Source organism: Polaribacter marinivivus (genome assembly GCF_042651285.1).
GTDB classification, from domain to species: Bacteria; Bacteroidota; Bacteroidia; order Flavobacteriales; family Flavobacteriaceae; genus Polaribacter; species Polaribacter marinivivus.
Map to the genome: position 1 here is coordinate 1,609,930 of NZ_JBHSCY010000001.1, position 57,671 is coordinate 1,667,600.

Below are 57,671 nucleotides of genomic sequence, written 5' to 3' on the forward strand. Positions count from 1 at the left end.
TAATTTCAGAAGTTGGGGCAAGGTCAATTATATGTCCGTATTTTATATCAAGTTCATTTAATTTTTCCTGTAAACGATTACTGTTTACAAACGCATATTTTGCTCCTCTAACACCTCTACGCTGCCGTATATCGCAGAAAGTGTCAATATGGTTATCTGTTAATTTGTTAAAGTATTCCTGTTCTGTTGAGTTGTAAACTCCGATTGTGAAAAATTCCATTTAATATGATTTTCTTGAGGTGAAGTCCATTTCATTTCCAAATAAGTCAACTGTTCCTTTACCTTTTGTTAGTTCATTCATTACAGTTTGTTGGGACTTTGTCCTTTCTTTAGAGACAATGTGTTTTAGTGATATGTCTTTATTAAGCAGCTCTTGTCCAATTAACTTACTTCTATGGCATTCCTCTGGTTTGGATTCGCTACACATAATTGCAAGGTGGATTCTTTTTTGATTGGCGGTTGTCAATCTTTCAAGTCCTTGTTTGAAAAAGTCCTTTTCTTTAATTAGGTCATAAACAACCTTTCCATTATAATCATAACAACTTCTGTCTTCTGGTAGTCCACCAAGAGTGTCACCAACAAAAACATACGTTATCCCATTATTTTTTAATTCCAATTCAAGTGCTGCTTGATTGAATTGAGGATTCCATTTTGAATAAGGTTTCGAGCGAATATCAAGAAGGTATTCAATGTCAAAAGACTTTAACTCGGCAATGAAATCTTCAATCTTCTTATTTCCGTGTCCTATTGAATATATTGTTGTTTCTTTCATATCTCTAATTTACGAAATCTATCTCGTTTGTTTTTAAATGCACCCCAACGTGTTTGTATAACATAAGTTGCGATTTTGAGTGCGAGGATTTTCCAGAGGAAAATCAGAAGCTACAAAAGAGCAACTAACTTTGATTAAACTAAAAATAAGCAATTAATTTTATACGGTGTTGGCATTTCGTTTAATTCCATTTTGTTCTTAATTCTTCTCCAATTTTCAGATCCATTTTATTTTGAAACATATGGTCATATATTTTTATAAAACTTTTGTTTTCTAAAACTGAATCAATTGTAAAGACATAATATTCATTTTTTCTTTTAAAATCTAAAAATTTTCTAATATTTTGATTTTTACCTTTATCAATTTCAACTAACCAATATATGTAATCTTCGTTGTCAATAATTTCATTTTTTCTATTAAACCCTACTATTTTAGTTTTTATAGGTTCTCTCAGAAACAAGTTTCTCCATTTTGCAGGAATCTGATTTAAATCTAGTTTTTCATTCGTTTTGAGACTGTCTATTTGCATTCTCAAATACATTCCGCTATTTTCTGGCTCATAGCCTGAATTATAATTATCGGAAAATCTATTAAAATCATTTAGTTCTCTTAAACTCCAACCTTCAGTAATATTTTCTGATAATAGATATTCAAAATTATTCCAATTAATGATTTTAAATTTATTATTAAGTTTTAAGGAATCTGGGACATAATTAAGATTTAAAATTTTACTCTTTTCATTAAAACCTATTGGTAGTTCTTCAAGTTCGATTCTCTTTTCATTAAGAATTAAATCTGAATTTTCTCTCTTATAATCTCCAAAAATTTGTTTGATTTCTCCTCCTCCAGTACAACCATAAACAAATTTAGTGTGAATAAATTTTCCGTTATTTAACAAATAAAGACTTCCTCCATTATTGAAGCCCTTATAAGAGTATTTTAATGTATCAATTATTTCATTTGAGTCAGAAATATAATTTCGGTTTTTACAACCAAATATTAGTGATATTAATAAAATTCTAAATAATATTCTCATTTCTTGTTAATGAATGCCAACGTTTTTGGCTATGGTTTCGTTACGGAAAAATGGGCGACCGTTTTTCCGATGTTGACCGAAAGATAGCAAAAAGGCATGGAATTTCCGCGAGGAAATTCCGCCGTAATGAATTATAGCCGTTGTTGGGTTTTAGTGCTTTTATAATTCATTCCGTTTTTTGTTTTTTTTGGTCAGCTTTTTATTCAGATTTCTTTAATTTCCGCTTTTAATTCATTCCGCAAACTTGCTCAAATTCCGACCATTTTTTAATTCAGGTTTGAGTGAGCAATTCCAGCGTTGTTCTTCCAGTTCCGATTGCGCAAACAGGCTAAAAAGTCAAGCGTAATTCAATTCAGAGTTTGAGTTAGTAATTCCGTTGTTATATTTCATTCCACGTTTGAGTGATAATTCCGAAAATTTTTGAAATTCAGCACACAGTTTTTCTGATTTATCTACCTTAAAATTCTAAAAAAAAATCGAAAAACAAACCAAGCTTTTTTTCAAACCGGAAACTTGCTCCAGCATTAAACCCAACGGTCTCGTATAACCGTCAGTTACGGGATTAAAGATAATGTTTTCGGTTAGGAACTGACGTTAGCAATTCCGAGTGGATTCGGACGTAGTCGAATCCGCCGTAATTGCGGTTATACATTGTTGGCAGCTGGTTTTATTTCGTTTAGTAATTTATAAAATTCAGTTCCGCTAAATTCAGTCCATTTTTTTGAGTACAATCGTTTCTCATTTCGAATCAGCCTAATTTCTGGTTCAGAGCTTTTAAAGTATAATTCAACATCATATAATTTTATCACCCAACTTTTGAAATGGTCATTCGGCTTTTCAAGTTTCAAGGTATTATTAAAAATGATTCCGTTCGATTTAAAAATTTCCGCAAACACGTTATTCCAATATGAGTAAGTTCGGTTTTGAGTCAGTTCAAAGTCTACGATGTCAGATATAATTCTTTCAAGTCCACTATATTCATCAGTTCCATCTATTCCGATTATATTTCCAGTAATTCGAGTTGCATTTAGATTATACCAACCCATTCGGGTTTCTTCATAATCAAAAGTCCAATCAGGAAAAGTAGTTACTCTCATTCTTTAAAGTTAGGGTTTTGTCAACTTGCTGCCAACGTGTTTGTGTATGGTTAGTTGCGTGTTTCAGCAACTAATTTAGTAAACAAAAACGAACGCGAGAAAATTCCGAAGGAATTTTCCAAATAGGCACTTGCCAAAGCAATTAATTATACACGTTGTTGTAAAACGTTTTTTATACTAATATTACTATTATCACAATTATAAAAATCAAACCTACAAGTCCGTTGTTCATCATATGATGTTTGTCCCAATGACTTTTTGATTTTTTTGGTCCATATAAATATTCTTTAAATGAAAATTTAGGCTTGTTAAATATTGTTCGCCATATTGAACCATAAATCCATCTGATAGAACCACCAATTGTATTTAAAATCAAATGGAAAATTGTATATCCAACAATCTCGTCAATCATTCAAATCGTTTTTATTTTCTTTTCAGTTTATGAATTCCGCTTTCTAAATATTCTTTCCACAATTTTAGGTTTTCAGTTGAGATTGGGAAAAAGATTTCAGAATTGTCTAATTCCTGAATAATTGTCGCAATTCGATTTCCAATTTCATAGTCAGAATCCCAAGTAAAATATTCCGAAAACATCAATCCAGATGCAATAGTTTTTAAATTGTCAAAAGTCAGATTTCCGTTCAGCGTATCATTCAGGATTTTCATTAGATGACTTTTCTCAATTTCAAATTCAGAGTCAGATTCCATTTTTACAACACTTATTTGAGAAGTGTCGTAAGTCAGCTTTTTTATGCTACCATTCAAATCAGCCGAAAGAAATTCAGAACTTATTTTATTCTCAAAATATTCTTTTAAAATGCTTTCGGTCATTGTTAGTTCAAATGTTTTACAACGTGTTTGTGTATGATTAGTGGCGTGTTTAAGCACCTAATTTAGCAAATAAAAAACCGAATAGAAAATCCGCGAGGATTTTCGTAAGTAGGCGAGAACCAGCCATTAATTATACACGGTGTTACCTGCAGGCTTTTTTTTTCAGACGCTGTGTTGTAATTCAATTACAGGCATTTCATCATAAGTTCTGCCGTTTAGAGTTCTACCGTTTTTCTTTTTATTTTTTCCGCCCCATTGTTTAAAAAAGAAAGCAACATCTGCTTTTTCACATTGTTCTTGAATGTCAAGAACCCAGTCAGCATCCATTGGTCTCGGATTATGACCACTTTCTCCACCAACAATTACCCAATCGATATTATCTAAATTCAAATTCGGTAAAGCTCCAATCAAAGGTTCAAGGGAAAGAAATTTTACTCTGGCATTTGTTTTTCTTAAAAAGTCAATTCTACTTTTTACTATTTCTTCCTCTACAGAAACTCCCATCCAAATATTGTGAGTCCATTTTAATTCATTGTGTAATTCTAATAATCTTTCAGCTCTTTTTGTTAAAACTTGAAAAACGTGTTGTGGGTTTTCATTCATAACCTTGAAAACTTTTTGTATAAATTCAAGAGGAATTTGTTCGTGAAATAAATCACTCATTGAATTAACGAAAACAACTTTTGATTTTTTCCAACTATAAGGTGTTTTTAAAGCGTCCTCGTGTGTTCTGACTTTAAAATTATCCTTGTATTTTTCTACACCCATTGATTGTAGTCTTTTGGACATTACTTCTGCATAACAAAATTTACAACCTTGAGAAACTTTGGTACAACCAGTTGTTGGGTTCCAAGTCATTTCTGTCCATTCTATACTTGATTGTGCCATTATTTTAGTTTTAAAGTTATTTTATTAAAATACTCTTTATATTCTTTATAGTTGATATAAAAAGCACCTTTTCTTATTTTCGAACCATCTTCTTTTTTCAATTCTAATCTGTTATCAGATTGAATTTTTTTCAGTATTTGTGTGGAATGTTTTGGTAAAAATCCTTTTCGTAATGTGAATTCATAAATTTCTCCGTTAGTTCTATTAACTTTCAAAAATTCTAATAAAAACTCTTCAAGTCTGTTAGTTTCTAAATCTGAAAATAATGTAGATTGATGGCTGTCATATTTCCAACCTCGACCTTGTTCGTTATCAATATCCCATTTAGTTTCCAACATTTTTTCATAACCTCGAATGTGAGAACTAAAGAAAAATAGGCAGAAAACAGTATTCTCTTCTTTTTTTAACGTAAAACTATCAACAAAATATTCTTTACCAATAAAGTTTTCAAAGCCTTCTTTCAAGGCATTTATATATTCCCATTCGTTTTTTAACTTTTCATCGTTGATGCCTAATTGTGAATTGAAATTTTCTAAAACATTAGGTGTTCCATTTTTAGAAAAACGATACATAAACTGAATTGGTAACCATAAAAGTACTTCTGAATTATTATTGCAGTCAAGTAGGTTTAAAATATGTTGTGCCTTTACATCTTTATAACCAAAAGGGTCAATAAAAACAAATGCTTTTGTGTCTTTAAATGCACGAAATTTATTTGGTAATTCATTAACAATTTCGGTATAGTCTTTATTAATTAAGTTAAGGTTTCCAAAATTGGGATAATGTAATTTTTTATCTTTTATGTTATTTTCAAGTGTTTTAATTCTGTTTTGGTCAATATCATTGAAATGACAATGAATTTTTGGCGATTTTTCTGGATGTTTATTTATGAATTGGTAATATGTTTGTTTGATTTTCTTTAAAGCTATTACAGGACTTCCTTCTCCACCATTTTCATAAATTCCTGGTCCACTAAATAAATCAATTATATGAATGTGTTTAGTATATCTATCGTTGCATATGATATTGAGATATTTTTGAATATAATCTCCAAACAGTTTAACTTTCGCTTCTGAATGGTTTAACAAATTTATCTGTGATTTTCTTTTGCTCATTGGTTTGTTCAGCTTGCAGGTAACTGGTTATATCTTTATAATTTACGTCGTTTTTAGGGTTTATTTTCCGGATATCGACGTATTTTTATCGTTGTTATCAGAAATAAATGTAGCACTTTTTTGTGAATTTTTATATTGAGCTACAATTAAATCTAATGGGTTATTTATCTTTTTTATAGCATCACTCTGTACATGAGTATATACCATAGTTGTTTCTGGTTTACTATGCCCCAATAAGGCTTGTATGTATCTTATATCTGTACCACTCTCTAATAAATGTGTGGCATAACTATGTCGTAATGTATGTGGTGTAATCACCTTTTGTACCCCAGCTCTTGCTACACTTCTTTTTAAAAAACTTCGAACAGATGTGGCAGCATAAGGTATATGTTTGCTATCGTTTTCTATTAAATACTGCTGAGGTGTATAGGTGGTTAAATAATTATGCAACATAGGTACTATACTCTTTGCTATGGGTACATACCTGTCTTTTCTTCCTTTTCCCATACTTACCCTTACCATTTGCCTTTCAAAATCTAAATCTTTAAGTTCTAATTTTAAAAGTTCTCCTATACGTAAGCCAGATGAATACAATAAAGCAATACAAACGCGGTGCTTTAAATTTTTTGTAACCTGTATTAAACGAATCACTTCTTCTTTAGATAATACACTTGGTAATTTTTTATCTTTTCTTGGTGCAATACTTTTAAAGTCTAATTCAAAATTAGCTTTAGTATATATTAAAAAATGTTTTAAAGCACTTATCAATTGCCTATGTGTGCTAATAGATGGATTCTTTTTTATAAAATCAGCTTCAATATATTGCTCAATTTCTCTAACATTTTCTATCGTTTCTTTTTGATGATAGAGTATAAAATCTGCTACTAAATAGGTATAAGTTTTTAAAGTGCTAGCACTGTAACGTTTTCCTTTTAAGTAAGTGTAAAATCCATTTAATAGGCTTCTTTCTTTTTCTGTTAATTTAATTTTTAAAGTGGTAGTAGGGGTAAACTGATCAAATTTAACATCGGTAATCTTAACTAACTCTTCTTTAACCAAGAGGTAGTTTTCTTTTGTAAAGGGTAAATGCCAACAATATAGCTGTTTACTCCACCTTGCATTGGGTAATTTTTTTACAATGGTTATTAAAGAATCATGATATTCAAAATATAAACAAAGACGTTGTATACCTCTATGTTTCTTAGAGAGTACTGTAATAGGAGGGTATGTACTAATCTTTTTCAAAGCTAAATAAACTTACAAAAAATAATTGTATTGTAAAATAGAATTCTATTAAAAAGTATTTTATAGCTAAGTAAGTGTTGTTTAAAAGTTACTTAGATTTTATGGTAAAGTTGCTTTACTTTTTTAGTATTCGTAAAGAGAAAGTAAAAATTTAATGTAGTAAATTAGATAAAAAATACTAGAATATATATTTAAAAATACTAGAATAAAAATAAATAAATAGTAGTAAAAATATATATTTGTATATATTGAAGGCTAAATAAGCTACTTACAATATACAAAAAAATACCTAAATATGTCATTACGTTATAGAATTACTAAAAGAAATAACTCCATAAAAAACAATACAGAACAATATATTTTGCAAGCTGTAAATACGGGTACCATAGATTTAGATAATATTAGTAGACTAATTAGTAATGAGTGTAGTTTACATGAAGTTGATGTAAAAGCAGTTTTAATTGCTTTGGGCTTAAAACTAGAATTTTTTCTTACAGATGGTAAAATAGTAGAATTAGGTGATATTGGTCGTTTTAAAATGGGTTTTAGTGGTACTGCTAGTAACGACCCTACTACATTAACCCCTAAACGTAACATTAAAAAATACCATATAAACTATCAACCTTCTAAGAAATTAAAGCAACGTCTAAAAGCAGGTTTAGATACTTATAAAGAGGGTAGAAGGGTTTAACCTAAACATAAAAAAATAAAAAAAGGCGCTATTTTATAGCGCCTTTTTAATAGTATGTTTTAAAACCTATGCTAACATAGTAACAGGGTTTTCTATATACGTTTTTAAAGTTTGTAAAAATTGCGCACCTACAGCACCATCTACAGTTCTATGATCGCACGTTAAGGTTAACTTCATCGTATTACCTACAACAATTTGTCCGTTTTTAACTACTGGTTTTTCTACAATAGCACCAACCGATAAAATGGCTGAGTTAGGTTGGTTAATAATAGATGTAAAGTTATCTATACCAAACATACCTAAGTTAGATACTGTAAATGTACTGCCTTGCATTTCTGCAGGAGTAATTTTTTTGTTTCTTGCTTTACCAGCTAAATCACGCACAGCAGATCTAATTTGTGTTAAGCTTAAACTATTTGTGTGCTTAATTACAGGTACTAATAAACCTTCGTCTACAGCTACAGCCACACCAACATGTATGTGTTTGTGGTAAAGTGTAGCATTATCGTTCCAAGACGTGTTTACTTGTGGGTGTTTTTGTAACGCCATAGCACAAGCCTTAACCACCATATCATTAAAAGATACTTTTGTATCTGGTATGCTATTTATGGTTTTTCTAGAGGCAATTGCGTTATCCATATCTACTTCAATAGTTAAACTAAAGTCTGGTGCAGAAAATTTAGAATTCCCTAAAGATTTTGCAATGGCTTTACGCATTTGAGAGTTTTTAACTTCTTCAGATTTTTCTTCGCCAGCAGCAACAAAACTCATAGCAGGAGCAGGTGTAGCACTAGCTGCTGCTTTTGGAGCAGTAGCAGTAGTAGAAGGTGTAAAGTTTTCTACATCTTTCTTTATAATTCTACCATTTTCTCCAGAACCAGAAATATCAGCTAAATTATAACCTTTATCTTCTGCAATCTTTTTAGCTAAAGGAGATGCAAAAATGCGACCTCCAGAAGTGTTTTGTGTATTTTGTGCTGGTTTAGCAGTAGTTTCTTCTTTTTGCTCAGCTTTAGTTGCTTTCTTATCTTCTTTTTTACTATCTGCCTTTTCAGAAGTATTTGCAGTAGCACCACCATTAGCCACAATTGCACTAACGTCTGTACCTTCTGGACCAATAATAGCTAATAAACTATCTACAGGTGCAGTTTCACCTTCATTAACACCAATATGTAAAAGAGTACCTTCGTAAAAAGACTCAAACTCCATAGTAGCTTTATCAGTTTCAATTTCTGCTAAAATATCTCCTTCTTCAACAGCATCTCCTGTACTTTTTAACCAAGAAGCCACAGTACCATCTGTCATAGTATCACTTAAACGTGGCATAGTAATTACTTGCACACCATCTGGTATAGCAACAGTTTCTGAAGGGTCTGTATTACTATCGTTAGCAGTAGTTTCTTCTTTTGGTGTTTCTTTAGTTTCTTCTTCTTTAGTTTCAGAAGCGCCACTTAATAAGCCAGAAATATCTTCGCCTTCTTCACCAATAATAGCTAGTAGTTGATCTACAGGAGAAGTTTCACCTTCTTGAACACCTATATGCAACAACGTACCTTCATGAAAAGATTCGAATTCCATGGTTGCTTTATCAGTTTCAATTTCTGCTAAAATATCACCTTCTTCAATTTTATCTCCAACTTTTACTAACCATTTTGCCACAACACCTTCTTCCATGGTGTCACTTAAACGCGGCATATTTACAACTGTAGCCATATCTTAACTTATAAAAGGATAATCTTCTTGTTCGTAAACAACATCATATAATTGTTGAGGATCTGGGAATGGAGAGTCTTCTGCAAATTGCTCACATTCTTTCACCATTTTCTTCACCTCTTTATCCATTGCTTTAATGTCTTCTTCAGTGCCATACCCTTTTTCTAAGATAATATCTTTTACTTGGGTAATTGGGTCTATTTTTTTGTACTCTTCAACTTCGTCTTTAGTTCTATAGTGTTGTGCATCAGACATTGAGTGTCCTCTATATCTATAGGTTTTCATTTCTAAGAACGTTGGGCCATCTCCACGTCTTGCTCTTGCTAAAGCTTCGTCTACAGCTTCTGCAACCTTAACAGGATTCATGGCATCTACAGGTCCACAAGGCATTTCGTACCCTAAACCTAATTTCCAAATATCTGTATGGTTTGCAGTACGCTCTACAGAAGTACCCATAGCATAACCGTTATTTTCACAAATAAAAATCACTGGTAATTTCCATAACATGGCTAAGTTAAAAGCTTCGTGTAAAGAACCTTGTCTTGCAGCACCATCACCAAAACACGTTAACGTAACACCATCACTCCCTTTATATTTGTCTGCAAAAGCAATACCAGCTCCTAAAGGAATTTGACCACCTACAATACCATGACCACCATAGAAACCAAATTCTTTAGAGAAAATGTGCATAGAACCACCCATACCTTTAGAGGTACCAGTAGCTTTACCATATAATTCTGCCATTACTTTTTTAGGATCTTCGCCCATACCAATTGGCTGTACGTGATTTCTATATGCAGTAATCATTTTATCTTTAGATAAATCCATGGCATGTAATGCACCTGCCAAAATAGCTTCTTGACCATTGTACAAGTGTAAAAATCCTCTAACTTTTTGCTGAATGTAAACAGAGGCTAACTTATCTTCGAACTTGCGCCAAAATAGCATGTCTTTGTACCAATCTAAATAGGTTTCTTTGGTAATTTTTTTCATTATAAATAATCGTTGTTTGTTTAGTTTATAATCAAATTGAAAATAACTGAGAATACAAAAATAACGGTTTTATAGACAATAAAAAAACGCGTTATTTTAAAATTTAGCGCAATCGTTTTCGCCAGGTTTTTATTTGTCTTTGGCTACTAGTAATGTGGCTTTTGCGCCAGTGGCTAAATTCCACTCATTAGAAGAAAGCAACATTCCAGCATCATTATACACCTTAAAAGCAGCTGTATTAGGCCCAGAACTTCCTTGATTTAATGCTACAAAAGAGATTTTATTAAGACCTACATCTAAAGGAATATTAAATTTTTGATAGCTAGTAGTTAATGTAATATTATACACAACTGGTATATCATTTACATAAATGGTTACTCTATCTCCATCTGGATATTGAAAATCTCTACAAATAATATTAACACTTGCAGAATTGGTTCTAACACTTCCTAAATCTTGGTCTATCTTAGGAATGATGTATTGCCCATTTATTTTTTTAAAAGATTTTAAAAAGCGCTGTTCGTTAATTTTGGCTAATGAAAGTATGCCTTTGTTATTTGCACTATCTTCTTGTTGTTTCTTTTTTAGTTTTTCTTTTTCTTTTTCATATGCTTTTTCAAAACCACTAGCACCACTTAACTCAATTGAGTTTGGCTTTTTAGCTTCTTTGGCATTATTAAGAAGTATGGTTTTCTTTTTGCCTTTTTCTTTACCTCCTTTATTAGAATCTAATTGAGCAGATAGGGTTATACTACTTAGTAATAGTATTAGTAAAGAAAAGGTGGTTTTTTTAATTGTCATGTTACGTAATTAATTCTAAAAGAATGTAGTGCAAATATAATGCCGATTTTAAATGAAGTACTTTAGATTTTGTTAAAAAACTTATTCTACAGAAAAGTTAAAATAAGTTTTTGGGTAAGGTTCATTATTTAATGTAAAATGCCACCACTCATTATCATAAGGTACAAACCCATTTAAAAGCATAATTTCTCTTAGGTACATTCTATTATCTTTCTGTTTTTTGGTAATGTCTTTATAAAAAGGATGTGAGGCTTCACCAAAAAAATCATAAGGGCTTCCCATATCTAACTCTTTGTTAGTAGTTAAATCTACAATGGTTAAATCTACTGTACTACCTCTGGTATGACCAGATTTAGAGGCAATGTAACCTCTTTTAAATAGTTCGCTTTTAGGAACTTTTGGGTAGTATTGTTTTTTCATAAGTGTATCATTCACCTCTTTTGCCCATCTTACAAAATGATCTACGGCTTGTTGAGGTCTGTAACCATCATAAATTTTTAAACTTAAACCTTTAATAGATAGTATTTTTTGCACCTCTTTTAAAGCTAAGGCAGTTTTTTTAGTAATAATTAAACAGTTGTTTTTATAGCCGTCTATTTTTTGCCCAATAAAATTGTTAGTACCAAAGTAGCGCAACTCAACTTGTATGGTGTTATCTATATCATCTAAATACACAAAATCTTTAGGCATAGTGTTATTTTGCCCTTGATAAGTTATGGTAAAAAGAAAAAAAGAAATGACAACTAAATATTTCATAACTCAAAAATAAGAAAAGAATAATAGTTCTATTATTAGTAATTTTGTTTTATGGAAGAATTAACACTTACAACGCCTGCTTTATTGTTTTCGGCAATTTCTTTAATAATGCTAGCGTATACCAATCGTTTTTTAGCCTATGCAGCTGTAATTAGAAATTTACACGATAAGTATTTAAAAGAAAAAGACGATTCGCTTTTAAGACAGATTATAAATTTAAAAGCAAGATTGTATTTAACCAAATGGATGCAAATATTTGGTATTACTAGTTTGTTATTGTGTGTGTTAACCATGTTCTTAATATATGTAGAATACAAAGTGATAGCTATTTGGATTTTTGGAATAGCTTTGGTTTTACTGTTAATTTCTTTAGGCTTACTTATTCGAGAAATACAAATTTCTACCCAGGCTTTACAACATCATATAGAAGATATAGAAGAACACTTAAAAGCTAAGAAGTAGAAGGTTTTATAAAAAAGTAATCGTCGTTTTTTGCAAAACGACGAGTTACCAAGTAAACTAATAAAACCAAGTATTAGTACTATTATTAGAGTTAGCTATTCTAATAAAAATTTTAATAAATTAAATAAAGACATGGCTACAGCTACTACAGTTGTAATAAGTATAGAGTCTCTAAAAGCTTGAATAAATGAATTCATGGTTGGTTAATTTTTTGGTTGATTGATTTTTTTTGGTTGATTGATTGTTGTTTTGAATTCTTATTTCGCAGAAACACTGCCCCCAGAAGAAGATTTTTTATTGATTTCTCTTGGGTTGCCTTTAAAATCAATATCTCCACCACTAGAAGCTTTAGCATTAATACTTTCTGATGCATAAATATTGATGTCTGCACCACTAGAAACATTTACAGTTGCATTTTTACTAATTAGCTTATAAGCCTCTATAGAAGCACCACTGTTAGCTCTAGATGTATGGTTATTAGCAGTTCCAGAAATTCTAATATCAGAACCACTAGTAGCACTTGTTTCTACAGTATCTGCATCTAAAGCAATTCTAATATCTGCACCACTAGTAGCACTTACTTTTATAGTTTCTACTTTTAATACATCTTCTGTATACACATCAGATCCGCTTGTGGCAGTTAAGCCTTCTAAGTTTTTTACGGTTACATACACTTTTCTAGCTTTTGCTTGCCAAATATTCTTTTCTGAATAAATTTTTAATACACCATCATTAACTTCTGTAATAATAATGTCGTGTAAATTTTCATCTGCTTCTAAGGTTACTTTGTTTTTAGTTCCTTGAGATAAATACAAGTCTAAACCAGTGCTCACCTTAATTTTTGTGAATTTTTGAGACGTACTTCTATCTGCAGTAACAACATTTCTGTTTCCATTTACTCTGTTAAACATATTAACGTTACAAGAGCTTATTAAAACTGAAACAAAAAGTAAAGCAAGAAGTTTTTTAGTTGTTGATTTCATTCGGATTTTATTTTTTATAGTTCAAATGTCTTTAATAAGACGCCAATTTTAAAAGTTTGGTTACTGAATTGTCGATTTTTTATACTGAGTTGTTACTAAATATCAATTTCTGTTTTATCTTCTAAAATTGTAGTTGACTCTTTTATAATAACCTCACTCACTTCTTTTTTTTCTTCAATCTTATCTTCTTTACAATCAGTACATTCTAAAGTATCATCTGTCATAATAAAATGATGGTTAGCCATGTCTTTATCATAAATGTCTTCTGAATTATCTACATTGTATAAGAAATTACGAATACTGTTATCAAAATAAACATAGACACCCTCTGTTACATAAAAAATGATATTTACTTCTTCATCTTTCCAGATGTTTTTAAATTCAGATAAATAATAGGCATCTAAAACAATAGTGTTATCTTCTATTTTAAAATTGTATTTAATGTTTTCGGCATTTTTATTTGCATTCGATTTGTTTTTACCTCTAGACTCTTTTTGAATAATAAAGTAGTTTTCATTCGCATTACTTTTTCTAACATCTACTTTAATGTAGCTTCCATAAGTCATTTTTTTACCTTCAACTTCAACTTCTTCTTTAGAAGTAGTTCTTCTTAAATTATGACGATAATATAAATTGTCATCATTTATCATTTTAAGTTGTAAAGTATCATTAGCAACAACATTTATGTTATTTTTTTGAGAAGATTGGCCATACACAGTATGCGATGTGCCAAACTCTAATCCTGTAAAAATCAACCCTAACAAAGAAACTAACCAAATACCTAATAATGTTAAAGATGTAGGTTTGTTTATTTTTTGAACATTGCTAGATAATATTCTTAACCCTAGTATAAATAAGACTAAGAAAGGAATACCAACTAATAAAAATACAAATAGCGTTAATAACCATTTTGGTAAAACCGACTCATAAAAGAATGGTGGATACTGTAAAAACTCGCCATCTACATTTAACCATTCTAAACTACCTACAGAAAACCCTCCAATAATTAGAGATAAAATAACAGCAGCAGAAACAAATATGATAATGATTCCGATAAACTTACCAATGATCTTAAATATCGCTAAGATTATTTTTCCAATAGTGTCAAAAAAGTCACTTGCCCCGTTATTTTTTTTTGTCTTTCCCGAAAAAGTTTGTGTCATTTTTTCAGAAAACTCATTAGCACCTTCTTTAATTTTTTCTGATGCTTTATTAGCAACATCTCTTACGTTTTCAGAAACGTTAGAAAACTCTTCTCTAATTTTACGTTCTATATTATCTATATTAACAGGCTCTCCCTGCATTTGTAATTTTTCTGCAGTAGTTTTAGCTTCTGGTAAAAGAATCCAAAGAATAATGTAAAGTAACACTCCAAAGCCTCCAAAAATAAACAATGCTAATAGCCCTAAACGAATCCAAATGGTATCTATATCTAAATAGTGTGCAATACCTGATGCTACACCACCAAGAAATTTATCATCTCCATCTCTAAATAATTTTTTTCCTGAAGAGCTGTTTCTTTGATACGAATATGAAGATTGGTCATAAGATTCTTCTGCTTCTGCATAGTCTTCTGGCTGTCCCATAATTCTAATAATATCTTCTATATCACCTTCGTTAACCACTTGTCTGGCATCTGTGATTTTTTCAGATAAAAGTTCGCTAATTCTAGCTTCTATATCAGCAATAATCTCATTTTTTCCTTGAGGATCATCACTCAAAGATCTAGAAATAGATTCTAAATATCTTTTTAGTTTTTGATAAGCAGTTTCGTCTATATGGAAGAAAAATCCGCCTAAATTTATGTTTATAGTCTTATTCATTTGTAGTTGATTTTTTACTAGTTACTTGGTCTACTGCATTTACTAAATTGCTCCATGTTTTACTTAATTCTTTTAAAAACATACCTCCGTTTTCTGTTAAAACGTAATATTTTCTTGGTGGTCCAGAAGTCGATTCTTCCCATCTATAGGTTAATAAACCTGCGTTTTTTAAACGAGTTAGTAATGGGTAAATGGTGCCTTCTACCACAATCATTTCAGCACCTTTTAATGTCGATAATATTTCAGAAGTGTATGCATCTCCATGTTTTAAGATAGATAAAATGCAGAATTCTAAAACACCTTTTCGCATTTGTGCTTTTGTGTTTTCAATCTTCATATATTGTCATTTATTTTATAAATTTTATTGTAAGTGGGTATTTGTAATTTTCTCCTTCTTTAGCTTTTAAGCTTGCAATTATTACTAGTGCAATACCAATAACATAAATAATACCTGCAACAGAACCCAAACCTATAAAGCCAAAAAGATTCGGAAAATCTAAATCGAAACTTAAATTAAAATTTCTACTATTTAAAATATTATTGTGTCTGCTAAATATAGAACCCAAAGCAAAAGGCACAAATATGATAGATATTAAAAATACATACAGTGTATAACTAATATTAAAATTTACAGCTTCTTTACCTTGTTCATCTAAAAACAAACTTCTGTCTTTTAAGGTTTGCCATGCAATTAAAGGCGTAATGATGTTACCAAAAGGAAACATAAAGCCTGCAAATGCAGAAATATGAATTAAAAAAGCGTTAGTGTTTTCTCTATTTTGTTTCATAATTTTTGGTTGATATAATACTTTCTTATGCAAATATATATCTTTAAGAAGGTATTATGCAATACATAGTACCTTTATTTAACATTTTATTAACATATATCTTCTTGTAAAAGTTTGTTTAAAAAGTCTTAAATTGCCAATAAAATAAAGGACTAATGAAGATTACACCTAAGAAAATTAATGCTTTCATGTTTTTTAAATTACCATTAGCTTGGTTGTCTGGTATGCGTGTAAAAAAACTAAATGAGACTTCTTGCGAAGTTTTTATTAAGCATAAATGGATAAATCAAAATCCTTTTAAGAGTATGTTTTGGGCTGCACAAGGTATGGCTGCAGAAATGAGTACAGGTGTTTTAGTAATGCAAGAAATAGAAAAATCGAAACGCAATGTATCTATGTTAGTTACTCACCAAGAAGGAGATTTTTTTAAAAAAGCTACTGGTAAGATTTTATTTACATGCAAAGGGGGTAGTCAAATTAGAGAAGCTATACAACGTTCTATAGAAACAGGAGAAGGGCAAGTCATTACACTACTTTCAGAAGGTATAAACGCAGACAATATTAAAGTGTCTAGTTTTAAATTTCAATGGAGTTTAAAAGTAAAGTAAGTGTAAATATCACTCTTTCTTTTTTTTATTAAACTAGCTACCTTTTAAAAAACTAAACTCCATATTTGAGTTACTTAATGGTATTCGTATAAGTTTTTTTTTGCTTTATAATAGAATTGAGGTTGTTGTAATTTTACAATTAAAAAAAACATTCTTATATTTGAAAGATAAATTGAAAAATTTATGTAATAAAAGTTGGGGGATGATTATTACGTAATACAATTTGACTTGAGTCGTGATTTTTTTATCACGACTTTTTTTATTTTTATTTTGTAACATTTTCAAATTTAGTTTAACTAATTAGGTAAAATAAAAAATATGAATGCACACGAAATAGATTACAAGATTTTTGGAGAAGAAATGCAATTTGTAGAAATTGAATTAGATCCGCAAGAAGGAGTAGTGGCAGAAGCTGGTACTTTTATGATGATGGACGACCAAATTAAAATGAATACTATTTTTGGAGATGGTTCAAATCAAGAAAAAGGTATTTTGGGTAAAATATTTTCTGCAGGTAAAAGAATTCTTACAGGAGAAAGTTTATTTATGACTGTTTTTACAAACGATGGTTTAGGAAAAAAACAAATTTCGTTTGCATCTCCTTACCCAGGTAAAATAATACCTATAGACTTAACTGAGTTTGGTGGTAAGTTTATTTGCCAAAAAGATGCCTTTCTTTGTGCAGCAAAAGGGGTTTCTATTGGAATTGAATTTTCTAAAAAATTAGGAAGAGGTTTATTTGGAGGTGAAGGGTTTATTATGCAGAAAATGGAAGGTGATGGTTTAGGATTTATTCATGCAGGAGGAACCATGGCAAAAAAAGTATTACAACCTGGCGAAGTTTTAAAAGTAGATACAGGTTGCATAGTTGGTTTTACGCAAGATGTAGATTACGATATAGAATTTGTAGGTGGTATAAGAAATACCATTTTTGGAGGAGAAGGTTTATTCTTTGCTACCTTAAAAGGACCTGGAACCGTTTATGTACAATCTTTACCATTTAGTAGGCTAGCAGGAAGAGTGTTAGCTATGGCTCCAAAAACTGGTAATGGTAGTAGAGGAGAAGGCTCAGTATTGGGAGGTTTAGGAGATATGTTAGATGGTGATAACCGTTTTTAAAATTTAGTTAATGATTTTTTTCATTTTCATAAATTAACAAACTTCTAGCTTTAATTATATCAACAAGCTTTTTTTCAGCTTTTGCAAGATTTGAAGCAAACCCATTATAATTTTCTCTAATATTTTTATAGTATTTTTTTCTAGTATTATAATTTTTTGTGTTCTTAAATCTATTCGTAAAGATGGTCAGTTGATCTAAAATGTCAAAACTTCTATACAGTAAATATTGCAAATCAGCTAGAGGTTGTCTTAATTTTTCGTAATATGGTTTGTTATTTTCTTTTAAGTTTCTTTGGTAGGTTATAGCTGTTTTCTGAGCTTTTTTTAAAACAATAATAAATTTTTTTGTTTTTGACTCAACTTTACTAGCATATAAATTTCTGTTTTTATAAGTCTCAGAAGAAGCTGTTTTTTCTATATATTTTCTTAGGTCTTTACTTTCTTTTTTTACCTGTTTTATAGTAGCATAAATCTTACCTGTAGCTTGTGAATATAAAATTGAAGAAAAAGAGGTGAAAATTAATAGAATTAAAAATTTTATTTTCATAATTGAAATACGTATCGTTATTAAAAACTAAAAAAGATGAATAATTTTTTATTCCTCCATAGAATGATAAACATTTTGTACATCATCATCTTCTTCTAAACGTTCTAGAAGCTTATTTACATCTTCTTGTTGTTCTTCTGTTAATTTAGTGGTAGTTGTTGGTATTCTTTCGAAACCTGAAGATAAAATCTCGATATTATGTTCTTCAAAATAGCTTTGTAAAGCGCCAAATTGTTCAAAAGGAGCATAAATAATAACACCTTCTTCATCATCAAACACTTCTTCTACTTCAAAATCTATTAACTCTAGTTCTAGCATTTCTAAATCTTCGATATCATCTTTCTTTAAAGTAAAATTACAGGTATGATCAAACATAAAAACTACAGAACCAGATGTACCTAAATTACCATCACATTTATTAAATGCAGCTCTTACATTAGCCACTGTTCTGTTATTGTTGTCTGTAGCTGTTTCTACAATAATAGCTATACCATGTGGTGCATAACCTTCAAACAAGGTTTCTTTGTAGTTAGCAGTATCTTTATCTGATGCTTTTTTAATCGCTCTCTCTACATTGTCTTTTGGCATGTTTGCAGCCTTCGCATTCTGTATAACTGCTCTTAAACGTGAGTTTGTATCAGGATTTGGACCACCTTCTTTTACAGCCATTACAATATCTTTACCAATTCTAGTAAAGGTTTTTGCCATTGCTGACCAACGTTTCATTTTTCTTGCTTTCCTAAACTCAAATGCTCTACCCATTTCTGTTGATTTATTTTAAATGCTCACAAATGTAAAAATTAGTAATAAGTTTTACAATTTTAAAATTTCTGATTTATAAATTTAATTCATTTAGCAATTGATACGATTGTTTGGCAATCTCAATTTCTTCGTTTGTTGGGATAACCAAAACTTTTACCTTAGCGTTTTTAGATTGTATTTCTCTTATTTCTGAAGCACGTATTTCGTTTTTCTCATCATCTAAATCTATACCTAAAAAATCTAAATCTGTACAAGCAAGTTTTCTCATTAATGCTGAATTCTCTCCAATTCCTGCTGTAAAAACAATAGCATCTAAACCATTTAAAATACTGGTATATGCACCAATGTATTTTTTAATTCTATAGGCAGATAATGCTAATGCATGTTTGCAGTTTATGTCTCCATGTGCTGCTTTTTCAGAAATTTCTCTTAAATCAGAATAACCAGTTAAGCCTAACATGCCAGATTCTTTATTTAATAAATTGGCAACTTCTTCTGCAGTTTTATTTAATTTTTTCATGAAAAAGAAAATAACAGATTGGTCTATATCTCCAGATCTAGTTCCCATAACCAAACCATTCATAGGCCCAAATCCAAGAGAGTTTTCAATGCTTTTTCCTTCTTTAATGGCAGACATGCTGCAACCATTTCCTAAATGAATGGTAATTATTTTTTTTGCCTTTTCTTTCCCTAAAAACTCAATTGCTTTTTCAGAAACATATTTATGACTTGTGCCATGAAAACCATAAGCTCTGATATGCTGTTCTTCTAAATACTCATTTTTTATTGCATATTGATAAGCTACTTTTGGTATAGTTTGATGAAATGCAGTATCAAAAATGGCAATTTGTTTTGCTGATGTAAATATAGTTTCTGCTATTTCTATACCTGTTAAGTTTGCAGGATTATGCAAAGGAGCTAAATCAAATAAATTACGAATACTGTCTTTAACTTCTTGAGTAACAATGGTTGGTTTTGCAAATTTACTTCCTCCATGAACCACTCTATGTCCTACTGCCTTTATCTCATCAACTGTTTGTAAAACGCCTAATTTATGGTCAAGTAAAGTCTTACTTATTTTTTTTAATCCATCTTTATGTGTTACTATGGGTAAGACTTCAGTAGATTTATCACCATTTTTTTCATGAGTAAAAATAGCATCAGTAAAACCAATTCTCTCTATTAATCCTACACATTTTACTTGTTGAGAAGGCATTTCTATCACCTGATATTTTAATGATGAAGAACCTGCATTTAATACTAAAATTTTCATATTAATTTTGATTTGCTTGAATTGCTGTGATTAATACAGTATTAAAAATATCATCTACAGTACACCCTCTACTTAAATCGTTAACAGGTTTGTTTAAACCTTGTAACATAGGTCCAATAGCTAAGGCTCCAGTTTCTCTTTGTATGGCTTTATATGTATTGTTACCTGTATTTAAATCAGGAAAAATTAATACAGATGCTTGACCTGCAACTTCAGAATCTGGCATTTTAGTTTTAGCAACTGACATATCTACTGCTGCATCATATTGTATAGGTCCTTCTATCTTTAAATCAGGATTTTTTGTTTTTACAATTTCTGTAGCTCTTCTTACTTTTTCTACCTCTTCTCCTTTTCCAGAAGTTCCAGAAGAATAAGATAACATGGCCACTTTTGGGTCTACACCAAAAGCAGCAGCAGAAGCAGCAGAAGATAAAGCAATTTCGGCTAATTGTTCTGCATTTGGGTTTGGGTTTACTGCACAATCTCCCATAACAGAAACGCGATCTGATAAACACATAAAAAACACAGATGATACAACAGATACCCCAGGTTTTGTTTTTATAATTTGTAAGGCTGGTTTAATAGTGTGCATAGTAGTATGAACAGCACCAGAAACCATACCATCTGCTAAACCATTGTAAATCATTAACGTTCCATAGTAAGACACATCTCTGGTTAAATCATAAGCTGTGGTTTCTGTCATTCCTTTGTGTTTTCTAGCTTCAAATAAGCTTTTTCCAAAGGATGAATTATATTGAGAATCTTCTGGATTTAAAACCTTAATTTTATTAAAATCAATCTGAACACCTAGTTGATTTGCTTTTGTTTGAATGTCTTTTTTATGACCTAAAAGTGTTAAGTCTACAATATCTAACAATTGTAAACGAGCTGCTGCTTTAATAATTCTTTCGTCATTTCCTTCTGGTAATACAATATGTTTTCTATGAAGCCTTGCTTTTTGCAATAAGTTGTATTGAAACATACTTGGGGTTATTTTATCAGAATTAAAATTGGTAAATATGTTAGTTAAGCCTTCTTGGTTTACATACTTGTCAAAAGTATCTAAGGCTAAAACTATTTTTTGATTGTTATTTGCGTAAATTTTTGGTTTAACTGCTCCAATTCTGTTAGAAACTCCAAATGTGCCCCCATCAACTGAAATAATTGGTATGGTAGATTGTACACCTTCTATTAATTTTAATATAGAATCTTCAGGAATTAAATTACCTGTTAAAATGATTCCTGAAATTTTTGGATAATTGCTAGAAGCGTTAGCTTGTAATGCGCCTAAGATAATATCTGCTCTATCTCCTGGAGTTATTACCAATGCATTTTCTTTAATTCGAGTTAAGTAATTTCTTAACTGCATTGCACCAGTACTATAACTACCTATTGAATTGTTTAAAAATTGTTCTCCAAATAAAACCTTACCACCTAAAGTATCTACAACTTCTTTTACTGTTGGATAAGCTAATAAGTTTATTTTAGGAATTACATCTATCTGTATTGATGTTGGAATAGATTTAATCAATTCTTCTCTAACATAATCTATTTCGTCATTTTCAATTTTATTGGCAATAAGCCCAATAACATCTACTTCTTTGCTAATAAATGAGTTATACGTAATTTGCATGGTATTGATAAAATCTTTTTTCTTTTTACCATTACCAGCACCAACAATTAACACAGGTATACCTAAATTTTTAGCAACCATTAAGTTCACATCTACTTCTGTAAACCCTCCTTCACCAGAAAAATCTGTTCCTTCTACTAAAACATAATCGTATTTTTCTTCTAACTCTTTATATTTTTTTATGATGTTGTGTATGACGTTATCCTCTTTTCCTTCACTTAGTAAATCAGCTATTTCATGTTGTTCGTAAACATAACAATCATTATGTTTTAAGTCTAAATCAAAAAATGAAATGGCTGTATTTATATGATTGTCTACTTGATTGTTTTTTTTGTTGATGATGGGTCTAAAATAGCCAACCTTAGAAGATTTTGTAAGCATCATTCTTAAAATACCTAGAGATATTAAAGATTTTCCACTATCGGATTCTATGGTTGTAATGTAAATTGACTTACTCATTTGTGTTGAATTTTATGCAAAAATAAGCGATAAAAAAATGACCAAAAGTGATTTTGGTCATTTAATCATTATTAAAATATAATTGTAATTTATTAGACCTGTAAAACTCCTAAATTAAACTTTTTTTCAATAGGAGCATGGTTCGCTGCTTCAATTCCAATAGAAATCCAAGTTCTGGTATCTAAAGGGTTGATAACTGCATCTGTCCATATTCTTGCTGCAGCATAATAAGGTGATATTTGCTTATCATACCTAGATTTTATTTTATCAAATAATTCAGCTTCTTTTTCAGGAGTAATTTCTTCGCCTTTCTTTTTAAGTGAGGCAGTTTCTATTTGTAATAAAACTTTTGCAGCAGAATTACCACTCATAACAGCTAACTCAGCACTTGGCCAAGCAACAATTAGTCTTGGGTCATAAGCTTTACCACACATGGCATAATTTCCTGCTCCATAAGAATTACCTATAACAACAGTAAATTTAGGCACAACAGAATTACTAACAGCATTCACCATTTTTGCACCATCTTTAATAATTCCTCCATGTTCAGATTTAGAGCCAACCATAAAGCCAGTTACATCTTGTAAAAACACTAAAGGAATTTTTTTCTGGTTACAATTGGCAATAAAACGTGTTGCTTTGTCTGCAGAATCGTTATAAATTACGCCACCAAATTGCATTTCTGTAGGTTTGGTTTTAGATGCTGTAGTTTTTACTAATTTACGCTGATTAGCAACTATACCAACAGCCCAACCATCAATTCTGGCATAACCTGTTAAAATGGTTTGTCCATAACCTTCTTTGTATTGTTCAAATTCTGAATTATCTACCAAACGCTTAATGATTTCTAACATGTCATATTGCGCATTTCGCTCTTTAGGTAAAATGCCAAAAATATCTTCTTCTTTTTCTTTTGGTGGTAATGCTTCTTTTCTGTTGAAACCAGCTTTGTCAAAATCACCAATTTTATCTACAATATTTTTAATAGTATCTAAGGCATGCTTATCGTCTTTAGCTTTGTAATCTGTTACTCCAGAAACTTCACAATGTGTGGTAGCTCCTCCAAGAGTTTCGTTATCAATACTTTCGCCAATAGCAGCTTTTACTAAATAGCTTCCTGCTAAAAATATACTTCCTGTTTTATCTACAATCAGCGCTTCATCACTCATAATAGGTAAATACGCTCCACCAGCAACACAACTACCCATAACTGCAGATATTTGGGTAATACCCATAGCACTCATTACTGCATTATTTCTAAAAATGCGTCCAAAATGTTCTTTGTCAGGGAATATTTCATCTTGCATTGGTAAGTAAACGCCTGCAGAATCTACCAAATAAATAATGGGTAATTTATTTTCAATGGCAATTTCTTGAGCTCTTAAATTCTTTTTTCCAGTAATAGGAAACCAAGCACCTGCTTTTACAGTAGCATCATTTGCCACCACAATACATTGCTTTCCTTTTATGTAGCCAATTTTTACAACTACACCTCCAGAAGGACATCCACCATGTTCTGCGTACATATCTTCACCAGCAAAAGCTCCAATTTCTATAGATTTTGATTTGGCATCTAAAAGATAATCAATACGCTCACGAGCTGTCATCTTTCCTTTTTCATGATGTTTATCTATTCTTTTTTGTCCTCCACCTAATTTTACTTTAGCGAATTTTCTCTTTAAATCTGAAACTAAAAGTTTGTTGTAATCTTCGTTTTTGTTGAAGTTTATGTCCATAAAAATAGTGTATAATAAGTCTTGTAAAAATAAGAAAATTTAATGGTAAGATGCTATAATTTCATCAACTGTATTTGCAATTTCTTTGTGTCTATTTTTCTTTTCTAATTTAGTTGGTTTAGCAGCTCTTTCAGTACAATTTTTTACACTACAAGTTTCACAAGTAACACCAACTGTTCTTTTGGTAAAAGTGTCTTCTTTTAAAAATTGTAATTTCTTCTTTAAGTGGTTAGATAAAAGCATACCAATGCTTACACTTCTTTGTATGTCTTTTTTAAAAGGATCTGAAGTTGCTGATGAAAGTACTAGATATTCGTTGTTTTCATTTTCGTATGAAGAAATTTGTATACCAAATGTGGCTCTTTTTTTAGATGATTTTTTAAAATCTTCTATAGTTTTTATAGAAATCCATCTTCTACAATAGTGCTCATGATTTCTATTTGCATGAGGTGCTTGTTGTTGTGTTATATGTAGTTCTTTACTCAATCTAAAATTTTCTGAATTTTGATTATGAGTAAAACGCAGAAAGAAGAGGTTTTTTATATTAAAATACTTAGGTAATATGTTTGTTAGTCTTTGATAAAAAGTTTCTTGAGAACAATTAAACTGTTTTATGATTTTGTGTAGATGCAAAGAATTCCATGTTTTTTCTGCAAATAGATCAGTAAGTTTTTGCGTAATAATTGTTCTTGGTATAATTAAAGCTCCTGCAAAATAAGAGGCAATAAAATTATGTAAAACTTGGTCAAAACTTTCGAACTTAATCCATGGAAAAGTATAAAGTCTATCTTCTATGTTAAGAAAATTATAGGCAATTTCTTTAGCATAAATAAAGGTTTTTTGTGCTTCAGAAATATCTTTATCAATTAATAGAATTTTCTTTTTTGGAATAAAAATGTTTCTTAATTCATCTAGATTTTTATGTTTAGAGAGTTCGTCTTCATTTATAGTGTAGCCAAATTCTTCTATTAAAATTTCTTCTAGTTCAGAAGAGGTAATTTTTTTTGTAGTGTCAATTTGATACGATTTTGCAAATCTTTCTGCATCTGCTTCTATATCTTCAAAATAATTATTATGAGCTTCTTGATAACTTCTTAAAGAGGCAAGAAAAAAACTTTCTCGTGTTAAATTATAGTTTTGAGCAATTTTTATAATAGTACTAATAAATGCATTAACCTTTGCAGGGGCATTTGCGACAATATCTATCAGTACATTTTCTTTAATACCAAATAAATCTAAAGGAATCTCTTTTAAAATTTTAGATTGTAATATTTCTCCAACAGGAGCTAAGTTTTTATCGAGTTTTAACGAAACAAAATGATCATAAGGTACTTCTAAGTGTTCAGCCAATAAGACAATCTTATCAGGTTTGGGATATTTTTTACCTTTTTCTATTTCGTTTAAATAAGATTTAGAAAGCCCTGTAAGTTTAGCTAAACCAAATAAAGACAATTTTTTGTCTGTTCTAATCTGTTTAAGCTTTAAACCAAATATTAAACGTATGTACTCGTCTTCTATAACCATAAAACAAAGGTAAATATTTTAAAGCGAATATAAGAAAAATAATATTTTTTATAAAAATAGCGAACGTTCGCTTGTAGAGAATAAAATTATTTTATATACTTGCATAGTAGAAATTTAAAAAATAAAAAATATGGCTATTTCACTCATGACAAAAGAAATTGTTTTTAAAGGATTTGATAAAAATGAATTTAAAGAGATTTTGACTCCAGAAGCTTGTCAATTTTTAATAGAATTACAAGAAAGATTTAATGAAAAAAGAATAAAACTATTAGAACATAGAGAGGTGGAGCAAGCTTTTTTTGATGCTGGTAATTTTCCGAGTTTTCCAGAAGAAACTAAAGATATTAGAGATTCTAATTGGGTTTGTGCAGAATTACCTAAAGATTTGTTAGATAGAAGAGTTGAGATTACTGGTCCTGTAGATCGTAAAATGGTAATTAATGCGCTTAATTCTGGTGCAAAGACTTTTATGGCAGATTTTGAGGATAGCAACTCACCATCTATACAAAATGTTTTACAGGGTCAAATAAATTTAAGGGATGCTGTAAATGGCACTATTACATATTATAATTCTACAAAAAATAAAGAATACAAACTTAATGATGAGGTTGCAACTTTATTAGTAAGACCTAGAGGATGGCACCTAAATGAAAAACACTTTACTTTAAATGGAGTTGAGCTTTCTGCTTCTTTAGTAGATTTTGGATTGTACTTTTTTCATAATATAAAATCATTACAAGAAAAGGGTTCTGCAACTTATTTTTACTTACCAAAATTAGAGCATTATTTAGAAGCAAGGTTGTGGAATGACGTTTTTGTATTTGCTCAAGAGTATTTAGATATTCCTCAAAAAACAATAAAAGCAACTGTTTTAATAGAAACCATAACTGCTAGTTTTCAACTAGATGAAATTATTTATGAATTAAGAAATCATATGGCTGGTTTAAATTGTGGAAGATGGGATTATATTTTTTCTTACATCAAAAAATTTAGAAATCATAAAAACTTTATGGTGCCTAATAGAGACGAAATCACCATGAATTCGCCATTTATGAAAGCATATTCTTTACGTGTCATTCAAAGATGTCATAAAAGAGGGGTTCATGCTATGGGTGGTATGGCTGCACAAATTCCGATTAAAGGAGATGACATGGCTAACGATTTGGCCTTTGCAAAAGTAGTTTCTGATAAAGAAAATGAAGTAAAAAACGGACATGATGGAACTTGGGTTGCACATCCAGGTTTGGTTTCTGTGGCTATGGATGTTTTTAACAAACATATGATTACTAAAAATCAATTACACATTAAAAGATATGATATTAATGTTGGTGTTAACGATTTGGTAGAGTTACCTAAAGGATCTATTACAGAAAACGGAATTCGTAAAAATATAAATGTAGGTATTTTATATATAGAAAGTTGGTTAAGAGGTAATGGAGCAGCAGCACTTTATAATTTAATGGAAGATGCAGCAACAGCAGAGATTTCAAGAACACAAGTATGGCTTTGGTTACACAAATATGTTCAAATACAAGATGGTCGTTTTTTTGGAGAAGAGTTGTATCAACAATTAAAGAAAGAAGAAATTCAAAAAATAAAAAATATGATAGGTGAAGCAGCTTATTCAAAAGGAAAATTTGACTTAGCTATCAAATTATTTGATGCTTTGGTATTAACAAAAGACTACAAAGAATTTTTAACATTGCCTGCTTACCAACACATATAAAAAGAAAACTCGCAACTACTGCAATAGTTACGAGTTGTTACTAAAATTAAAAAATAATCTTAATAATCTAAACAACAAAATTATGAAAAATTTAGCTCAATCTAATTATGCTAATGCACTTAAAACAGTAAAGAGTTTAAAACAAAAGTTTGGCGATAGTTGGAAAACAATAACTCCAGAAAATGCTGCTAGAATGATTAGTCAAAATCGTTTTAAAACAGGCTTAGATATTGCAAAACATACTGCAGCTATTATGAGAAAAGATATGGCAGACTATGATCTTAACGCATCAAATTACACACAATCTTTAGGTTGCTGGCATGGTTTTGTGGCACAACAAAAAATGATTGCCGTTAAAAAACATCATAAAACAACCAGCAAAAGATATTTATACCTTTCTGGTTGGATGGTTGCTGCTTTACGTTCAGAATTTGGACCATTACCAGATCAATCTATGCACGAAAAAACAGCAGTCCCTTCTTTAATTTCAGAAATTTATGATTTTTTAAAGCAAGCAGATGCTATAGCGTTAAATGACTTATATAGAAGGTTAGAAAATGGAGAAAAAGTACAAGCAGAAATAGATAATTTTGAAACGCATATTGTGCCAATTATTGCAGATATAGATGCTGGTTTTGGCAATGAAGAAGCTACATATTTATTAGCAAAAAAAATGATTGAAGCTGGTGCTTGTGCTATTCAGATAGAAAACCAAGTTTCAGACGCGAAACAATGTGGACATCAAGATGGAAAAGTAACTGTACCTCATGAAGACTTTATTGCGAAATTAAATGCAATTCGTTATGCTTTTTTAGAGTTAGGAGTAGATGATGGTATAATTGTGGCAAGAACAGATTCTGAGGGAGCAGGTTTAACTCAAAAACTTCCTGTAAGTCAAGAACCAGGAGATTTAGCATCTCAATATTTAGCGTTTGTAGAGGCAGAGCCTATCAATATAAAAGATGCAAAAGAAGATGATGTTTTATTGAAAAGAGATGGTAAATTAGTAAGACCAGTTAGGTTAGCTAATGGATTGTACAAATTCAAAGAAGGTTCTAATATAGATAGAGTTGTTTTAGATTGTATTACAAGTTTACAAAATGGTGCAGATTTATTATGGATAGAAACACCCACTCCAAATGTAAAACAAATAGCACATATGGTAAACAGAGTAAAAGAAGTAGTGCCAACTGCTAAATTGGTCTATAATAATTCACCTTCTTTTAACTGGACCTTAAACTTTAGACAACAAGTTTATGAAGAAATGCGTAAAGAAGGTTTAGATATTATGCATTACGATTTTAAAAATTTAATGGATGCAAAATATGATGATTCTAATTTGTCTAAACGTGCAGATGAAAAAATTAGAACTTTTCAATTAGATGCAGCTAGAGAAGCAGGAGTGTTTCATCATTTAATTACATTACCAACTTATCATACAACAGCTTTACATATGAATGATTTAACAGAAGGTTATTTTGGAGAAGAAGGTATGTTAGCATATGTAAAAGGAGTGCAAAGACAAGAAATTAGAAAAGGGGTGGCTTGTGTAAAACACCAAAGAATGGCTGGTTCAGACTTGGGTGATGACCATAAAACATTTTTTGCAGGAGATAAAGCATTAAAAGCTGGTGGCGAAAAAAATACTTCAAATCAGTTTGATAATGTTACCAATAATGAAAGCAAAAAAGCAAAAGCAAAAGTAGTAGCCTTGGCTAGTTAGTATTTCAGATTTATTTTAATAGTGATAAAGGGTCTTTTTAATTTTATGTAAAGAGACTCTTTTTTTATTAAAGTTTTTGTAACAAAATCATAAATTATGCTACATATTATTAAAGTTATATGTCGATTATTTTAAAAAAAATAACGAAATTGCTTTTTTCAAAAATTGTACAACTCTTAAAAAACTAATCAACAATGGCAGATGAATTTGATTTACTAGAAACAAACTCTAATGATAAAACTGAAAAGGTAGATGTAAACTGGGGTAAAGCTATAGATACTATGAAATCTAAATTAGCACAAGAAGATGATCCAGAATCTCGTCAAAAAATATTAAATGCTACATTAGATGATGTAGTGCATATGGCAGAACAAGATAGAACTACCCTTTTAGACGCTATAAAAGACTTAACAGATTACCAAGATGAAGTTGGTATTTTATTCGAAAGATTTTCTTCTTTAAATGAAACTGAACAAAAAGTAATAGATGATGCTCAAAAAGAATTAGAAAGAGCAAGAATAGAATTAGAAGATGCCCAAAATAAACCAGATACTTGGTGGAATAATCTTTGGGGTAGAAAAAGTAAAATTAAAAGAGAAGAAGAAGAATTTAAACTAGCAGAAAAAGTTCGTTCAGAAGCAGATAATAAAGCAAAAGCCATGTTTCAAGAACGAATTGAAAGTGCAGATATTGAAACCCTTTTAGGAGAGCTTTCTTACAAATCTCAAGCAGCAGTTACACGTCTTAAAAACAGAGAAGTAGAGATAAAAGAAGTAGAAGAAAAGTTGAAAGATGCTATTGTAGAAGCTTCAAAAAATCATACAAAAGCTTTAGAAAAAAAGAAAGAAACAGAAGATAAATTAGAAGAGCAATATGCACTGTTAAAACAAGCACGTCAAGAGTTAGATGAAATTGCAGACAAACAATCTACAGAGTATTCAGAGGCTATTGCAAAAGTAACTGGAATTGAACAAAAAGTAGAAGAGTTAGAAGGGTTAAAAAATGCCTATACAACATTAGCAGCTAGTAAAGATAGTTTTGTGCATAAACACAACTTAACTATTAAAGTATTAACTTCTTTACGTTCTAATTTACAGACTCATAGAGCTAAGTTAAAATCAGATACAGAAGAAAGATTAAAGTATTATGATGGTTATGTAGTGGCTTTAAAAGCAAGAACAGATCAAGAATTTGCTGCCATTTTAGAACACTTAGGTGTAAAGACAGATGAGCATATAGGAGAAACATTAGCATCTATGCATTCTGCAAGTGCTAGAGCTCGTCAAGAAATGATGGACAATATTCCAGTTCATGAAAAAGTAATGAATGGAGTATACAGTTCTTATGCAGAAGCATTACAAGAAATTCGTCAGAAAGATGTAGATATTCAAAAGAATTTTGCAGATAGATATGGTATTGATATGAAAGAAATTTTTGAAGACTACTATAAGGCAGATAAAGAAAAGCCAAAAACTGAGGAGCCTAAAAAGTCAACTCCAAAAGCGGATACTTCTGATGATGATTTATTGTCATAATATTTACTAATGGATAATTTTTTAAAAAGAATAAATTTAATACAACCATTTTCTTTTGACTTAAACACTAATAAAACAGACTTTGTAAATAATCTTAGAAGAAATGTTGACTTGAAAGACATTGATGGTATGTTCTCAACGATGTTTGAAGCTTTTGAAAAAAGTGAAAACACTTTAAAAGGGAGTGTAAGTTTTAATGAATTTAGTCTAAAAAAAAGACAGAGATTTTTTGATAGGAAAGCTGGTTTAGCAAAAGCTATTGGGAAATATGATATGAAAGGTGAAAAACTTCAAATATCTGGATACATAAAAGCATGGAGTAATTTTATGTATTTTTTCTTTGCTTTTTTATTACTCTTTTACACTATTTTTATTTTTGGTTTTTTCTTAAATGTGGAATTTAGTGAAAACACATATATTCCAGTTATTTTTATAATAATACATGCACTTTTTATGATAGGTATCCCTTATTATGTGCTAAAATCATCAATAAAAGATTTAAAAAAAGAGATAGAAAGAGAATTTCATTTTATAGTAAGTAAGAATATTAATATATGATTACAACACCTTTAGATTCTGCTGAGTTAAATTCTAAAGAACAATATGTTTTTTACCATAAAATGGTAGATTTTGTTCTAAAAGAATTAATAGTAAGTATTCAGCAAGAGCACTTACTTAATCATCAAGAATTGTTGCTTTTTAAACAATATTCAGATTTACTTTTATATTCTATAGAAGCCATGCGTATTAAATATATGTATGATGAAGAAGATAATATGAAAGTAGATTTAACAGAATCTGGATTCCCTAATTATCTAGAATTTAGATACTTGTATAATGATTTAGAGTTAAAAAATCAATATATACATAAGTTAACAGATAGTAATGCTTTAAAAGAAGATTTTTTAAATACACTATTAATAAAAAAACAACCTATAAAAAGAAGTAAGCTTTTTCAAGCAGCTTCATTAGTGTATTACAAGTCTGTAAATCAAAAATATATTTTCAACAGATTTGTACAAGGTAAAATTTTAGCATCACCAAAAAATAGTCAAGGTGAGTATGTAACAAGTTGGAGTTTTTATGATGTAGCACATAACAGGCCATTTATTTGTTATATGTATTTTGATTATGATGGAAAAGACGCAGAAAATGATAGGTCTGAAATTTATAAAGTATTAAAAGAAAGTGCAGATAGAGAAATGTCTTTAGATGCAATGGCTTACACTATAGACAGAAGATTGCCAGATTTACGGCCAAAGCATATAAAAAGAATAGATTTAGGACCTTTACATAATGTTTTTGCTAAAGATGAAAATGATATTACACATGCCATTTTAAAAGCAATTGCAGATAAAGATATTGCCATAGAATCTTATGCTTTATCATTAAAAATAGATGAGGTTTTTTCTGGAGCAACTTTTCAAGAGGGTAATTTTTTCTCAAAAAAAACATTTCAAAAATGGAGCGAAGTTATATCTCAAAAATACATTTTTGCTCCTCATAGAATTATTCAGTTGTTACATAATAGAACACCTGAAGTGCTGCTTAAATTAGCAAAGCAGCCTATAGAAATGAGTGAAATAAAAAAATAGTTTGCAGTTTGCAGTAACCAATTAACAGTAAAAATTAAAAAACAATCAATTTTTCCCTTTGGGGAAATGTCTGAAAGACAAAGGGGCTTATGGAACACAATTCAACTTTTCCAATAAAACAAAACGAATTAGATATGCTTCGTGATGAAGCAACAGATTATATTAAATCTATTCAATGGGAGCAAGGTAATAAAGCTAAGAGTAGAGAAAAAGAGGCAAAAGACGATTCTATTTTACTCTATTTATCTAGAGCAAATAATGGAAGCAATGTTTCTATAACATCAGTTTCTAAAACTATTTTGGCTTTAAAAAAGCGTTTGTTGCCAGACTCAATAGCCATTCCAGTTCATTTAAATCAAACTTTATTTGCAATTCAAGAAGGGTTAACATTAGGGATTTGGATAAAAGATGCCTTTTATGATGCATCAGGTTTGTCTTCTTTAAATGAACGTAAATCAGCATTAGATCATTCAGGGAAAAGAGAGTTTGAAAGTAAATTACAAACAGCAACAGCATTTCAATTATTTTCAACGTCTTATAAAATTTTACACGATTTAAAACCATTTGCTTCTGACGATTTGTCTGTGATGAAACAAAAGTTTGCAGGTATTCCAGAAGTATCTCTGTTATCTCCTTTAAAAGGAATTGCTTGTTCGCTTTTTTATTTTGATAAATATTTAAGTCATCCAGAAATCATAAAATCAGACAAAGATGTTGTCGATTTTACGGTTGTTTATTTCGAAGCTTTAATTGATGAAATTCAATTACGTAAAAGTAGCTTAGAATACACAGAAACCATTTTAGATAGAACCTACAAATTAGAAAATTCAGATTTTGCAATTTCTGGATGGGAAAACGTTTTTGCTGGTACAGCCAAAAGTGTTGAATTTAATAAGGTTCAATTTGAGCAGATTGTAGGTAATAAAGATGCCAAACATTTTGCACGTAGGTTAACAGAACGAATGTTGAGTTACGATTTTAAAGCACAGAAAAATCCGTTTCAAGAATTAGGAGGTTTTATGCCTGTTTTTATGGGTTATGGAATTCCTGGTACAGGAAAATCGATGTTAATTGCAGCCATTGCCACACGTTTAAAAGAACATTGTGATAATTTAGATATCCCTTTTTTGTTCCATCCAATGCCAGATACATTAATCTCTACCTTTCAAGGAGGTTCTGCAGAAAAAATGGTTGAGTGGATGAAGCCTATGCAAGATCCTACAAAAATAATTTTTGCACCTATAGATGATGCAGAAAATAATTTACAAGAAAGAACAGCACAAGGTGTTTCTGCAGGAGTTAAAGAAGTAATAGGTGTTTTTTTAAGATACACAGAAGGTGCTTATGCTGTAAATTATGGAAATTCTTCAGTAGGTTTATTTACTAACCTACCAGAAATGTTAGATAAAGCTGTGATTTCTAGAGTTCAAGGTCGTTTTAAAATTGATGGAGCAAGAACAGCACACGATTTCTTAGATCAAGATTACATTTGGTGGAAAAAGTTTGAGAAAACGATTCCAAATTTTGTGAATATGCAAAATCCTGCTGAATATGAATTCTTAAAAGATCAAGGATTGGCTAAAAGTATGGGAGATATTTTAAATACCATAGAAAAACCATCAGAAGAAAGAGTTTTAGAAGCTTATGATAGAGCAGCTCAAAAACACAAAACTAATGAGCATTTGTTTTTTGCAACGTTATACAAAGAAATTCAAAAAATATTTCCTTTCTTTTCATCTAGAGATGTTAGAAATATACAGTCTACAATTTCTTTACGTTTAACAGATTTTGATTTAGAACAAGATTGGTTTGATAATCCTGAAGTTTACTTTAAAAAAGATTATGAAACTAAGTTTAATATGCTACAAGAGTTGATGAAAGCTAATATGAAAGGATTAGATTTTTCTGAAATTAGAAGACAAGAAGTAGTACGTTATTTAGACAATGTTGCTACAATTGCAGATACAGATTTTAAACGTAAAGTAGATGAAAGAGTAAATCAATTAAACATAGATTTAGAAGCACGAAGAAACTTTGAAAACGGAAACTAAACATAAAATTAATAATGTTACTTCTAAAGTAAAATCTAGTGCTTGGGGTAAATTAGAAGATATAAATTTTGATTATACCTTTAAAAATGGAACATCAAAAAACCTAACTTTTGAGATTTATGGTAAAAGTGATGGAGTTGCAATTTTACTTTATAATACTGTAAGTAATAAAGTAATTTTATCGAGACAATTTAGGGCGCCTGTTTATATACATGGTATTTCTAACGGATTTTCAATAGAGGTTGTTGGTGGTGCTATAGATAAAAATGAATCACCTGAAAAAGCTGCAATAAGAGAAACAGAAGAAGAGGTTGGATATAAAATTAAAAATGTAAAAAAGGTAAGTACAGTATTTTTATCACCTGGTATTGTAAACGAAAAAGTACACCTATTTGTTGGAGAATATACAGCTGAAGATAAAACTAAAAATGGAGGAGGAGTTGCTGCAGAAGATGAAGAAATAGAAGTTTTGGAAACTGATTTTTCAGATGCCTTACAAATGATAGAAAAAGAACAAATTATAGATGCAAGAACCATTATGTTGCTGCAGTATTTACAGATTAATAAGCTAATTGACTAGCGTCATTATGAGGAAGAATGACGAAATAATCTTCTTATAAATAAGTAGATTGCTTCATTACATTCGCAATGACTTTAAAAAATGAAAAAACTAAAAGAGGCCAATTTATATAGAAACGAACTAATTCCTGTTAGTGGAAAATTAGTGGAACGTTATAATAAGTGCTTGTTAAAAATGGGTTTTGAAGAAACAAAACTCACAAAATTTTCTATTGATGGTTTAGGTTGGAGTCCTGAGATTGCTCAAGAAAAGAAGAACTCATTTTATTTAAATAATGGTGAGGCAAATACACATGCAATTCTAATTTCACCAAAGCAAAAAGGAATACCTGTTTACAATCCTTTTCATTCTTTTGATGCAGCATTAATGAAATTGGTGTTTAAAACACATCAAGAAACCATTAATGATATCACAAGAGATTCAGCTATTTGTATCGATTTTGATCAGAAAATTGATGTGTTTTACGAACCTTTAGATGTTTTGCGTTACAAAAATGTTGTTATTAAATTCCATTTAATTGATGCTTTAGAGAAAGCTAAAGCAGAGCAACTAAAACTAATAGAAGTATTTAATACCGATAATAATTTTATTAACGAAAACATTCATCAACAACTATTAGCATCTGCTAAAAAACACGGAGATTTAAGAAATAGAAAAGTGGTTTTAGAAGATATTAATTTTACATCAGATTCTTTTTACACAAAAGCTTTTGGTGGTATTTATGTTTTAAGAGATTTTATAGAACCTATACTTATTTTCGAAAAAGAAGAGGCTTATAAAGAAGCTATAAAAGACACTATTCATGATGTGTTAATGTATCATATTTCTCATGCAGAATTAATTGATAAATTAAATAGTCATAAAATTATTGAATGTGATTTAGAAGAAGAAGCTACTAAAAAAAGATATGAACGTATAAAAAAATATGTTTTTTCTACATTCTTAAAAGAGCATAAGCATCCTATAAAAGATATTTTAGAAGACCCAATTTTATTTAAAAGTTACTTAAACAAGATTGATCTATCAGCAAGAAAAAAAGTAATGGGGGTAGAGCTTTATTTAGATAAAAAGAAGGTTTCTAAAAATATAAACCCAAAAGATAGTATAGATGAAAACATTTATGTTGCTATGCATAAACCTCATTCTTCTTTAAAGCCTAGTCATCAAGATTTAATTTGGAACTTACTAGTAAGTATAGCTCCTAAAGATGTGCTTTTTCTCTTTTGGTACGATAAAGAACAATTTTTCGAGTTATTTAAAAACTTAGATGAATCTATGAAAGATTGGGTGATAGAAACAATACGTAACAATTTTAATTAAAAAAAGACTAATTTTATAAGTAGTCTAAAAATCAAAAACCATGACACTCGAAATCATCATATTTATAGCATCCATTTTATTTGGAGCCATTATTTTTTGGAGAGAATCTCAAAGCAATAAAGTATATCGTTTTTTTAATAAACTAATGAATTCAAAAGAATTGCAAATGAAAGCTGATGATAAAAAAGGATTTGTGTATCAACAATCACCTTTACTTAGATTGGTTTTTATTACGTCTTTATTTTTAATAGGTATTGTAGTAACACGTATTTTAATCCCTATTGATTTAGCTACGATTTCACTATTTGCATCTATGATTTTTGGCACTTTTGCAGGCACATATTTAGCTGGGATTATATTTAAATCTTCTGCAGTTATCGAAGAACAATCTGAGTCTTTAGAAGATACATTTCAAGAGGTAATCGAAAAAGGTAAAGAACTCATAGATGATTTAAAAAACGAAGAACCAGCTACTATAGATAAAGCTCAAGAAGAAATTAAAGAAACATCAAAAGAAAATCAGAAAAGTGCTAGAGAACGTTTAAAAGATAAAGGGTATTTAAAGTAAAATTATGCTAAAAAATTATTGGAATAAAGGTGCAAAACAAAAGAAAAGAGTCATCTTTTTTAGTGCTATACTATTGGGTTTATTGTTTTTTTTAAGAGACGACTATCAACCTGCATTATTGATTTTTAGAAAATACATATTTGTAATTCTGTTATCATTTATAGTTTTATTTTTTGGAATCAGAAGATTTAGAAGATTAGCAAGTTCAGGAAAAAGAATACTTACTTTATTAATGCTGTCAGCTTTCTTTGGCTTATTGTATTTTGTGGGTTGGCATTATAACATGTTCGATTACATGAAAACCTATAATGTGTTTAACAATCTAAATCGTTTTGAAATTGTAGAATTACCTCTTACACAAAATGAAAGAATTCAGCCTTTACGAAATATCTTTTCTATGGCAAACGAATCTGTTGGAGAAACCAAAGATGTTTCATTGCCACATTTGGTAAGAGTTGATGGTAATAATCAATGGACAATGGCTATACAGCCCACAGAAAAGTATTATTGGCAAGGCTTAAAAGACAATACAGAAGAGGTTTTTTCGGTTTCGAGTACAACACCTTTTCCTCGATTTTCGAGCGAAAATAGAATTCCTGTTACATTTTCTATAGGAGAATCTTTAAAGTTTAGTAGAAATACGTACAATGCAGTTGTACAACGTTTAAATCCTTGGATGTTGTTTAATTACGAACCAAGTGATACCTATTATATGAAAAATGATAAAGGTGCTTGGGTACAAGTAGTGAGTTTAATTAAATGGAAAGGTTTCTTTTTCCCTTATCCAACTTTTGGTGGAGTAATGGTTGTAGAAAATGGCGAACATAACTTTACAGATTACTTAGAACGAATTACCATTGGTAAAGGAACGTTTATTGCACCAGAAGAAATGAAAAATTACGAGTATTTAAAAAGGCAAAATACTTTGGCTGAAAAGGTTTCAAGAATTCAAGCAGAGAGCTTAAAGTTTTTAGGTGGTTTTTCTGATCCATTACCTTGGAATATGAAAAGTGCAGTGAAAATTCCGTTAGCACCCAAAGATCAAAATCAGCAGCCTTATGTAACTGATTTCGATTTTTCAGACACTAAAGTAGGTGCTTATAGTGGTTTGTATCATTGGTTTGGTTTAGAACCTATAGGTGATGAAAGAACTAGTTTAAGTTACAGTGTGTTTATTCCAGCAGATGGTACAGACAGATTGTATTATTACGATCATGCTTCAAAAAAACAAGGTTATGCAGGCGTTTCAGCTATGCCTTTAAAAGTTCAAGAATCTAAAAAAGAATATGATTGGAATGCGAATGCTCCTGTAGAATTTAGACCTTACATTAAAAACATTGCAGGAAAAAAACGTATGTTTTTCTTAGGCACAGTGTCTACTATTAGTTCAGATAATCCAGAACAATTTGATGGTGCTGCAACACCAGATTTAGCTTTGGTAGATAGTGAGTACAGAGATGTAGTGTGGATTAATGCTAAAAAACCTAGTACTTGGAATGAAGAGGTGTATAAACAATTAAATGAAGCTTGGAGAACTAGCGAAAACGGAAATATTTATTTCGAAAAAGAAAAAACCATTTTAGAAAAAAACAGACAAATATTAGATTCTATAAAATTGATTTCTAAACAAGAAAAAAACCTAAAAGAAATTCAGCGTTTACAAAAACAGATAGATTCTATTAAGATGAATAATTAATGCTAAACTTGTTTTAAAACTTACAGAGATTTAGGGACTATTTTACTTTTTCGCTAACGGTTTTGTGTATGGAAAGTTGCATTTTTGTGTGCGAGGAATTTCCTAAGGAAAATCAGATGTTACAAAACTGCAGCGACCTTTGGCTTAAACTAAAGTAAGCAATGTTTTTTTACATAATGTTACCCAACGTTTTTATTTTTTTAATTAATTCTTACCAGGAAATGAGTCTGTCAATCCTTTAAAGATATCTTGATGAGCTCGAATTTCGTGCTTTTCATTATTGTTGGTTATGATTTTAAAATTTGGTCGTTTAAAATTATGAGTAATATTCATAACACCATGAATTTTTTTAATATTGTCATACTTTAGTTCTATTTTTTTTGTCTTAGAAAAAAGTATTATTTGGTCTGGTTGAATTTCCAATTCCGCTTTTTCATAATTTCTCATTCCATTGACCCAATCTCCAATAAGTAAAAAAACCATTGAACCAGCAAATACATAGTATACATTCCTGTTTACTACTTCAATCAGATATATTGCTGCAATTTCTGAAGGCAAATATTTAGCAGGCCAAACAAATAATAAAAAGACTAAAAAGAGAAAGAATCCGAAGCTTAGGACACTTTTCCCTATTTTATTGATACTTTTTTTTTCAGCAAATTCTATTTCAAAAGTTTCTTTCAAATGTTGGGTAACTTAAGTACGATTATGGAGTCGTTTTAATGACTTATAATCGTCGTTAGCGAAGTTCGCTTTTTTTTATCAGAAAGTCAACAAGTAATAAACCCTTCTATTAATAAATTTTATTCAATATATTTCCTTGGATATATTTTCCTTGGTAAATAAAATTATTTTCACTAACTTTGTAGTGTAAATAAAAAATAATAAGACAGATGAAAATATTAAATATAAATTCAAGTAGTAATAAAACAGCTTCAACATCTACAAATTTTGCAGAGAAAGTAGTTGCTAAATTAGTAAAAAAGAATAGTGATGCAACTGTAAAAACAAGACATACAACTTTTTCTAATTTACCTTTTATAAATGATGTAATGTTAAGTGCATTATTTACTCAAGAAGAAAAAACAAAAGAGCAACAAGAATCTTTAGCAATTTCTAACGAGTTAACTAATGAGTTATTAGAAGCAGATGTTTTAGTGATTGGTGCTCCAATTTATAATTTTTCTGTGCCAGCATCATTAAAAGCATATTTCGATTTAGTAGCTAGAGCAGGATTAACTTTTAAGTATACAGAGAATGGGCCAGAAGGTTTATTAAAGAATAAAAAGGCTTATATAGTGGTTTCTAGTGGAGGTACAGAGATAGGTAGTGATATAGATTTTGCTGGTAATTACATAAAACATTTTTTAGGATTTTTAGGTATTACAGATGTAGAGTTTGTAAAGTTAGATCAGTTAATGTTTGGTAGCGAACCTAAAATTGAGTCAGCACATAAAGTAATAGAAGCAATCGCTTAAAAAATAAAAGTTATGAAAAAAATATTAGCATTTGCAGGAAGTACAAGTTCTACTTCTATCAATAAAAAATTAGCAACATGTGCAGCAGAATATTTAAAAGATGCAGCATTTGATGTCATAGATTTAAGAGATTACGATTTACCTGTATATAGTGTAGACAGAGAAAAAGAGGGTTTTCCAGAAGCAGCAAAAAAATTCACTTCAATGCTAGATAATTATGATGGTTTTATTTTGTCTTTAGCAGAACATAATGGTTCTTATGCTGCAGCATTTAAAAACATTTTTGATTGGTCTTCTAGAATTGAAAGAAAGTTTTTTAGAGACAAACCCTTATTGTTAATGGCAACTTCTCCAGGAGCAAGAGGAGGACAGTCTGTTTTACAAGATGGGGTTACAAAATTTCCACATATGGCTGCAAAAGAAATTATTTCTTTTTCATTACCAAGTTTTTATGATAATTTTAAAGATGATAAAATTGTAAATGAAGATTTAGCATCATCTTTAAAACAAGTAGTGAACGATTTTGAAAATATTTTATAAATAGAAAATATGAAAATAACTTTATATGGTAAACAAGGACATGCATACACTGTTGCCTTTAAAAATTTTTTAAATTCAACAGATGTGCCTTATATCTATAAAGACATTTCTAAAGATGTTGAGGCTAGAGAACATAGTAAAAAGTTATATAATGGAGTTGCAAAATTTCCTACTTTATTTGTAGATGAAGAAGTGTATTTAACACCTACAACAGAAGAGTTTAATAAGATAATGCAAGATTTAAAATTAAGAGCTTAAAAAATGATTTGAAGCTAGAAGTAGGAAGTTTGAAGTTCTCACCAAACAACAAACATCACATATCCAGCAACTAGCATCAAACACCAAACATTAAAACATGGGAGATATTTCTAAAGACATAAAATCTAGTTTTAAAAGCAATAAAGTAAAAGCTTTAATAAACATAAAATATACTTCAAATTGGTTAAATAGTAAAGAAAATGATTTCTTTAAACCTTATGGTATTTCGCCTCAACAGTATAATATACTAAGAATTTTACGTGGTGCAAAAGAAAGAGTAAAAGTGCAAATCGTAAAAGATAGAATGATAGAAAGAGCACCAAATGCCACACGTTTAATGGACAAATTATGTGATAAAAAGCTAATAGAAAGAGAACGTTGTGAAGATGATAGAAGAGTAGTTTATGTAAAAATTACAAATCAAGGATTAGAGTTGTTAAAAATGATTGATGAAAATAAAAATCTATCATTTCTAGAGAAATTAACAGAAGAAGAAGCAATAACGTTAAGTAATCTTTTAGATAAAATACGTTAAGCATATCAAATAAAAAAGAAAAAAAATAGAGTTCTATTTTTTTGATAAAATATTTTCCAAGGAAAATATTTAAAAAGTAAAGAAATCATGAAAAATTATAAAACCATAGAAAAAGTCGTAACAAGTCCGTTAGTAAATATGGGACCAATACGTTTAAGACAACCTTTACCAACTCAAGGATTAGAAAATGTAGATCCGTTTATTTTACTGCATCATTATGGACCTTATGCAATTTCCGAATTTAACAATCCTTTTGATCTAGGTCCTCATCCTCATAGAGGTTTTGAGCCAATTACCTTATTGTTTAAAGGAGAACAATTTCATAGAGATTCATTAGGAAATGAAATGACAGTGAAAGCTGGTGGAGTTCAATGGACAACAGCAGGTAGAGGTATTATACATGCAGAAGCTCCTACTAAAGAGTTTGTGAAAAGAGGAGGAGATTTAGAAGGAATTCAGTTGTGGTTAAACTTACCTGCAAAATATAAAATGATGACACCAAATTACCAGCATTTAGAAGATGAACAAATTCCGAAATTATTTTCTGAAGATAAAAAAGTACAATTAAATGTTGTTGCAGGTCATCAAAAAGAAATTTTTGGGAATATAACCACACAAACAGAAGTAAATGTATTTACAGCTATTGCTCAAGAAAAAGGTAAAATAGAGATTGATATTCCTAAGCATCACAAATCATTAATTTATCTATTAGAAGGTGAAATTGTAGTCAATGCTAAACAAGTTCTTAAAAAAGGAAATCATCAAATGGTTACTTTTAATACAGATGGTGATTTAATAGAATTTGAAGCAACAGAGAAGAGTACGTTGTTAATTTTATCAGGAGCACCAATTAATGAAAAAGTTGCACAATATGGCCCATATGTAATGAATACGCAAACTGAAATTTTAGAAGCAATGCGTGATTTTCAACAAGGAAAAATGGGATATTTATATTAACAAAAAAACTATAAAAAAATGAAAAAAATAGTTCACAAAGCAGAAACAAGAGGCTATGCAAATCATGGATGGTTAAGATCATATCATACATTTAGTTTTGCTGGTTATAACAATCCAGAAAGAATGAATTTTGGAATGTTACGTGTTTTAAATGATGATGTTGTCCAACCTAAAATGGGTTTTGGTACACATCCTCATAGAAATATGGAAATTATATCCATTCCAATTTCAGGAGCATTATCACATAAAGATAGTATGGATAACAAACGTTCTATAGAAGTGGGTGAAGTACAAGTTATGAGTGCAGGTACTGGATTAACACATTCAGAATTTAACGACTCTAAAACAAATGAAACTAACTTTTTGCAACTTTGGATTATTCCAGAAAAACAAGAAGTAGCCCCTTATTACAATCAAAAAGAATTTAAAGAAGCTGATAGAAAAAATAAATTTCAAACGTTAGTTTCACCAAGAACAAATCTTGTAGAAGGCTCATTACCAATTCATCAACAAGGGTATATTTCTATGATAGATTTAGATGAAAACATAGAAACTGAATATCATTTAAAAAACGGTGCTTATTTTTTCTTAATTGATGGCGAAGTTAATATAGCGAATGAAACTCTAGAAAAAAGAGATGCAGTAGGTATTATCGAAACAGAAAAAGTAACAGTTAAAGCTAATAAAAATAGTAAGTTATTAGTAGTAGATGTTCCTATGCAATAACTAAAACAAATAAATTTTTAAAAAGCCAAAGAATGTATTTCTTTGGCTTTTTTTGTTTGAGAAAATAAGTTTATCTTGCAAGTATTATGCATGCATAATAAATTTAATTTCGAATACAATGAAGTACAAGCATATTTTTGAGCCTTTAGATTTAGGTTTTACTACTTTAAAAAATAGAGTTTTAATGGGCTCTATGCACACAGGTTTAGAAGAAGAAAAAAACGGTTATGATAGAATGGCTGTTTATTTTGCAGAACGTGCAAAAGGTGGAGTTGGTTTAATTGTTACTGGTGGTATTGCTCCAAATGTTCAAGGCTGGACAGCACCTTTTTCTGCAAGATTAAGCTCAAGAAGACATGTAAAGAATCATAAAAAAGTTACCAAAGCTGTACATGATGCAGATGGTAAAATTTGTATGCAGATTTTACATTCAGGAAGATATGGATATCATCCTTTTAATGTAGGTCCCTCTAAAATTAAAGCACCAATAAATCCTTTTAAACCTTTTAAATTAAATTCATCAGGTATTAAAAGAACGGTTAGAGACTTTGTAAACTGTGCAAAATTAGCTCAAGAATCTGGTTATGATGGAGTAGAAGTTATGGGTTCAGAAGGGTATTTAATTAATCAATTTATTGCAAAGAGAACCAATAATAGAACTGATAAATATGGAGGAGACTATGAAAATAGAATGCGTTTACCAGTAGAAATTGTAACCAAAATAAGAAAAGCTGTAGGCGAGAATTTTATCATCATTTACAGACTTTCTATGTTAGATTTGGTAGAAAAAGGAAGTTCTTGGGAAGAGATTGTAACCTTAGGTAAAGCTATAGAAAAAGCAGGAGCTACCATAATTAATACAGGTATTGGTTGGCATGAAAGTAGAATACCAACCATTGCTACTTCTGTACCTAGAGCTGCATTTACTTGGGTAACCAAAAAAATGAAAGAGGAAATTAATATTCCTTTAGTAACATCTAATAGAATAAATATGCCAGAAACTGCTGAAAAAGTTTTAGCAGAAGGTCATGCAGATATGATTTCTATGGCTCGTCCTTTTTTGGCAGATCCAGAATGGGTAAATAAAGCTGCAGAGGAAAAAGATGATGAAATTAATACATGTATTGCTTGTAATCAAGCTTGTTTAGATCATGCTTTTCAGAAAAAAGTAGCAAGTTGTTTGGTAAATCCAAGAGCTTGTCATGAAACAGAGTTAAATTATAATCCAACAACCCAAAAGAAAAAAATAGCTGTTGTGGGTGCTGGACCTGCAGGACTAGCTGCATCTACTATTGCTGCACAAAGAGGACATTCTGTAACTTTATTTGATGCAGATTCAGAAATTGGTGGTCAGTTTAATATGGCAAAACAAATACCTGGTAAAGAAGAGTTTTATGAAACAATTCGATATTTCCAAAAACAAATTGATTTACATCAAGTAGAGGTAAAATTAAATACAAGAGTTTCATTAGAAGATTTGCAAAAATCTGACTTTGATGAAATTATTTTGGCAACAGGTATAAAGCCTAGAGAACTTAAAATTGAAGGTATAAATCATCCAAAAGTGTTGAGTTATATAGAAGTTTTAAAAGATAAAAAGCCAGTTGGTAAAAAAGTTGCTGTTATTGGTGCAGGTGGAATTGGTTTTGATGTTTCTGAATATTTAACTCATGAAGGTGAGTCTACTTCACAAAATATTGATGCTTGGTTACAAGAATGGGGTATAGACAAGTCTTTACAAGCTAGAAGTGGTATAGAAGGCATGCAACCAGATTTTCATAAAGCTTCTAGAGAAATTTTTATGTTTAAAAGAAGTAAAGGTAAGTTTGGAGGAAATTTAGGCAAGACTACAGGTTGGATTCATAGATCTAATCTAAAAAAGAAGAATGTACAATTTATAGGCGAAGTTTCTTACGATAAGATTGATGATCAAGGATTGCATTATACTCAAAATGAAGAACAAAAAATAGTAGAAGTAGATAATGTGGTTATTTGTGCAGGTCAAGTTCCTTTTAAAGAATTGTATCAACCTTTATTAGATTCAGGAAAGAAGGTACATGTAATTGGTGGTGCAGACTTTGCTAGTGAATTAGATGCAAAAAGAGCTATAAATCAAGGAGCAAGATTAGCAGCAGAGTTATAATCTTTTATTATTTTTGTAGAAAATATTTTATAATGAAAAAACTATTTTTTCTTTTTCTAGCTTTTAATGGATTATTAATTTTTGGACAAAATCAGCCTCCAAAAATGCCAAAGTATAAAGCAAAAAATGCTGCAGGTATATTTTACTATGATGCTGTTGAAGCTGCCAAAAAAATTAAACTTAAAAAAGAAGAGAAAATTAGTGTATTCTCTAAAATTATAAAAAACTACAATAACGATATTAAAAATATTTCATTTTTAAACGGTCCAAAGTTAAACGATGTTGAATTAACTATTAATTCTGTTGGAGAACAGGCATTTAAAAATCCAGACCTAAGAAGTAAGATTCGAAAAATGATTGAAGATACTGTAATACCAGTAAGAGATTCTGTTTTAAAAAAGGAAAAAAACCTTAATAAAAAATTAGAAGAAGTTTTAAGTAGCAAGCAATTAAAAAAATGGTTACGTTACCAAACTAGTCAAAAAAACAAATTGATTCCAAAACCACCTCAAAACAATCAAAGTCGTAATAATGGTGGTATGATGCAAAGAAATAGAATGGGAGGTATGGGTCGTAGAAGATTCTAATTATTTAACCATTTTTACAGAGTTAATATGGCCATCCCAATCGTATTCTTTTATAGGATTATTGGGGTCTAATTTCCATTTACCATCAACTATAAAGTTATAATGGTATTTACCACCTGAAAGTTTTGTTTTAAAAATCCAACCTTTTTTGGTTTTGGTCATTTTGTACAGATACTCATTCCATTGTTACATTTATTAGTTTTTAACATGTTAAAAAAATCAAAATAAATTATCGATATTTGCCCTTACTAATTTAACAATGATATTATGAGTATGAATAAAAATACAGTCTTAGGATGGGCTACTTTTTTAATGATTGCAATGGGTGTTATCTTAATATTAATGGGTGCTTACAGGTATGATGATGTAGCTGGTTGGGGTTTTGCAACAGTTGGTTTTGGCTTTTTTTGTATTGCCTGGGTATTTAATGCTTTAAAAGGTAGAGTTTAAAAGTCTACATTCAATAAAATTTTTCTTTTTAATTTTTAAAATACTACAATAAATGAGTGATGATAAGAAAGTAATCTTTTCGATGAATAAGGTTTCTAAAACCTATCAATCTACAGGCAAACAAGTCTTAAAAGATATTTATCTAAGCTTTTTCTATGGAGCTAAAATTGGTATTCTTGGTTTAAATGGTTCTGGTAAATCTACCTTACTTAAAATTATAGCTGGTGTAGAAAAAAACTATCAAGGTGATGTTACTTTTTCACCAGGATATAAAGTGGGTTATTTAGAACAAGAACCACAATTAGATCCAGAAAAAACAGTATTAGAAGTCGTAAAAGAAGGAGTAGCAGAAACAGTTGCAATTTTAGACGAATACAATAAAATTAACGACTTATTTGGTTTGGAAGAAGTCTATTCTGATGCAGATAAGATGGAAAAATTAATGAACCAACAAGCAGAACTACAAGATAAGATTGATGCTGCAAATGCTTGGGAATTAGACACTAAATTAGAAATAGCAATGGATGCTTTACGTACTCCAGATTCTGATAAGAAAATCGGTGTTTTATCTGGAGGAGAAAAGCGTAGAGTTGCATTATGTAGACTATTATTACAAGAACCTGAAATCTTATTATTAGATGAGCCTACCAACCATTTAGATGCAGAATCTGTGCATTGGTTAGAGCATCATTTAGCACAATATAAAGGAACTGTTATTGCAGTTACACACGATAGATATTTCTTAGACAATGTAGCTGGTTGGATTTTAGAATTAGATAGAGGAGAGGGTATACCTTGGAAAGGAAATTATTCTTCTTGGTTAGATCAAAAATCTCAAAGAATGGCGCAAGAAAGCAAAACAGCTAGTAAGCGTCAAAAAACTTTAGAAAGAGAATTAGATTGGGTTAGGCAAGGAGCAAAAGGAAGGCAAACCAAACAAAAAGCTCGTTTAAAGAATTACGAGAAATTAATGAGCCAAGACCAAAAACAAGTTGATGAAAAGCTAGAAATTTACATTCCTAATGGACCACGTTTAGGAACTAATGTTATCGAAGCTAATGGGGTTTCTAAAGCTTATGGAGATAAGTTGCTTTACGAAGATTTAAACTTTAATTTACCACAAGCTGGTATTGTAGGTATCATTGGTCCAAATGGAGCAGGAAAAACAACTATTTTTAAAATGATTATGGGAGAAGAAACTCCTGATAAAGGGAATTTTAAAGTAGGGGAAACTGCAAAAATTGCATATGTAGATCAAGCACATTCAGACATAAACCCAGATAAAACCATTTGGGAAAATTTTTCTGATGGTCAAGATTTAGTAATGATGGGAGGAAGACAGGTAAATTCTAGAGCTTATTTAAGTCGTTTTAATTTTTCTGGAAGCGAACAAAATAAAAAGGTGTCAACTTTATCTGGTGGAGAAAGAAACAGATTACACCTAGCAATGACTCTAAAAGAAGAAGGTAACGTTTTGCTTTTAGATGAGCCAACAAACGATTTAGATGTAAATACACTAAGAGCTCTTGAGGAAGGATTAGAAAATTTTGCAGGTTGTGCAGTTGTAATTAGTCATGATAGATGGTTTCTAGATAGAATTTGTACACATATTTTAGCTTTTGAAGGAGATAGTCAAGTATATTTCTTTGAAGGTTCTTTCTCTGATTACGAAGAGAATAAGAAGAAACGTTTGGGTGGAGACTTAATGCCTAAACGTATTAAATATAAAAAGTTAATTAGATAAAAAAAATCCTTAGTAAGTAAACTAAGGATTTTATTTACCTTTTTCAAGGAAACAATTATTGAGGGAATACTATTATTGTATAAATTTAATCTTTTTTATAATAAATTTTATAAGGAAAAACCCCTTAAATAAATAAGAAAAACACCCATTTTAAAAATGGGTGTCTAATAAAGAACTATTAATTCCTTCTTTTTCTCTCAACTTTTTTACCCCTATTATTTTTTACTGGAGATCTTCTTTTGTTTTCTGTAACAGTTTCTCTTTTAGTATTTCTTTTTATTTTATCAATTTTCTTATTTGAGTTCGATTTTCTATAAGAGAATTCACTATTTCTATTCGTTCTATTTCTTCTAGTATTGTCAATTCTATTATTTCTATCAGAAGCAGCTTTACGTCTTCTAATAACTCTGTCATTTTTACCAACCCTTGCATTTTTATTAGCTCTATAATAATAGAAGTTTCTATCTTCTCTAAATCTTGTATAGTTTCTATTGAAATCATTTCTGAAAAAGAAACGATCGTTAAAGTTGAATATTCTACCTATGTTTAAATTTATTCTTACACCATTGTCAACGTAATAATTGTCTCTTACATCACCATAAAAAATAGGATAACCCCATCTGTCATATCTAACTTCTAAATTACCAACTCTAAATAACCTATTTCTTCGATAATTAATAAAAACATTACCAATTCTAGTTACGTTTCCTCTAAAATCATAGTTAATAAAGACATTACCAACTCTTCGAATTCTTCCTCTAAAATCTCTATCTATTCTTACACCTCTATTATTAAAACTTGTATCGAAATCAAAATCTCCATTTGTAAATACAAAAAATTCGATTCCTCGTTCAAAAAAATTAACTGCGTTGTTATAAGAATAATTATTTACCCAATATCTGTTTGTTAATTTTGAGCCATTTGTGGCTTCTACAGAAGAAACCATCATGAACATTGCTACTAAAAAATATAATCCTCTTTTCATAATATATGGTTTAAAGGGTTTTGCCTACTCTTTTGCTTTTCGGCTTCCGCATTTGTTTTAGTATTTTCAAAGAGCGTGCCAAAATTTTAATAACTTGTTTTGTTGTTTGTAAACAATTGTTAATCAGTTATATATAATTTTCAATACCAATTTAAAATAAATCGATTTAAGAAAGTAAATTGTATTATATTTATAAAACTTAGAAAATTTTATAAGATTAATGATTGACGCAATTGAGAAAAATTTAGAAAAAGGAAAACATTTAATAACAAAAATTTCTAACCAACAATATTCAGATAGTTCAGTAGCACCTTATAACTCTAGTATAGGATGTCATATGAGACATATACTAGATGTTTTTTATTGTGTTTTAGAAGGATATAAGAATAATCATATAGATTTAACTATAAGAAAAAGAGACATTAGTGCTGAATTAGATACTAGTGTTTGTGAAAAATATTTTTCTACAATTATAGCACAGTTGCAATTATTAAAACCAGAAGATTTATTACAAAATATAATAGTAACAGATGAATTAGGTTTAGGAAAAACAACCGTAAATTATACTTTAGGGGCAATTTTAATGCAAGCTCATAGTCATGCTATACATCATTATGCTAGTATTGGGTATATTATTTATCAATTAGGTATTGAGTTGCCAGATTCAGATTTTGGTTTTAACCCAACCACACCCAAAAAGAATTTATCTAAAGTAAATTCTTAATTACTAGCTAAACAATTTTAGAGTACATCTTAATTTTTTTAGTATATGCTCTGAGTTCAAACATTTCAGCAATAAATTTTCTAACGCTTTTATAAGGAATTTTATGTTGATTATGATTTGTTATAGCAATATCATATAAACTTTTCCAATGTGTTCTAATTGCTTTTAAAGCTTTAAAATAAGAAGAACTATTTGTATCATAAATATGTGTAGGTTCTGCTATAATTCCGTTAATTTCTAAAACTTTAAAATTTTCTCCCTTTTCTAATTCAGAAAATGTATTGTATTTTAAATCTATTCTACCATAAAACCAACCAGGTATAGATTTACTTAAATCATCAAAAGTTTCTTCTAATTCTTTGCTTATTAAATGATTACCATTTAAAAACTGAGTGCCTTTACAATGGTTGCCAATAACAGATAGAAGTAATTCTTCATTTTTTTTTGGAACACTATTTAAGGTTGTTTGATGTAATTCTTCTAAGATATTAATATATAATTTAGCTCTTAAGTCTTTTGTAATTAATGCTTTTAAAGAGGATGTTCCATCACCTTTAACCGTTAAAAATTTTTTTAAAGTTATCGATGTTATTTTACCTTTTTCATCATTTGGGTTTCTTGAATAAAATATACCACATTCATTTTTGTAATGTATGTATTCTTGGATAATTGTATTTACTGGATATTTTTTCAAATACAACTTTAATTCATCAATACCATTTATTTTTTTTACTAATAAACCCCTAAATCCTACATCAGGCTTTACAATTAGTGGAAAATATAATCCAGCTTTTTCTAAGCTTAGTAAAGTGTTGTTTATTTCTGAATTAGCAACATGTAATATGCTTTTTGGTTTGTATTTATCTGGTATTAAACCTAAAGTAGTGAATTTACTTTCAGTTCCATTTCCTGAACTTTTAATAGAAGGGTTTGCTGCACTAAAAAAAGCAGCATGTTTTGCTTTTGCTGCAAGATAAAATGCATAAGGTAGATTTGGAATATAAAACATAGATGATGGCCAGTATTCCCAATTTAAAATCTTATGTAATTTATTTATATTCAAAAGTTACTTAGAATTAAAAATAGAATTGCTAATTACTTTAAAAGTTTTAAAAGCAAAGTAAATTGTGTAAATAAGTAATAAACAACCAGCAGCTATAAGAACATATGCTAAATAAAGTTTTGGAGCTTCTGTAAATTTATCTATTGCTTTAAACCCCATAGTTATAATGATAGGAGAAGCAATAAAAAGTAACAATAAAACCCCTAATCTAATTAATCCTTTACCTAATAAATTAATATCTGTACTCATCCTTTATAATTTTCTATTGCATTTCTAACACTACCATATTTCTCTAATAAAACAGCTGCTTTTTGTTTGTCTATATTTAGCGCATTTACTAACATTTTTTCTCCTCTATCCACTAATTTATTATTAGATAGTTGCATGTCTACCATTTTATTACCCTTTACTTTTCCTAATTGAATCATAGCAGTAGTAGACAACATATTTAAAACTAGTTTTTGTGCTGTACCAGCTTTCATTCTAGAGCTTCCAGTAACAAATTCAGGCCCTACAACCACTTCTATAGGATATTGTGCAACTTTAGCTAAAGGACTATTTTTATTACATGTAATGCAGCCTGTTATAATGTTTTTTTTATTACATGCTTCTAATGCTGATATAACATAGGGTGTTGTTCCTGATGCAGCAATACCAACAACCACATCTTTATTAGAAATAGTATGTTCTTGCAAATCTAACCAACCTTGGCTTTTAGAATCTTCTGCAAACTCTACAGCTTTTCTAATGGCATAATCTCCACCAGCAATTAATCCTACAACTAATTCATGTGGTACTCCAAATGTAGGTGGACACTCAGAAGCATCTACAATACCAAGTCTGCCAGAAGTACCTGCTCCTAAATAAAAAAGTCTACCTCCTTTTTTTAATTGATTTACAATCTGCTTAGTAAGCGCTTCTATTTGAGGCAAGCTTTTTTCTACAGCTAATGGTACTGTTTTATCTTCGTTGTTAATGTTTTGTAATAATTCTTTTACAGTCATCTTTTCTAGATGATTGTATTTAGAATCTTGCTCTGTAGTCTTTGTAAACGTCATCATTCAAAAATACATTTTTTATCATATGTTTGAATGAAAACCGAAAAAAGTTATCTAATTCTTATCTTCTAAAAATATAGTATACGTATCTGTTTCAGAAATATGAAAGTAGCCTAAAGGAAAATTTTCTTCGTTTGTTGTGTTAATCATATTACCTAATAAAGAAGAAGGAACTGTTTCAAAAGGTCCACCTGCATTTTGTCCACTTTGATTAATTAAAACTCTGAAGTATGTGAAATATTCTTTAGTAATACCAGACATTTTAATTTTTACAGCAGTAGGTACTTTTAAATCATCTTCTGAATAAAAGTAAGAAAAGTTATAATCTGCTCCATTAAAAAAACGATCTTCTATGGCTAAAAATAAATTATTTGTAAAATCAAATAAGTAAAAGTTTTCTTCATTTGCATCATCTTTAAATGAAATTTTTAACTCTGTTTCATTACCAGAAAATAAGGTTTCGTCTCCTTGTTTTACAGAGGTTAAAGGTGTTGACTTTATTTTTGTAGCTGTACCTTTATAAGTTTCATTATCATAAATAACAGTAAGTTCGTAAGTTACATTATCAGCAGGAATAAAAGAGTTTATTGGTTCATAATCTCCATCTGCATTTGTGTCAGAAAAATTAATTACAGAGTTGTCTGATAAATTGGTTAGAAATACTGTTGCATTTAAAGCAGCAGGAATAACATCATCAAAATAATCTGCAGATAATCTGAGTTTAACTACTGTATTTGCAGTAACTGGATTTTCATCAAAAAATACCTCAAAAGAAGCATCTATGATTAATTTAGGAGGAATACTTGGTACATCTACATCTACTACTTTTTCGCAGTTTGAGAAAAAGAACATCAATAAAATGGGTAGTATATAGATCTTTTTCATAAGTTTAAAATTTAAAATTATAAGTTACAGAAGGTACAATACCAAAAATTGAAGTTTGTATTGCTTCGTTTCTTAATATTTCTCTATTTTGTCTAAAATTAATAGAAGCTGCATTTTGTCTACCATATAAATTGTAGATGCCAAAAACCCATTCTGCTTGCCATTTTCTGTTTTTGTTTTTTTCTGGAGTTAAGGTTGCAGAAATGTCAAATCTGTGATAAGCAGGTAATCTATCTGCATTTCTTCTATCATCATCAAAAATGGGAACATTTAAACCTTGTACTTCATATTGACCAACAGGATAATTAGTAGGTTGCCCTGTTTGGAATAAAAAGTTTGCGTTAAAGGTCCATTTTTTTGATAATTCGTAACTAGCATTTAAAGATAAATCGTGAGTTTTATCAAAAGGTGTGCTGTACCATTTACCTTGATTAATTCCTGGTTCGTTAGCATTTCTTCCAGGTGTTTGTTGCTCTGATCTAGATAAAGTATAAGCTAACCATCCTTTAAAATTGCCTTCGTTTTTCTTAAATAATACTTCTAAACCATAAGCTCTAGCTTGTCCATTTAAAATAACAGTTTCGATTTCGTTATTAGCAATTAAATTAGCACCATTTATATAGTCTATTCTATTTTGAATGTCTTTGTAAAAAACTTCTGTTTCTAAAGAATAATCACCTCCTTTTATAGATTTAAAATAGCCAGCTGCAAATTGATCTAATAGTTGTGGTTTTATAAATCGTCCACTAGGTGCCCATACATCAAGTGGAGTAGGAGATGCTGTGTTAGATAGTAAATGTAAATATTGAGCCATTCTATTATAACTCAGTTTTACAGAAGATTCGTCACTTAATAAATAAGAAAGCGAAAATCTTGGTTCAAAATTATTAAAGCTTGCTAATATATCGCTTCTACTAAAACTTTCTGTACCTGTTGGAGTCGCAGATTCGTATTTTTTAAATTGTTGATTATAAATTACAGCTTCGTTATTTGCATATACATTAAGTTCATCTTGACCAAGTCTAGTAAAATTGCTAAATCGAAGTCCATACTGCAAAGTAAGTTTATCACTTATTCTGTGTTCTGCGTCTATATAGGCTGCAAATTCATTAGCATATTTATCTATTAATTTTTCTGGTTGAATACCAGAATCTGGTCTATTTGGTATTATTTCTCCTGGATTAAATTTGATATATATATTATTAATACCATAATTTAAAGTGAAAGTATTATTTAAATAGTGTTTAAAATCGTGTTTTAAATTGAAGTTTGTGATTCCAGAATCCCACTCAAAACCAACAAAATCAAGAATTAAACCATAGAAATAATCTGAGTATATAAGAGAAATGTTAGAAAAAAGCTTATCAGAAAACAGATGATTCCATCTTAAATTAAGAACATTATTTCCATATTTATTTACAAAGTTATCACTGATTCCAAAAACATCTTCTCCAAAGTAAGTTGATAAGAATAAGTTGTTTTTTTCATTAAATCTATAATTAACTTTACTGTTTAAATCGTAAAAATAAGCAGTATTATCGTTGTCAAAAAGTGGTAAAAATAAATGAGCATATGAAGCTCTACCACCTATTAAAAAAGAACTTTTTTCTTTCTCTATTGGTCCTTCTGCTAATAATCTACTTGAGACTAATCCAATGCCACCTGTAAGTTTAAATTCTTTACTGTTTCCTTCTTTTTGATATATGTCTAAAACAGAAGATAATCTTCCTCCATATCTAGCAGGAATTCCTCCTTTATATAATTTTACATCTTTAATTACATCTGGATTAAAAACCGAGAAAAAACCAAAAACATGTGAAGAATTAAAAACTATAGCTTCATCTAACAATATTAAATTTTGATCTGCAGCACCACCTCTTACATTAAATCCTGAAGCGCCTTCACCTGCACTAGTAACTCCTGGTAAAAGAATAATTGACTTTATAATATCTGACTCACCTAAAACTACTGGTATTTGTTTTATAGTAGCTGCAGTAAGTTTATTCACACTCATTTGAGGTGTTTTAATATTTAGTTTTTCTATATCAGATTCAATAATAATTTCATCTAAACTTTCTGTTTCTTCTTCTAATTTAAAGTTCTTAGTAACATTTACAGTTAAGTTTAAGTTTTCTATTATCGATTTAAAACCTAAATAACTTATTTGAATTTTATAATTTCCTTTAGGTACAGTTATAGAATAAAAACCATATTCGTTTGTTGTTGTTCCTGTTTTTAATTCTGGAAAATATACAGAAACTCCAATTAAAGTTTCGTTAGAATTATTATCGTAAACAGTTCCATTTATAGTTACTTTTTCTTGGGAGAAAAATATTTGAGCAACAAATAAAAAAAGAAAAGCAATATATTTTGAAGGGTTCATTTTTGTTTAAATTATCTAAAAATTAACTCAACAAAAATACAATTATATACTGATAAGAAAACGTTAAAAAGAATAGCTTCTTAATCGTAGATAATGTCATTAACTTCAATTTTTTTATTCTCTATAAAATCATATAAGGTTAATCTTCTTAAGGTGTAATAATCTACCCAAAATTTTTCTAAAGAATTTAAATAAGATAATACAGATCTGTCTTGTTCTTGAAGAGCAATGTTTAAATCTGTGATTGTTATTTTTCCTAAAACGAAACGCTTTTTAGCAATTTCGTATCTTTTTAAAGCAATTTCTTGAGCTTTTTTAGAAGTCTTTAAAAAATTACGTTGGTTTTGCCAGTTTAAGACATGTAAATAAATTTCTTGTTCAAACTCTTGTTGATCTATTTCAACATTTGTGTTTACTAAATCTTTGTTTGCTTCTGCTAATTTTCTTCTAGATTTAGAAACTCCCCAATCTAAAATAGGAATGCCTAATGAAAGTAAAACACTTTGTTGTTGATTAAAATCTTGAAATAAATTATTAATGTCATTACCCTGTTGAGAGATACCAAAATTAGCTCTTAAGCTCATTTGCAGTCTATTATTTCCTCTCACTTCTGCAACATCTTGTTCTGCTTGTAAACGTCTTCTTCTAAACTCTATTACTGCTTTTCTATTAGATTTGGCTTCTTCTAATGCTTTTTCTACAGTAACAGTAAATGTTGTTAACTCTTTTGGAGTGGATAATAAAATATCTTCTGTATCTAGTGTTAAATACCTTGATAAATCTTGAGAAGCTCTTTTGAAATTGATTTCGTTAGTAATTACTTCATTTTCAGAGTTTAATACAGAAAGTTCTATTTGTAATAAATCATTTTCTGCAATTTTACCCATTTTATATCTACCTTTTGATATTTGAAATAAGGTGTCTTGATTAGAAAAATTAGATTTGGCTATTCTTTTTTGAACTTGAGATTTTAATAAAGCAAAGTATCTTCTACATGTATTTAAAGATATTTGCTCCATTCTTTCAATAAATTCTCTTTTAGCTTCTTCATATAACAATGGTTCTATTTCTTTTAACCATTTAAACTCATTGTAGAATAAAGAATTTTGAAAATAGTTTAAAGAAAAAGGAATAACAGCGTAATTTGTTGCAGAGAATGGTTCAGATACATCAACTCTTTCTAGTTGAGAACTCACAGAAATTGTACCACCAGTTAAACCAATATTTTGATTAATAGAAAGTGTACCATCAAAACGAATTTGATTTGTTCTTCTAAATCCATCAGAACCATCATCTAAAGTAATTCTATTAACAGAGTTTCTGTATTGTGGTAAAGTAGCATCAAACCTTAATTGAGGTAAAAAACGTGCTTTAAAGTTTCTATATCTCCAATAGCTAGCTTGATTTTGGTTTAACAAAGCTTTATAATCTGGAGAGTTCTTTTGTGCAATACTTATAGCTTCTTCTAAAGAAATTGGTCTTTGAGAATAGCTAGAAATAGATAATAAAATTGTAAAAAGAAAAAAGTATTTTTTCATAGTTATTCGTGTCTAATAGCTTCAATAGGACTTTTGCTAGCTGCAGATTTTGCAGGTGCTATTCCAAAAATTAACCCAATTAATGTAGCTACAAAAAATGATAATAAAATTGAACTTAAAGAGAGTATGGTTTCAATACCTGTTGTAATTTCTAAAATATAGGAGGCAAGTACACCAAGTATAATTCCTATAATTCCACCTCCAATACTTACTAAAACAGATTCAGTTAAAAATTGAAGAATAACGTCTTCTTGTGTAGCTCCAATGGCTCTTATAATTCCAATTTCTTTTGTTCTTTCTAAAACAGAAGCTAACATAATATTCATGATACCAATACCACCAATTAAAAGAGAGATACCAGCAATAATACTTAGTACAATGTTAAATATTTGTTTTGTTTTCTGTTGCTGTTTTAAAAGCTGAATAGGTATAGAAATTTCGAAATCTAATACATCATTATGTCTTCTTTTAAGCATTCTGCTTAAAACATCTGCAGTTGCATTTAACTCTTTAGAGTCATTAACTTGTACTATTAGTTTGTCTATTTGATGATAATTACCTCTTGGAATTTTTTTCTTAGGTCCTTGTTGGTTTCCCATAAAAATAACTCCACCACCACCAAAATCAATAGGTTTATCACTTATAATTTTTCGATCTTTGTATCGAACTAAAAAGGTTTTAGCTGGAATATAAATATCTAAATTCATATCTCTAATCCCTAAGTTTTCTTGTGCATTTTCAGAAACAAATTTTTCTTCTATAACACCAACAACTTGAAGCCAAACGTCTTTTACTTTTATATTTTTTCCAATAGCACTTTCACCTGTAAATAATTTTTTCTCAATTTTTTTACCAATGATACAAACAGGCAAAGCACTTTCTGATTGAGCTTCAGAAAAGTTTTTGCCACTTTCTATATTAATATTTGCACTTGCAAAATATTCAGGGAAAACCCCAATTAATTTTACTGGATTTTGTCTTCCTTTTTTAATAACATAAGTTTCTAAAATAATTTCTGGACTAACAGATTTTATAGATGGTATATTTTTAGCAATACTTTCTACATCTAACATATCTAAACCTTTAGAAAATCGTTTAGATTCTGATGCTCCATCTTCATCTTCTTCTTGATTTTGATCTTCTTTTTCATCAGGAATTGGAGTAATTA

The 57,671-nt window shown here is 29.7% G+C and carries 58 protein-coding genes (2 of these 58 only partly in view); 25 read left to right on the forward strand and 33 right to left on the reverse strand.

The features are described from left to right. From ACFOWD_RS07565 to xerA, 9 genes are all read right to left on the reverse strand, one after another. A protein-coding gene (locus ACFOWD_RS07565; protein ID WP_377409424.1) for a DUF488 domain-containing protein crosses the window boundary here: on the reverse strand, nucleotides 1–220 show its 5' end (the start). The gene continues 257 nt to the left of window position 1, outside the view; the window shows 220 of its 477 coding nt (coding positions 1–220); the start codon lies at nucleotides 218–220; its stop codon lies off the left edge, out of view. Next, nucleotides 221–772: a DUF488 domain-containing protein gene (locus ACFOWD_RS07570; RefSeq protein ID WP_377409426.1), complete on the reverse strand. Its 552-nt coding sequence runs from the start codon at nucleotides 770–772 to the stop codon at nucleotides 221–223. Between the two features lie 181 nt (nucleotides 773–953). Next, nucleotides 954–1,808 (reverse strand): hypothetical protein, encoded by an 855-nt coding sequence (locus ACFOWD_RS07575; RefSeq protein ID WP_377409429.1) that lies wholly within the window; start codon nucleotides 1,806–1,808, stop codon nucleotides 954–956. Nucleotides 1,809–2,452: 644 nt separating this feature from the next. Then, the gene (locus tag ACFOWD_RS07580; RefSeq protein WP_377409431.1) at nucleotides 2,453–2,905 is read right to left on the reverse strand and encodes a hypothetical protein; all 453 of its coding nucleotides are present in this window, start codon (nucleotides 2,903–2,905) and stop codon (nucleotides 2,453–2,455) included. A gap of 172 nt (nucleotides 2,906–3,077) precedes the next feature. Beyond that, a complete protein-coding gene (locus ACFOWD_RS07585) occupies nucleotides 3,078–3,317 on the reverse strand; it encodes a hypothetical protein (protein WP_377409433.1) in 240 nt (79 codons plus the stop codon). An 11-nt stretch (nucleotides 3,318–3,328) separates the two neighbouring features. Further along, nucleotides 3,329–3,736 (reverse strand): hypothetical protein, encoded by a 408-nt coding sequence (locus tag ACFOWD_RS07590; protein WP_377409435.1) that lies wholly within the window; start codon nucleotides 3,734–3,736, stop codon nucleotides 3,329–3,331. Between the two features lie 162 nt (nucleotides 3,737–3,898). Then, the gene (locus ACFOWD_RS07595) at nucleotides 3,899–4,624 is read right to left on the reverse strand and encodes a DUF5131 family protein (RefSeq protein ID WP_377409437.1); all 726 of its coding nucleotides are present in this window, start codon (nucleotides 4,622–4,624) and stop codon (nucleotides 3,899–3,901) included. Next, nucleotides 4,624–5,739, reverse strand: coding sequence for a three-Cys-motif partner protein TcmP (gene tcmP, locus ACFOWD_RS07600; protein WP_377409439.1), 1,116 nt, complete (start codon nucleotides 5,737–5,739; stop codon nucleotides 4,624–4,626). The genes ACFOWD_RS07595 and tcmP overlap by 1 nt, the downstream gene beginning before the upstream one ends. Before the next feature lie 60 nt (nucleotides 5,740–5,799). Beyond that, nucleotides 5,800–6,984 (reverse strand): site-specific tyrosine recombinase/integron integrase, encoded by a 1,185-nt coding sequence (xerA, locus tag ACFOWD_RS07605; RefSeq protein ID WP_377409441.1) that lies wholly within the window; start codon nucleotides 6,982–6,984, stop codon nucleotides 5,800–5,802. Between the two features lie 295 nt (nucleotides 6,985–7,279). Between xerA and ACFOWD_RS07610 the strand changes: the two genes are divergently transcribed. Beyond that, complete coding sequence (locus tag ACFOWD_RS07610; RefSeq protein ID WP_377409443.1) at nucleotides 7,280–7,675, forward strand: HU family DNA-binding protein; 396 nt, start codon at nucleotides 7,280–7,282, stop codon at nucleotides 7,673–7,675. 66 nt (nucleotides 7,676–7,741) lie between these two features. Here ACFOWD_RS07610 and ACFOWD_RS07615 read toward each other — a convergent pair whose 3' ends face one another. The 4 genes from ACFOWD_RS07615 to ACFOWD_RS07630 all read right to left on the reverse strand — a co-directional run bounded on the left by ACFOWD_RS07615 (nucleotide 7,742) and on the right by ACFOWD_RS07630 (nucleotide 11,938). Then, complete coding sequence (locus ACFOWD_RS07615) at nucleotides 7,742–9,388, reverse strand: pyruvate dehydrogenase complex dihydrolipoamide acetyltransferase (RefSeq protein ID WP_377409444.1); 1,647 nt, start codon at nucleotides 9,386–9,388, stop codon at nucleotides 7,742–7,744. 3 nt (nucleotides 9,389–9,391) lie between these two features. After that, entirely contained in the window at nucleotides 9,392–10,381 is a 990-nt protein-coding gene (gene pdhA / locus ACFOWD_RS07620; RefSeq protein WP_298995233.1) for a pyruvate dehydrogenase (acetyl-transferring) E1 component subunit alpha, read from the reverse strand. Nucleotides 10,382–10,510: 129 nt separating this feature from the next. Next, nucleotides 10,511–11,182: a hypothetical protein gene (locus ACFOWD_RS07625; protein WP_377409446.1), complete on the reverse strand. Its 672-nt coding sequence runs from the start codon at nucleotides 11,180–11,182 to the stop codon at nucleotides 10,511–10,513. A gap of 81 nt (nucleotides 11,183–11,263) precedes the next feature. Further along, the gene (locus ACFOWD_RS07630; RefSeq protein WP_377409448.1) at nucleotides 11,264–11,938 is read right to left on the reverse strand and encodes a M15 family metallopeptidase; all 675 of its coding nucleotides are present in this window, start codon (nucleotides 11,936–11,938) and stop codon (nucleotides 11,264–11,266) included. 51 nt (nucleotides 11,939–11,989) lie between these two features. On the opposite strand from ACFOWD_RS07630, the gene ACFOWD_RS07635 reads away from it, so the two are divergent. Continuing rightward, nucleotides 11,990–12,400: a DUF2721 domain-containing protein gene (locus ACFOWD_RS07635; RefSeq protein ID WP_298995243.1), complete on the forward strand. Its 411-nt coding sequence runs from the start codon at nucleotides 11,990–11,992 to the stop codon at nucleotides 12,398–12,400. A gap of 257 nt (nucleotides 12,401–12,657) precedes the next feature. Here ACFOWD_RS07635 and ACFOWD_RS07640 read toward each other — a convergent pair whose 3' ends face one another. The 4 genes from ACFOWD_RS07640 to ACFOWD_RS07655 all read right to left on the reverse strand — a co-directional run bounded on the left by ACFOWD_RS07640 (nucleotide 12,658) and on the right by ACFOWD_RS07655 (nucleotide 15,994). Continuing rightward, nucleotides 12,658–13,383, reverse strand: a complete 726-nt coding sequence (locus ACFOWD_RS07640; RefSeq protein WP_377409450.1) for a head GIN domain-containing protein — start codon at nucleotides 13,381–13,383, stop codon at nucleotides 12,658–12,660. A gap of 95 nt (nucleotides 13,384–13,478) precedes the next feature. After that, entirely contained in the window at nucleotides 13,479–15,206 is a 1,728-nt protein-coding gene (locus tag ACFOWD_RS07645) for a PspC domain-containing protein (RefSeq protein WP_377409452.1), read from the reverse strand. Next, nucleotides 15,199–15,543, reverse strand: coding sequence for a PadR family transcriptional regulator (locus ACFOWD_RS07650; protein ID WP_298995252.1), 345 nt, complete (start codon nucleotides 15,541–15,543; stop codon nucleotides 15,199–15,201). The genes ACFOWD_RS07645 and ACFOWD_RS07650 overlap by 8 nt, the downstream gene beginning before the upstream one ends. 10 nt (nucleotides 15,544–15,553) lie before the next feature. Further along, nucleotides 15,554–15,994, reverse strand: a complete 441-nt coding sequence (locus ACFOWD_RS07655) for a DUF4870 domain-containing protein (protein ID WP_377409454.1) — start codon at nucleotides 15,992–15,994, stop codon at nucleotides 15,554–15,556. Nucleotides 15,995–16,149: 155 nt separating this feature from the next. Between ACFOWD_RS07655 and ACFOWD_RS07660 the strand changes: the two genes are divergently transcribed. Beyond that, nucleotides 16,150–16,602, forward strand: a complete 453-nt coding sequence (locus tag ACFOWD_RS07660; protein ID WP_377409456.1) for a DUF4442 domain-containing protein — start codon at nucleotides 16,150–16,152, stop codon at nucleotides 16,600–16,602. Nucleotides 16,603–16,920: 318 nt separating this feature from the next. Continuing rightward, a complete protein-coding gene (locus ACFOWD_RS07665; protein ID WP_377409458.1) occupies nucleotides 16,921–17,721 on the forward strand; it encodes a TIGR00266 family protein in 801 nt (266 codons plus the stop codon). A 7-nt stretch (nucleotides 17,722–17,728) separates the two neighbouring features. Here ACFOWD_RS07665 and ACFOWD_RS07670 read toward each other — a convergent pair whose 3' ends face one another. The 6 genes from ACFOWD_RS07670 to ACFOWD_RS07695 form a co-directional block, all read right to left on the reverse strand. Further along, nucleotides 17,729–18,268, reverse strand: a complete 540-nt coding sequence (locus tag ACFOWD_RS07670; protein WP_377409460.1) for a hypothetical protein — start codon at nucleotides 18,266–18,268, stop codon at nucleotides 17,729–17,731. Nucleotides 18,269–18,316: 48 nt separating this feature from the next. Further along, the gene (locus ACFOWD_RS07675; RefSeq protein WP_298995272.1) at nucleotides 18,317–19,030 is read right to left on the reverse strand and encodes a YebC/PmpR family DNA-binding transcriptional regulator; all 714 of its coding nucleotides are present in this window, start codon (nucleotides 19,028–19,030) and stop codon (nucleotides 18,317–18,319) included. Between the two features lie 73 nt (nucleotides 19,031–19,103). Continuing rightward, nucleotides 19,104–20,303 carry an acetate/propionate family kinase gene (locus ACFOWD_RS07680; RefSeq protein ID WP_377409462.1) on the reverse strand — a complete coding sequence of 400 codons (1,200 nt, stop codon included), beginning with the start codon at nucleotides 20,301–20,303 and terminating at the stop codon, nucleotides 19,104–19,106. 1 nt (nucleotide 20,304) lies between these two features. Continuing rightward, nucleotides 20,305–22,395 (reverse strand): phosphate acetyltransferase, encoded by a 2,091-nt coding sequence (pta, locus tag ACFOWD_RS07685; protein ID WP_377409464.1) that lies wholly within the window; start codon nucleotides 22,393–22,395, stop codon nucleotides 20,305–20,307. 92 nt (nucleotides 22,396–22,487) lie between these two features. Then, the gene (locus tag ACFOWD_RS07690) at nucleotides 22,488–24,131 is read right to left on the reverse strand and encodes an acyl-CoA carboxylase subunit beta (RefSeq protein WP_377409466.1); all 1,644 of its coding nucleotides are present in this window, start codon (nucleotides 24,129–24,131) and stop codon (nucleotides 22,488–22,490) included. Nucleotides 24,132–24,170: 39 nt separating this feature from the next. After that, nucleotides 24,171–25,655, reverse strand: coding sequence for a helix-turn-helix domain-containing protein (locus ACFOWD_RS07695; protein ID WP_377409468.1), 1,485 nt, complete (start codon nucleotides 25,653–25,655; stop codon nucleotides 24,171–24,173). Between the two features lie 130 nt (nucleotides 25,656–25,785). Here ACFOWD_RS07695 and aceB point away from each other — a divergent pair, with 130 nt between their 5' ends. The 10 genes from aceB to ACFOWD_RS07745 all read left to right on the forward strand — a co-directional run bounded on the left by aceB (nucleotide 25,786) and on the right by ACFOWD_RS07745 (nucleotide 38,449). Next, nucleotides 25,786–27,381 carry a malate synthase A gene (gene aceB / locus ACFOWD_RS07700; RefSeq protein WP_377409470.1) on the forward strand — a complete coding sequence of 532 codons (1,596 nt, stop codon included), beginning with the start codon at nucleotides 25,786–25,788 and terminating at the stop codon, nucleotides 27,379–27,381. Nucleotides 27,382–27,463: 82 nt separating this feature from the next. Further along, complete coding sequence (locus ACFOWD_RS07705; RefSeq protein WP_377409472.1) at nucleotides 27,464–29,104, forward strand: isocitrate lyase; 1,641 nt, start codon at nucleotides 27,464–27,466, stop codon at nucleotides 29,102–29,104. 194 nt (nucleotides 29,105–29,298) lie between these two features. Next, nucleotides 29,299–30,639 carry a microtubule-binding protein gene (locus ACFOWD_RS07710; protein WP_377409474.1) on the forward strand — a complete coding sequence of 447 codons (1,341 nt, stop codon included), beginning with the start codon at nucleotides 29,299–29,301 and terminating at the stop codon, nucleotides 30,637–30,639. 9 nt (nucleotides 30,640–30,648) lie between these two features. Continuing rightward, nucleotides 30,649–31,197 (forward strand): hypothetical protein, encoded by a 549-nt coding sequence (locus tag ACFOWD_RS07715; protein ID WP_377409476.1) that lies wholly within the window; start codon nucleotides 30,649–30,651, stop codon nucleotides 31,195–31,197. Continuing rightward, nucleotides 31,194–32,234 (forward strand): hypothetical protein, encoded by a 1,041-nt coding sequence (locus ACFOWD_RS07720; RefSeq protein ID WP_377409479.1) that lies wholly within the window; start codon nucleotides 31,194–31,196, stop codon nucleotides 32,232–32,234. Before ACFOWD_RS07715 ends, ACFOWD_RS07720 begins: the two co-directional genes overlap by 4 nt. An 89-nt stretch (nucleotides 32,235–32,323) precedes the next feature. Next, entirely contained in the window at nucleotides 32,324–34,285 is a 1,962-nt protein-coding gene (locus ACFOWD_RS07725) for an AAA family ATPase (protein WP_377409481.1), read from the forward strand. After that, nucleotides 34,269–34,865, forward strand: a complete 597-nt coding sequence (locus tag ACFOWD_RS07730) for an NUDIX domain-containing protein (protein WP_377409483.1) — start codon at nucleotides 34,269–34,271, stop codon at nucleotides 34,863–34,865. Before ACFOWD_RS07725 ends, ACFOWD_RS07730 begins: the two co-directional genes overlap by 17 nt. A gap of 81 nt (nucleotides 34,866–34,946) precedes the next feature. Next, a complete protein-coding gene (locus ACFOWD_RS07735) occupies nucleotides 34,947–36,185 on the forward strand; it encodes a DUF6638 family protein (RefSeq protein WP_377409485.1) in 1,239 nt (412 codons plus the stop codon). A gap of 40 nt (nucleotides 36,186–36,225) precedes the next feature. Then, on the forward strand, nucleotides 36,226–36,753 hold the full coding sequence (locus tag ACFOWD_RS07740) for a hypothetical protein (RefSeq protein WP_377409487.1): 528 nt from the start codon (nucleotides 36,226–36,228) through the stop codon (nucleotides 36,751–36,753). A gap of 4 nt (nucleotides 36,754–36,757) precedes the next feature. After that, nucleotides 36,758–38,449 (forward strand): hypothetical protein, encoded by a 1,692-nt coding sequence (locus tag ACFOWD_RS07745; RefSeq protein WP_377409489.1) that lies wholly within the window; start codon nucleotides 36,758–36,760, stop codon nucleotides 38,447–38,449. Between the two features lie 204 nt (nucleotides 38,450–38,653). Here the strand turns inward: ACFOWD_RS07745 and ACFOWD_RS07750 are convergent, their stop codons facing one another. Further along, nucleotides 38,654–39,133 carry a hypothetical protein gene (locus tag ACFOWD_RS07750; protein ID WP_377409491.1) on the reverse strand — a complete coding sequence of 160 codons (480 nt, stop codon included), beginning with the start codon at nucleotides 39,131–39,133 and terminating at the stop codon, nucleotides 38,654–38,656. A gap of 209 nt (nucleotides 39,134–39,342) precedes the next feature. On the opposite strand from ACFOWD_RS07750, the gene ACFOWD_RS07755 reads away from it, so the two are divergent. From ACFOWD_RS07755 to ACFOWD_RS07790, 8 genes are all read left to right on the forward strand, one after another. Then, nucleotides 39,343–39,927 (forward strand): FMN-dependent NADH-azoreductase, encoded by a 585-nt coding sequence (locus tag ACFOWD_RS07755; RefSeq protein WP_377409494.1) that lies wholly within the window; start codon nucleotides 39,343–39,345, stop codon nucleotides 39,925–39,927. Between the two features lie 12 nt (nucleotides 39,928–39,939). Beyond that, a complete protein-coding gene (locus ACFOWD_RS07760) occupies nucleotides 39,940–40,467 on the forward strand; it encodes an NADPH-dependent FMN reductase (protein WP_377409496.1) in 528 nt (175 codons plus the stop codon). A 9-nt stretch (nucleotides 40,468–40,476) separates the two neighbouring features. Further along, nucleotides 40,477–40,725 (forward strand): glutaredoxin family protein, encoded by a 249-nt coding sequence (locus tag ACFOWD_RS07765; RefSeq protein WP_377409498.1) that lies wholly within the window; start codon nucleotides 40,477–40,479, stop codon nucleotides 40,723–40,725. A 97-nt stretch (nucleotides 40,726–40,822) separates the two neighbouring features. Continuing rightward, a complete protein-coding gene (locus ACFOWD_RS07770) occupies nucleotides 40,823–41,260 on the forward strand; it encodes a MarR family winged helix-turn-helix transcriptional regulator (RefSeq protein ID WP_377409500.1) in 438 nt (145 codons plus the stop codon). An 87-nt stretch (nucleotides 41,261–41,347) separates the two neighbouring features. Then, complete coding sequence (locus ACFOWD_RS07775; RefSeq protein WP_377409502.1) at nucleotides 41,348–42,217, forward strand: pirin family protein; 870 nt, start codon at nucleotides 41,348–41,350, stop codon at nucleotides 42,215–42,217. 18 nt (nucleotides 42,218–42,235) lie between these two features. Then, nucleotides 42,236–42,943, forward strand: a complete 708-nt coding sequence (locus ACFOWD_RS07780) for a pirin family protein (protein WP_377409504.1) — start codon at nucleotides 42,236–42,238, stop codon at nucleotides 42,941–42,943. 118 nt (nucleotides 42,944–43,061) lie between these two features. Beyond that, a complete protein-coding gene (locus ACFOWD_RS07785; RefSeq protein WP_377409507.1) occupies nucleotides 43,062–45,086 on the forward strand; it encodes an oxidoreductase in 2,025 nt (674 codons plus the stop codon). 32 nt (nucleotides 45,087–45,118) lie between these two features. Then, nucleotides 45,119–45,673 (forward strand): hypothetical protein, encoded by a 555-nt coding sequence (locus ACFOWD_RS07790; protein ID WP_377409509.1) that lies wholly within the window; start codon nucleotides 45,119–45,121, stop codon nucleotides 45,671–45,673. Here the strand turns inward: ACFOWD_RS07790 and ACFOWD_RS07795 are convergent, their stop codons facing one another. Next, nucleotides 45,674–45,844 carry a glycogen-binding domain-containing protein gene (locus ACFOWD_RS07795; RefSeq protein ID WP_377409619.1) on the reverse strand — a complete coding sequence of 57 codons (171 nt, stop codon included), beginning with the start codon at nucleotides 45,842–45,844 and terminating at the stop codon, nucleotides 45,674–45,676. 96 nt (nucleotides 45,845–45,940) lie between these two features. Here ACFOWD_RS07795 and ACFOWD_RS07800 point away from each other — a divergent pair, with 96 nt between their 5' ends. Then, on the forward strand, nucleotides 45,941–46,123 hold the full coding sequence (locus ACFOWD_RS07800; RefSeq protein ID WP_298995367.1) for a CAL67264 family membrane protein: 183 nt from the start codon (nucleotides 45,941–45,943) through the stop codon (nucleotides 46,121–46,123). A 52-nt stretch (nucleotides 46,124–46,175) separates the two neighbouring features. Beyond that, nucleotides 46,176–47,867, forward strand: coding sequence for an energy-dependent translational throttle protein EttA (ettA, locus tag ACFOWD_RS07805; RefSeq protein ID WP_298995374.1), 1,692 nt, complete (start codon nucleotides 46,176–46,178; stop codon nucleotides 47,865–47,867). Nucleotides 47,868–48,045: 178 nt separating this feature from the next. Here the strand turns inward: ettA and ACFOWD_RS07810 are convergent, their stop codons facing one another. Beyond that, a complete protein-coding gene (locus ACFOWD_RS07810; RefSeq protein ID WP_377409511.1) occupies nucleotides 48,046–48,852 on the reverse strand; it encodes a hypothetical protein in 807 nt (268 codons plus the stop codon). A 220-nt stretch (nucleotides 48,853–49,072) separates the two neighbouring features. Between ACFOWD_RS07810 and ACFOWD_RS07815 the strand changes: the two genes are divergently transcribed. Further along, nucleotides 49,073–49,576, forward strand: a complete 504-nt coding sequence (locus ACFOWD_RS07815; RefSeq protein WP_377409513.1) for a DinB family protein — start codon at nucleotides 49,073–49,075, stop codon at nucleotides 49,574–49,576. Between the two features lie 7 nt (nucleotides 49,577–49,583). Here the strand turns inward: ACFOWD_RS07815 and ACFOWD_RS07820 are convergent, their stop codons facing one another. The 7 genes from ACFOWD_RS07820 to ACFOWD_RS07850 form a co-directional block, all read right to left on the reverse strand. Further along, nucleotides 49,584–50,639, reverse strand: coding sequence for a D-alanine--D-alanine ligase (locus tag ACFOWD_RS07820; protein WP_377409515.1), 1,056 nt, complete (start codon nucleotides 50,637–50,639; stop codon nucleotides 49,584–49,586). 3 nt (nucleotides 50,640–50,642) lie between these two features. Beyond that, nucleotides 50,643–50,888 (reverse strand): DUF6095 family protein, encoded by a 246-nt coding sequence (locus tag ACFOWD_RS07825; RefSeq protein ID WP_377409517.1) that lies wholly within the window; start codon nucleotides 50,886–50,888, stop codon nucleotides 50,643–50,645. Further along, nucleotides 50,885–51,697, reverse strand: coding sequence for an N-acetylmuramic acid 6-phosphate etherase (gene murQ / locus ACFOWD_RS07830; RefSeq protein ID WP_377409621.1), 813 nt, complete (start codon nucleotides 51,695–51,697; stop codon nucleotides 50,885–50,887). Before murQ ends, ACFOWD_RS07825 begins: the two co-directional genes overlap by 4 nt. Nucleotides 51,698–51,751: 54 nt before the next feature. After that, a complete protein-coding gene (locus ACFOWD_RS07835) occupies nucleotides 51,752–52,582 on the reverse strand; it encodes a DUF4249 family protein (RefSeq protein WP_377409519.1) in 831 nt (276 codons plus the stop codon). Between the two features lie 4 nt (nucleotides 52,583–52,586). After that, nucleotides 52,587–54,965 (reverse strand): TonB-dependent receptor, encoded by a 2,379-nt coding sequence (locus ACFOWD_RS07840; protein ID WP_377409521.1) that lies wholly within the window; start codon nucleotides 54,963–54,965, stop codon nucleotides 52,587–52,589. Nucleotides 54,966–55,045: 80 nt separating this feature from the next. Next, entirely contained in the window at nucleotides 55,046–56,503 is a 1,458-nt protein-coding gene (locus tag ACFOWD_RS07845) for a TolC family protein (RefSeq protein ID WP_377409523.1), read from the reverse strand. A 2-nt stretch (nucleotides 56,504–56,505) separates the two neighbouring features. Continuing rightward, on the reverse strand, nucleotides 56,506–57,671 hold the 3' portion of the coding sequence (locus tag ACFOWD_RS07850; RefSeq protein ID WP_298995397.1) for an ABC transporter permease. Its footprint extends 205 nt past the window's final position; only the last 1,166 of its 1,371 coding nucleotides appear in the window; its start codon lies beyond the right edge, outside the window; the stop codon is at nucleotides 56,506–56,508.

Bases quoted from the DNA above. Each gene is read 5' to 3' on its own strand.
- ACFOWD_RS07635 (WP_298995243.1), top strand. From the start codon at position 11,990: ATGGAAGAATTAACACTTACAACGCCTGCTTTATTGTTTTCGGCAATT.
- ACFOWD_RS07625 (WP_377409446.1), bottom strand. From the start codon at position 11,182: ATGACAATTAAAAAAACCACCTTTTCTTTACTAATACTATTACTAAGT.
- ACFOWD_RS07570 (WP_377409426.1), bottom strand. From the start codon at position 772: ATGAAAGAAACAACAATATATTCAATAGGACACGGAAATAAGAAGATT.
- aceB (WP_377409470.1), top strand. From the start codon at position 25,786: ATGGCTATTTCACTCATGACAAAAGAAATTGTTTTTAAAGGATTTGAT.
- ACFOWD_RS07595 (WP_377409437.1), bottom strand. From the start codon at position 4,624: ATGGCACAATCAAGTATAGAATGGACAGAAATGACTTGGAACCCAACA.
- ACFOWD_RS07650 (WP_298995252.1), bottom strand. From the start codon at position 15,543: ATGAAGATTGAAAACACAAAAGCACAAATGCGAAAAGGTGTTTTAGAA.
- ACFOWD_RS07670 (WP_377409460.1), bottom strand. From the start codon at position 18,268: ATGAAAATAAAATTTTTAATTCTATTAATTTTCACCTCTTTTTCTTCA.
- ACFOWD_RS07665 (WP_377409458.1), top strand. From the start codon at position 16,921: ATGAATGCACACGAAATAGATTACAAGATTTTTGGAGAAGAAATGCAA.
- ACFOWD_RS07640 (WP_377409450.1), bottom strand. From the start codon at position 13,383: ATGAAATCAACAACTAAAAAACTTCTTGCTTTACTTTTTGTTTCAGTT.
- ACFOWD_RS07615 (WP_377409444.1), bottom strand. From the start codon at position 9,388: ATGGCTACAGTTGTAAATATGCCGCGTTTAAGTGACACCATGGAAGAA.
- pdhA (WP_298995233.1), bottom strand. From the start codon at position 10,381: ATGAAAAAAATTACCAAAGAAACCTATTTAGATTGGTACAAAGACATG.
- ACFOWD_RS07690 (WP_377409466.1), bottom strand. From the start codon at position 24,131: ATGGACATAAACTTCAACAAAAACGAAGATTACAACAAACTTTTAGTT.
- ACFOWD_RS07845 (WP_377409523.1), bottom strand. From the start codon at position 56,503: ATGAAAAAATACTTTTTTCTTTTTACAATTTTATTATCTATTTCTAGC.
- ACFOWD_RS07715 (WP_377409476.1), top strand. From the start codon at position 30,649: ATGGATAATTTTTTAAAAAGAATAAATTTAATACAACCATTTTCTTTT.
- ACFOWD_RS07610 (WP_377409443.1), top strand. From the start codon at position 7,280: ATGTCATTACGTTATAGAATTACTAAAAGAAATAACTCCATAAAAAAC.
- ACFOWD_RS07825 (WP_377409517.1), bottom strand. From the start codon at position 50,888: ATGAGTACAGATATTAATTTATTAGGTAAAGGATTAATTAGATTAGGG.
- ACFOWD_RS07780 (WP_377409504.1), top strand. From the start codon at position 42,236: ATGAAAAAAATAGTTCACAAAGCAGAAACAAGAGGCTATGCAAATCAT.
- ACFOWD_RS07585 (WP_377409433.1), bottom strand. From the start codon at position 3,317: ATGATTGACGAGATTGTTGGATATACAATTTTCCATTTGATTTTAAAT.
- ACFOWD_RS07785 (WP_377409507.1), top strand. From the start codon at position 43,062: ATGAAGTACAAGCATATTTTTGAGCCTTTAGATTTAGGTTTTACTACT.
- ACFOWD_RS07770 (WP_377409500.1), top strand. From the start codon at position 40,823: ATGGGAGATATTTCTAAAGACATAAAATCTAGTTTTAAAAGCAATAAA.
- ACFOWD_RS07755 (WP_377409494.1), top strand. From the start codon at position 39,343: ATGAAAATATTAAATATAAATTCAAGTAGTAATAAAACAGCTTCAACA.
- ACFOWD_RS07710 (WP_377409474.1), top strand. From the start codon at position 29,299: ATGGCAGATGAATTTGATTTACTAGAAACAAACTCTAATGATAAAACT.
- ACFOWD_RS07720 (WP_377409479.1), top strand. From the start codon at position 31,194: ATGATTACAACACCTTTAGATTCTGCTGAGTTAAATTCTAAAGAACAA.
- ACFOWD_RS07655 (WP_377409454.1), bottom strand. From the start codon at position 15,994: ATGAAACAAAATAGAGAAAACACTAACGCTTTTTTAATTCATATTTCT.
- ACFOWD_RS07695 (WP_377409468.1), bottom strand. From the start codon at position 25,655: ATGGTTATAGAAGACGAGTACATACGTTTAATATTTGGTTTAAAGCTT.
- ACFOWD_RS07840 (WP_377409521.1), bottom strand. From the start codon at position 54,965: ATGAACCCTTCAAAATATATTGCTTTTCTTTTTTTATTTGTTGCTCAA.
- ACFOWD_RS07575 (WP_377409429.1), bottom strand. From the start codon at position 1,808: ATGAGAATATTATTTAGAATTTTATTAATATCACTAATATTTGGTTGT.
- ACFOWD_RS07735 (WP_377409485.1), top strand. From the start codon at position 34,947: ATGAAAAAACTAAAAGAGGCCAATTTATATAGAAACGAACTAATTCCT.
- ACFOWD_RS07810 (WP_377409511.1), bottom strand. From the start codon at position 48,852: ATGAAAAGAGGATTATATTTTTTAGTAGCAATGTTCATGATGGTTTCT.
- ACFOWD_RS07800 (WP_298995367.1), top strand. From the start codon at position 45,941: ATGAGTATGAATAAAAATACAGTCTTAGGATGGGCTACTTTTTTAATG.
- ACFOWD_RS07740 (WP_377409487.1), top strand. From the start codon at position 36,226: ATGACACTCGAAATCATCATATTTATAGCATCCATTTTATTTGGAGCC.
- murQ (WP_377409621.1), bottom strand. From the start codon at position 51,697: ATGACGTTTACAAAGACTACAGAGCAAGATTCTAAATACAATCATCTA.
- pta (WP_377409464.1), bottom strand. From the start codon at position 22,395: ATGAGTAAGTCAATTTACATTACAACCATAGAATCCGATAGTGGAAAA.
- ACFOWD_RS07765 (WP_377409498.1), top strand. From the start codon at position 40,477: ATGAAAATAACTTTATATGGTAAACAAGGACATGCATACACTGTTGCC.
- ACFOWD_RS07705 (WP_377409472.1), top strand. From the start codon at position 27,464: ATGAAAAATTTAGCTCAATCTAATTATGCTAATGCACTTAAAACAGTA.
- ACFOWD_RS07645 (WP_377409452.1), bottom strand. From the start codon at position 15,206: ATGAATAAGACTATAAACATAAATTTAGGCGGATTTTTCTTCCATATA.
- ACFOWD_RS07590 (WP_377409435.1), bottom strand. From the start codon at position 3,736: ATGACCGAAAGCATTTTAAAAGAATATTTTGAGAATAAAATAAGTTCT.
- ACFOWD_RS07745 (WP_377409489.1), top strand. From the start codon at position 36,758: ATGCTAAAAAATTATTGGAATAAAGGTGCAAAACAAAAGAAAAGAGTC.
- tcmP (WP_377409439.1), bottom strand. From the start codon at position 5,739: ATGAGCAAAAGAAAATCACAGATAAATTTGTTAAACCATTCAGAAGCG.
- ACFOWD_RS07760 (WP_377409496.1), top strand. From the start codon at position 39,940: ATGAAAAAAATATTAGCATTTGCAGGAAGTACAAGTTCTACTTCTATC.
- ACFOWD_RS07580 (WP_377409431.1), bottom strand. From the start codon at position 2,905: ATGAGAGTAACTACTTTTCCTGATTGGACTTTTGATTATGAAGAAACC.
- ACFOWD_RS07725 (WP_377409481.1), top strand. From the start codon at position 32,324: ATGGAACACAATTCAACTTTTCCAATAAAACAAAACGAATTAGATATG.
- ACFOWD_RS07815 (WP_377409513.1), top strand. From the start codon at position 49,073: ATGATTGACGCAATTGAGAAAAATTTAGAAAAAGGAAAACATTTAATA.
- ACFOWD_RS07790 (WP_377409509.1), top strand. From the start codon at position 45,119: ATGAAAAAACTATTTTTTCTTTTTCTAGCTTTTAATGGATTATTAATT.
- ACFOWD_RS07630 (WP_377409448.1), bottom strand. From the start codon at position 11,938: ATGAAATATTTAGTTGTCATTTCTTTTTTTCTTTTTACCATAACTTAT.
- ACFOWD_RS07675 (WP_298995272.1), bottom strand. From the start codon at position 19,030: ATGGGTAGAGCATTTGAGTTTAGGAAAGCAAGAAAAATGAAACGTTGG.
- ACFOWD_RS07680 (WP_377409462.1), bottom strand. From the start codon at position 20,303: ATGAAAATTTTAGTATTAAATGCAGGTTCTTCATCATTAAAATATCAG.
- ACFOWD_RS07775 (WP_377409502.1), top strand. From the start codon at position 41,348: ATGAAAAATTATAAAACCATAGAAAAAGTCGTAACAAGTCCGTTAGTA.
- ACFOWD_RS07835 (WP_377409519.1), bottom strand. From the start codon at position 52,582: ATGAAAAAGATCTATATACTACCCATTTTATTGATGTTCTTTTTCTCA.
- ettA (WP_298995374.1), top strand. From the start codon at position 46,176: ATGAGTGATGATAAGAAAGTAATCTTTTCGATGAATAAGGTTTCTAAA.
- ACFOWD_RS07660 (WP_377409456.1), top strand. From the start codon at position 16,150: ATGAAGATTACACCTAAGAAAATTAATGCTTTCATGTTTTTTAAATTA.